At 59.4% G+C, this 57671-nt stretch carries 47 protein-coding genes and 1 tRNA gene (1 of these 48 only partly in view); 15 read left to right on the plus strand and 33 right to left on the minus strand.

Annotation, left to right across the window (positions count from 1 at the left end):
* Both ACFP6B_RS02585 and ACFP6B_RS02590 read right to left on the minus strand, forming a co-directional pair.
* Positions 1–3771, minus strand: a 3771-nt coding sequence (locus ACFP6B_RS02585; RefSeq protein ID WP_377126428.1) for a DNA methyltransferase, incomplete at its 3' end; no start/stop codon positions are given.
* 29 nt (positions 3772–3800) lie between these two features.
* A complete protein-coding gene (locus ACFP6B_RS02590) occupies positions 3801–6725 on the minus strand; it encodes a helicase-related protein (RefSeq protein ID WP_377126431.1) in 2925 nt (974 codons plus the stop codon).
* 203 nt (positions 6726–6928) lie between these two features.
* Here ACFP6B_RS02590 and ACFP6B_RS02595 point away from each other — a divergent pair, with 203 nt between their 5' ends.
* Both ACFP6B_RS02595 and ACFP6B_RS02600 read left to right on the plus strand, forming a co-directional pair.
* Positions 6929–7570 carry a hypothetical protein gene (locus ACFP6B_RS02595; protein ID WP_377126434.1) on the plus strand — a complete coding sequence of 214 codons (642 nt, stop codon included), beginning with the start codon at positions 6929–6931 and terminating at the stop codon, positions 7568–7570.
* A gap of 66 nt (positions 7571–7636) precedes the next feature.
* Positions 7637–8746, plus strand: a complete 1110-nt coding sequence (locus tag ACFP6B_RS02600; RefSeq protein ID WP_377126437.1) for a helix-turn-helix domain-containing protein — start codon at positions 7637–7639, stop codon at positions 8744–8746.
* Positions 8747–8794: 48 nt separating this feature from the next.
* Here the strand turns inward: ACFP6B_RS02600 and ACFP6B_RS02605 are convergent, their stop codons facing one another.
* Positions 8795–9739, minus strand: a complete 945-nt coding sequence (locus tag ACFP6B_RS02605) for a sugar-binding transcriptional regulator (protein ID WP_377126440.1) — start codon at positions 9737–9739, stop codon at positions 8795–8797.
* 109 nt (positions 9740–9848) lie between these two features.
* On the opposite strand from ACFP6B_RS02605, the gene ACFP6B_RS02610 reads away from it, so the two are divergent.
* The 5 genes from ACFP6B_RS02610 (at position 9849) to ACFP6B_RS02630 (ending at position 15440) form a co-directional block, all read left to right on the plus strand.
* A complete protein-coding gene (locus ACFP6B_RS02610; RefSeq protein WP_377126443.1) occupies positions 9849–11612 on the plus strand; it encodes a glycerol-3-phosphate dehydrogenase/oxidase in 1764 nt (587 codons plus the stop codon).
* Between the two features lie 75 nt (positions 11613–11687).
* Complete coding sequence (locus ACFP6B_RS02615; RefSeq protein ID WP_377126446.1) at positions 11688–12485, plus strand: MIP/aquaporin family protein; 798 nt, start codon at positions 11688–11690, stop codon at positions 12483–12485.
* Positions 12486–12568: 83 nt separating this feature from the next.
* Positions 12569–14122 carry a glycerol kinase GlpK gene (gene glpK / locus ACFP6B_RS02620; RefSeq protein WP_377126449.1) on the plus strand — a complete coding sequence of 518 codons (1554 nt, stop codon included), beginning with the start codon at positions 12569–12571 and terminating at the stop codon, positions 14120–14122.
* Between the two features lie 122 nt (positions 14123–14244).
* Positions 14245–14754 (plus strand): methylated-DNA--[protein]-cysteine S-methyltransferase, encoded by a 510-nt coding sequence (locus ACFP6B_RS02625; protein ID WP_377126452.1) that lies wholly within the window; start codon positions 14245–14247, stop codon positions 14752–14754.
* Entirely contained in the window at positions 14754–15440 is a 687-nt protein-coding gene (locus ACFP6B_RS02630; protein WP_377126455.1) for a DNA-3-methyladenine glycosylase I, read from the plus strand. The genes ACFP6B_RS02625 and ACFP6B_RS02630 overlap by 1 nt, the downstream gene beginning before the upstream one ends.
* Before the next feature lie 51 nt (positions 15441–15491).
* Here ACFP6B_RS02630 and ACFP6B_RS02635 read toward each other — a convergent pair whose 3' ends face one another.
* From ACFP6B_RS02635 to ACFP6B_RS02645, 3 genes are all read right to left on the minus strand, one after another.
* The gene (locus ACFP6B_RS02635; RefSeq protein ID WP_237185467.1) at positions 15492–16427 is read right to left on the minus strand and encodes a BsuBI/PstI family type II restriction endonuclease; all 936 of its coding nucleotides are present in this window, start codon (positions 16425–16427) and stop codon (positions 15492–15494) included.
* Complete coding sequence (locus ACFP6B_RS02640) at positions 16414–17889, minus strand: Eco57I restriction-modification methylase domain-containing protein (RefSeq protein WP_237185468.1); 1476 nt, start codon at positions 17887–17889, stop codon at positions 16414–16416. Before ACFP6B_RS02640 ends, ACFP6B_RS02635 begins: the two co-directional genes overlap by 14 nt.
* A 96-nt stretch (positions 17890–17985) precedes the next feature.
* The gene (locus tag ACFP6B_RS02645; protein ID WP_377126460.1) at positions 17986–20055 is read right to left on the minus strand and encodes a leucine-rich repeat domain-containing protein; all 2070 of its coding nucleotides are present in this window, start codon (positions 20053–20055) and stop codon (positions 17986–17988) included.
* 233 nt (positions 20056–20288) lie between these two features.
* Here ACFP6B_RS02645 and ACFP6B_RS02650 point away from each other — a divergent pair, with 233 nt between their 5' ends.
* From ACFP6B_RS02650 to ACFP6B_RS02660, 3 genes are read left to right on the plus strand one after another with little or no spacing between them, the layout of a single operon-like run.
* Positions 20289–20732, plus strand: coding sequence for a VOC family protein (locus ACFP6B_RS02650; protein ID WP_377126463.1), 444 nt, complete (start codon positions 20289–20291; stop codon positions 20730–20732).
* Positions 20693–21142 carry a VOC family protein gene (locus ACFP6B_RS02655; RefSeq protein WP_377126465.1) on the plus strand — a complete coding sequence of 150 codons (450 nt, stop codon included), beginning with the start codon at positions 20693–20695 and terminating at the stop codon, positions 21140–21142. Before ACFP6B_RS02650 ends, ACFP6B_RS02655 begins: the two co-directional genes overlap by 40 nt.
* 7 nt (positions 21143–21149) lie before the next feature.
* Positions 21150–22364 (plus strand): Mbeg1-like protein, encoded by a 1215-nt coding sequence (locus ACFP6B_RS02660; RefSeq protein WP_377126468.1) that lies wholly within the window; start codon positions 21150–21152, stop codon positions 22362–22364.
* On the opposite strand, the gene ACFP6B_RS02665 is transcribed toward ACFP6B_RS02660, so the two are convergent.
* The gene (locus ACFP6B_RS02665) at positions 22361–23650 is read right to left on the minus strand and encodes a cytochrome P450 (RefSeq protein ID WP_237185472.1); all 1290 of its coding nucleotides are present in this window, start codon (positions 23648–23650) and stop codon (positions 22361–22363) included. The two genes, ACFP6B_RS02660 and ACFP6B_RS02665, sit on opposite strands and share 4 nt — an antisense overlap.
* 166 nt (positions 23651–23816) lie before the next feature.
* The gene (locus ACFP6B_RS02670) at positions 23817–25472 is read right to left on the minus strand and encodes an L-lactate permease (RefSeq protein WP_377126471.1); all 1656 of its coding nucleotides are present in this window, start codon (positions 25470–25472) and stop codon (positions 23817–23819) included.
* A 509-nt stretch (positions 25473–25981) separates the two neighbouring features.
* On the opposite strand from ACFP6B_RS02670, the gene ACFP6B_RS02675 reads away from it, so the two are divergent.
* Complete coding sequence (locus tag ACFP6B_RS02675; protein WP_377126474.1) at positions 25982–28438, plus strand: ExeM/NucH family extracellular endonuclease; 2457 nt, start codon at positions 25982–25984, stop codon at positions 28436–28438.
* Between the two features lie 81 nt (positions 28439–28519).
* Here the strand turns inward: ACFP6B_RS02675 and ACFP6B_RS02680 are convergent, their stop codons facing one another.
* The 15 genes from ACFP6B_RS02680 to ACFP6B_RS02750 all read right to left on the minus strand — a co-directional run bounded on the left by ACFP6B_RS02680 (position 28520) and on the right by ACFP6B_RS02750 (position 42976).
* Complete coding sequence (locus ACFP6B_RS02680) at positions 28520–28981, minus strand: hypothetical protein (RefSeq protein ID WP_377126477.1); 462 nt, start codon at positions 28979–28981, stop codon at positions 28520–28522.
* 261 nt (positions 28982–29242) lie between these two features.
* Positions 29243–29316: transfer RNA gene (locus ACFP6B_RS02685), tRNA-Pro, on the minus strand.
* A 137-nt stretch (positions 29317–29453) separates the two neighbouring features.
* The gene (der, locus tag ACFP6B_RS02690) at positions 29454–31031 is read right to left on the minus strand and encodes a ribosome biogenesis GTPase Der (RefSeq protein ID WP_377126480.1); all 1578 of its coding nucleotides are present in this window, start codon (positions 31029–31031) and stop codon (positions 29454–29456) included.
* 96 nt (positions 31032–31127) lie between these two features.
* The gene (gene cmk / locus ACFP6B_RS02695) at positions 31128–31799 is read right to left on the minus strand and encodes a (d)CMP kinase (RefSeq protein WP_377126483.1); all 672 of its coding nucleotides are present in this window, start codon (positions 31797–31799) and stop codon (positions 31128–31130) included.
* A gap of 11 nt (positions 31800–31810) precedes the next feature.
* Positions 31811–32965: a prephenate dehydrogenase gene (locus ACFP6B_RS02700; RefSeq protein ID WP_377126486.1), complete on the minus strand. Its 1155-nt coding sequence runs from the start codon at positions 32963–32965 to the stop codon at positions 31811–31813.
* Entirely contained in the window at positions 32965–34047 is a 1083-nt protein-coding gene (locus tag ACFP6B_RS02705) for a pseudouridine synthase (RefSeq protein WP_377126488.1), read from the minus strand. Before ACFP6B_RS02705 ends, ACFP6B_RS02700 begins: the two co-directional genes overlap by 1 nt.
* 58 nt (positions 34048–34105) lie before the next feature.
* A complete protein-coding gene (scpB, locus tag ACFP6B_RS02710) occupies positions 34106–34909 on the minus strand; it encodes an SMC-Scp complex subunit ScpB (protein WP_377126491.1) in 804 nt (267 codons plus the stop codon).
* Positions 34906–35736 carry a segregation and condensation protein A gene (locus ACFP6B_RS02715; RefSeq protein ID WP_377126494.1) on the minus strand — a complete coding sequence of 277 codons (831 nt, stop codon included), beginning with the start codon at positions 35734–35736 and terminating at the stop codon, positions 34906–34908. Before ACFP6B_RS02715 ends, scpB begins: the two co-directional genes overlap by 4 nt.
* A gap of 151 nt (positions 35737–35887) precedes the next feature.
* The gene (locus ACFP6B_RS02720; protein WP_237185541.1) at positions 35888–36748 is read right to left on the minus strand and encodes a ParA family protein; all 861 of its coding nucleotides are present in this window, start codon (positions 36746–36748) and stop codon (positions 35888–35890) included.
* A 205-nt stretch (positions 36749–36953) separates the two neighbouring features.
* The gene (locus ACFP6B_RS02725) at positions 36954–37727 is read right to left on the minus strand and encodes a strictosidine synthase (RefSeq protein ID WP_377126497.1); all 774 of its coding nucleotides are present in this window, start codon (positions 37725–37727) and stop codon (positions 36954–36956) included.
* Positions 37728–37755: 28 nt separating this feature from the next.
* A complete protein-coding gene (locus tag ACFP6B_RS02730) occupies positions 37756–38610 on the minus strand; it encodes an alpha/beta fold hydrolase (RefSeq protein ID WP_377126500.1) in 855 nt (284 codons plus the stop codon).
* A gap of 12 nt (positions 38611–38622) precedes the next feature.
* Positions 38623–39624: an NADP-dependent oxidoreductase gene (locus ACFP6B_RS02735; protein ID WP_377126503.1), complete on the minus strand. Its 1002-nt coding sequence runs from the start codon at positions 39622–39624 to the stop codon at positions 38623–38625.
* A 31-nt stretch (positions 39625–39655) separates the two neighbouring features.
* Complete coding sequence (locus ACFP6B_RS02740; RefSeq protein ID WP_237236622.1) at positions 39656–40090, minus strand: Rrf2 family transcriptional regulator; 435 nt, start codon at positions 40088–40090, stop codon at positions 39656–39658.
* 78 nt (positions 40091–40168) lie between these two features.
* On the minus strand, positions 40169–40840 hold the full coding sequence (locus ACFP6B_RS02745; RefSeq protein WP_377126507.1) for a hypothetical protein: 672 nt from the start codon (positions 40838–40840) through the stop codon (positions 40169–40171).
* A gap of 225 nt (positions 40841–41065) precedes the next feature.
* Positions 41066–42976, minus strand: a complete 1911-nt coding sequence (locus ACFP6B_RS02750) for a propionyl-CoA synthetase (protein ID WP_377126510.1) — start codon at positions 42974–42976, stop codon at positions 41066–41068.
* A gap of 250 nt (positions 42977–43226) precedes the next feature.
* On the opposite strand from ACFP6B_RS02750, the gene ACFP6B_RS02755 reads away from it, so the two are divergent.
* From ACFP6B_RS02755 to ACFP6B_RS02770, 4 genes are read left to right on the plus strand one after another with little or no spacing between them, the layout of a single operon-like run.
* The gene (locus ACFP6B_RS02755; RefSeq protein WP_346874262.1) at positions 43227–43907 is read left to right on the plus strand and encodes a GntR family transcriptional regulator; all 681 of its coding nucleotides are present in this window, start codon (positions 43227–43229) and stop codon (positions 43905–43907) included.
* A 53-nt stretch (positions 43908–43960) separates the two neighbouring features.
* Positions 43961–45478, plus strand: a complete 1518-nt coding sequence (locus ACFP6B_RS02760; protein ID WP_377126514.1) for an MmgE/PrpD family protein — start codon at positions 43961–43963, stop codon at positions 45476–45478.
* Positions 45478–46389, plus strand: a complete 912-nt coding sequence (prpB, locus tag ACFP6B_RS02765; protein WP_237195213.1) for a methylisocitrate lyase — start codon at positions 45478–45480, stop codon at positions 46387–46389. The genes ACFP6B_RS02760 and prpB overlap by 1 nt, the downstream gene beginning before the upstream one ends.
* A gap of 20 nt (positions 46390–46409) precedes the next feature.
* Positions 46410–47546 carry a bifunctional 2-methylcitrate synthase/citrate synthase gene (locus tag ACFP6B_RS02770; protein WP_377126517.1) on the plus strand — a complete coding sequence of 379 codons (1137 nt, stop codon included), beginning with the start codon at positions 46410–46412 and terminating at the stop codon, positions 47544–47546.
* Positions 47547–47638: 92 nt separating this feature from the next.
* Here the strand turns inward: ACFP6B_RS02770 and ACFP6B_RS02775 are convergent, their stop codons facing one another.
* The 10 genes from ACFP6B_RS02775 to ACFP6B_RS02820 form a co-directional block, all read right to left on the minus strand.
* The gene (locus ACFP6B_RS02775) at positions 47639–49072 is read right to left on the minus strand and encodes a dihydrolipoyl dehydrogenase family protein (RefSeq protein ID WP_377126520.1); all 1434 of its coding nucleotides are present in this window, start codon (positions 49070–49072) and stop codon (positions 47639–47641) included.
* Positions 49073–49089: 17 nt separating this feature from the next.
* Entirely contained in the window at positions 49090–50064 is a 975-nt protein-coding gene (locus tag ACFP6B_RS02780) for a site-specific tyrosine recombinase XerD (protein ID WP_377126523.1), read from the minus strand.
* Complete coding sequence (locus ACFP6B_RS02785; RefSeq protein ID WP_377126526.1) at positions 50065–50808, minus strand: NUDIX domain-containing protein; 744 nt, start codon at positions 50806–50808, stop codon at positions 50065–50067.
* Positions 50809–50822: 14 nt separating this feature from the next.
* Positions 50823–52487, minus strand: a complete 1665-nt coding sequence (locus ACFP6B_RS02790; protein WP_377126529.1) for a CTP synthase — start codon at positions 52485–52487, stop codon at positions 50823–50825.
* A gap of 114 nt (positions 52488–52601) precedes the next feature.
* A complete protein-coding gene (gene recN / locus ACFP6B_RS02795; RefSeq protein WP_377126532.1) occupies positions 52602–54308 on the minus strand; it encodes a DNA repair protein RecN in 1707 nt (568 codons plus the stop codon).
* Positions 54309–54331: 23 nt separating this feature from the next.
* Complete coding sequence (locus ACFP6B_RS02800) at positions 54332–55327, minus strand: NAD kinase (RefSeq protein ID WP_237185555.1); 996 nt, start codon at positions 55325–55327, stop codon at positions 54332–54334.
* 92 nt (positions 55328–55419) lie between these two features.
* Positions 55420–56172, minus strand: coding sequence for a TlyA family RNA methyltransferase (locus tag ACFP6B_RS02805; protein WP_377126536.1), 753 nt, complete (start codon positions 56170–56172; stop codon positions 55420–55422).
* A gap of 28 nt (positions 56173–56200) precedes the next feature.
* On the minus strand, positions 56201–56401 hold the full coding sequence (locus ACFP6B_RS02810) for a hypothetical protein (RefSeq protein ID WP_377126538.1): 201 nt from the start codon (positions 56399–56401) through the stop codon (positions 56201–56203).
* Complete coding sequence (locus tag ACFP6B_RS02815; RefSeq protein ID WP_377126540.1) at positions 56394–57383, minus strand: HAD-IIA family hydrolase; 990 nt, start codon at positions 57381–57383, stop codon at positions 56394–56396. Before ACFP6B_RS02815 ends, ACFP6B_RS02810 begins: the two co-directional genes overlap by 8 nt.
* A protein-coding gene (locus ACFP6B_RS02820) for a tetratricopeptide repeat protein (RefSeq protein ID WP_377126542.1) crosses the window boundary here: on the minus strand, positions 57383–57671 show its 3' portion. The gene runs 1046 nt beyond the window's last position; the window shows 289 of its 1335 coding nt (coding positions 1047–1335); its start codon lies beyond the right edge, outside the window; the stop codon is at positions 57383–57385. The genes ACFP6B_RS02815 and ACFP6B_RS02820 overlap by 1 nt, the downstream gene beginning before the upstream one ends.

Here is a 57671-nt window from a genome sequence, read left to right on the forward strand (position 1 = left end):
GGCCACCGAAAGTTTCTTCAACACCTCAGAAGAGCCCTTGTTAACCGCATAGACCATCCGGGCCTGATCAGCCGGGGTACCCGGCTCATCCAGGATAGAAGCCCAGGTAGCCAGTAGGTTCAGGTCTACGGTGACAATGCGTTCTGGGTGGGGGCGGGTATCCCAGTTGTTCTTGTCGTCTTTGAGGGCTGGGACGAAGTCGTAGGTTCCGTGGGCGGTAAGTTTGGTGACGGTGTCGGGGTGGTAGAGGGAAGCCGCCATATCAAACCGGATATCAGTTTGAACTCCGGAGTAGATATGGATTCCAAATGGATTATGGTGATCAATTTCGAAGAGCTGGAGCTCATTAACGAAGTGCCAGTGTCTTCTTAGCCGGTGATAGGCAGCTGATCGGAGCTGGGCAGCCTTCTTCTCGGTGAAGTGGGATTCGGGGTGGATCAGGGATACCACTCCTCTACCGGAGTTGTTTTGCCAGGTTTTGACCATGAAGGCCCGGTAGAGGTCTGGTTGCAGTCCGTTTAGTAGGGGATAGGTTGCCTTGTGGGAGAGGAACTCTGAGGTGGCTGCTATGCCTGTGGCTGAGTCTGTGAAGAAGCGGGTGTGGGTGGGGTCTTGGCGGGCTTGGTTGACATAAGAGCTCTTATCGGCATTTGTCGCCTTATTGGCCAGCTGCCACCAGGGGTGGTGCTCCGCCATAATAGCGTTCTCATCCCACCGGGGGCGTACCCAGGGCGGGTTACCCACCTGCAAATCAAAACCGCCACGGGCAAATACCGCCGCAAAATCAAGCTCCCAGTGGAAGAAGCCCTGATCCTGAGCGATCTGCTCGCACACCCGCAACCAGGGGTACCTCTCCAGCACAGCCTCAACCGGCTGGGCCCCGCTCAGCAACAACACCTCGCCCTCGTAGGCATCAAGCTCAGCCCAGTCAGACGGAATCGTCGCAGTAAACCGCTCAGTCTGCCTAGCCTTCTTGCTCAGGGTCGACCCCATGAGCTCACGCAGGGCAACCATCCATTCATCAAAACTCGGGGGCAAAACCTTCACAGTCTTCAGATAACTACCGTCGGCCTGCTGCACCACATTCAGCAAACCGGTGGCGTCATAACCACCCATATCAGGCTTAAGACCGGCCTCAACCTCCACCTTCCGACGGTAGGCATCAAACTCCTGCTGGCTGGCCCTTAGAGTGGTCTCACCGGCGTCCACAGGCCAGAACCACAGGGCACACCAGGCATCCATGACCCGGCGCAAACGACGGTAGGCCGAACCTGCTTCACCCAGCTTAGCCTCAATAGCTTGACGATGAACCCGGCTCTCATACGCAACCTCCGGCGCACCAAAATAATCAATCCGGCGGGAGCTCTCACGCTCAGCAACCCGCATCCGCTGCAGGGTAATACCCCACAGCTCTTCAGCCCGCTCCGACAAATCAACCAGCTGATTAAATTCATCCTGCTTGAACAGCTTAGGAAGCTTAGCCACCCAGGACTTCAGAGCCTTCTGCTCATCCAGGGCAAGCTTCGAATCCTTCAGGGCCTTAGACTCCCCCACTGCCGCCCAGCCATTAGAGGGCAACACAAACTGGAAAACCTTACCGGCCGTTGCAGGGTCAGTCACGCTCAAGCCCTGATGCTCATCAATAGCAGCAGCTAAACCAGTGGCCGGAACAGCAGTCGGCTCATGCTCATTCCAGTAGGCCACCTTCGGCAGCTTCTGCTTATTCCTGCGCACCAGCTCAGCCTCAGAATACACAGCCCGACGGGCCCCAATCAGGGAATTACCCCGTCGCAGATGCAGGCCGAACCAGGGGGCATGAAGCCCCGGATTCATGGTATCCAGCCAAAGAGAAATCTCAGCTAACTCAACGGCTGTTGCGTTAAGATCAACCCCATACACCTGGTGCAAGGCAATCTGAGCCTTAACCTTCTGGTATTCCTCAGCATACCGGTCAGGTTCAATCGTCTGCCCGGTCTCCTTCTGCTTCCGCTTCAGGTACTCGGTAGCCAGCTGTCGGGTAGCCTCCACGACGAAGGCGCCCGACCCCAGGGCAGGCTCGCACACACTCAACTTCAGCAAGTCGTCCGCTGGAGTCTCATCATCAATCAACTCCTCAAGAGCCTGCGACACCACAAATTTGGTCAGAACTTCAGGGGTGTAGTAGGAGGCACTCTGTTGCCGCTCACGGCCCGCAAGCCGGAAGACAAAAGTACCCGGCTCGTACACCACCCTTTCGGGGAGGCCGGTGTCCTCGTTATCCCTCGTCACAAACGACTTCTCAAAACCTGCTTGAATCAGGTCGTCGGCTTTCTCCTGGTTAACCACCCAGGACCCGCCTTCAGCCTTGCCGTCCTTCGCCACCTCATACAGGCGCTCAGTGGCAATAAAACCGGTGTAAGACATCAGGCCCTCATACACCGCACCCAGCTGGTTGATACCCAGGTCAGCATAGGAAATAAAACCACGTTCCTTATTCTTCCCCGCCTTGGTCATCAGCAGGTTAGCAAGAACCTTTTGCAACTCCTCGTTGGACAGCTTGGTCCCATCAATCAGGGCCGTAGCTGCAGGGCTAAACAGGTCAGCCTCAAGCGGCTCAAACCGCAGAAGCGGCTCCTCATTTTCATTCGCAAAGGTATGGTTATAGCCGCGATTGACCTTCGAAAACAGCAAATCCAGCGACTGGTAAAAGTGGGTCCCCTGCTTAGCCTCCGGAGAATGCAGATCAACCAAAATCAGCTCCCGCAAACGGTCCAGGCCATAGCCCTCCTCATAAATCGGATCATGGGCAGGGACCACCTGCATCTCGGGAGAAGCCTCAGCATAAAGCAAGAAGAGAATCCGGTACAGGTAACGCAAGCTCTGACGAGCTAGATCCTGAGCATCCAGGTGCTCGATCTCTGCCCCCCGCCCCTGAGACCGAAGCCGGGCCACCACGTCGTTAGCCAAAATTTCAATCGACAGACGAATACCCTCACGCAGCTCAGACGAAACACCAACAGTGTGCTTTACAGAGGCCTCCAGGACCCCGTCCCACCAAATATTATGCTGGGCATCGAACGTCAACTGAGGACGCCCCAGACAGGCAAGCACATGCGCCAACTCACCCTTAGACTTCTGATCATTTCGCTGCAGGGCAAGGTACAGGTTCACCGCCAGATAACGCCCCTCAGCCCAGCGCTCCTGCTCAGCCAGAAGAACCCAATGGCCCGCCAGCACCAGCACGTACCGTGGCGCATCCTCTGCCCGGAATATAAAAGACAGTGCCGACTGGACGCTCCAGCTCTGGGTCACATCCCCCGAAGCCTTATGAATAATAACCTCATGGGCCAGCCTAGAAACCTCAGAATCAAGCAGCTGATCCACACCAGTGACAGGGTGGGCCTCCAGCACCAGGGTTTCCCCTTCAGGAGCCACCCAAGCATGCTCAAAACTCACCTTCTGGGCAACAGATTCCACAGTTGCTCTATCCAGCAAAGCCCCACCAAACCCAAGGGCCGAACGAATGTCGGCATACACAGCCGCCATCTCGCTCGGAAGTTGACCGGCACTCACCTGAGTCTCATCAAACTCAACCGCAGACAGCAACCTCTCCAACCCGCCACGGGCAGCTTTAAACCGCGACCAGGAAGACTCACCCCCCTCGTCGTCCTGCTTCCACTGCTTTTCAAGATCGATCACTTGCTTCACAAAGGACTCCTGTTTGGCGTCCGTCCTGAAAAAGTGCTCAGAAATCCAGTCTTCTCCAACCACCAGAGAATCAAAAATAGCCATAACCCTTAACCTTCACCTAACTAGAAAAACTACTCGCCCTGCGGGAAAACCAACAGCAAGGGCCGAATCAAATGCTGCGACGGCTCCAGCTTCTCAGCCAGCTGCCGCTCCTCATCAACCCGGACGCCCTGCAACTTCAAGGCAGCTGACCGGGCACCCCCAGGCAACAGCCCCTGGCGATCAGCCCACTGATCAATCCGGCTCTTCCATAAATCCTTCAACCTAGTAGCAGCCTGATCAGCTGAAAGCTTTTGCATCGACTCAAACGTCTCCTGGGCCACGTCAACCGCAACGCCCATCATGCGGGCTAGCTCGTCCTCACCCGGTAGCTCCACCGGGCCGGGATTCATTGACTCAGCAGTCAGACCGATGCCGTCCAGGTAAGCCCGGATATCAAGCACCGGCGAACACATGGCTGAGGAGCCCATAAAGGTAGCCTCATAAAAAGACCGTTGCATAATCTGGCCGTTCTTATTCATATAGGTACCCAGCAACAACATGGTCGGGGCATCTACATCCGCCCGGACGGCAAGAATCTGCTGGCGGGCCACAGTACTCAGGACGCGGTCGCTCGCCCAATCAAGAACCGGGTGCAGGGGCGACAGGTAATGGGCCTCAGGCCAGGTGCCCGCCACTCCGCTGAACTTAGACTGGGACTTCTCCCCCTCCCGAGCCGCAATCAAAGACTGCTGGCCCCGCTCAGGGGTTGTAGCCAAAACCAGTTTCTCCATCACCTGACGAGCCTGCAGGTAGGTCTGGGGCAGGGCTCGTAACCTCTTCCGCAAATCAGCAGGTGGAACCATTTCCAGCTGGGCAGCTGAGGGGAACTCTTCCCATTCAAAACCACCGCGTTCCACAGCAGCAGACGGCACAGGAACCATCTCTTCAACCGCATCCCGCAAGAAATCCAGAGACGACTCGTACAGGGAAGCATCAACATAATCCTCAGCCTGTCCCGGTTCGCTCCCACCCGGTTGGGGGGCTTCTTCAGCGTCATCGAGATCGAAACTGGCGAAGAAATCATCGAAGTCGCTACCGCCAGTCAGCCAGGCAGTATTAGCGTCTAGCTCTTGCACCTCAGCAAAAGTTTCAGCCTCAGTCTGCTGATCCTCCAGCACCTTGATAATTTCCTGCTCCTCTCGGTGGGCGCTCCACTGCCCCATCAAGGACGCTGCCGATCCCAAGGCCTCGTGCGCCTCATGTTCACGCTCCATCAGACGCCCCAACACCCGGATATCACCGCGGAACTTCTCATGGGTCGGGTTCAGCAGAAGGGTCACAATTTCAGGGTGTTCCTTCTGGCCATAACGGTCAATACGGCCGTTCCGCTGCTCAATACGAATCAACGACCACGGAATATCGAAATGAACAAGGTAATGACACTGGGCATGGAGGTTCACGCCCTCAGAAGCGACATCACCGGTCACTAAGACCCGAACAGGAGAGTTCTTCATCTTAAAACTCTCAATCACATTCTGCTGGGTCTGGTCATCCAAACCGCCATGCAGAACGTCCACCTGCTCAGGCTTCAATTTCAGGGCCTTTTGGAGCTCCGACTTAAGCCAGCCTAGGGTGGCAACACGCTCAGAGAAGATAACAACCCGAGTAGCGGACTTAGAACTAATTCCAATCTCTTTCAGGTACTCAACCAGAGCCTCAAGCTTTGACGACCCCTCATCCTCAGCTCGTTCGGCCAGTCCCTGCAAACGACGAATAGCTGCCAGCTCCCGGCCCTTCTGGCTATCCTCAGGTACGACCTCAACCCCAACAGCGAGGGTGTTTGCCCGGTTCCTCAAACTCTCCTTAAAAGCCGCATTCGACGACAAAAACGCCTTTGCCAAAGTCCAGGCAGATAAGCGGTCTTTTGCCACAGGTTCCCGGCCGTCGCCCGGATGCAACCACACCTCAGCCAGCTCCTCAGCAATCGCATTCTCAGCCGCAGATGCCTGCACCAGCCGATTCACTGGCTCCTTTCGGGTCTTCCAATCATTACCTACATACTGGGCAACCTCCGGTGAATTACGGTGCCGCCTAATCACCAAACGATCCAAGGCCTCCGGCTGCACCTTCCCCTGAGCGTCAACTGCTGTCGGATCCAGCAGACGAATCAGCTCAGCAAACGACTCCGCCCTACCGTTATGCGGCGTAGCCGAGGCCAAAATCAAAGCATCAGTGTTAGGGGCCAGGACACGAGCCAATTGATTGTTTTGCGTACCAGCGTTCGTCAGATTGTGGGATTCGTCAATCACTACCGCATCCCACTGGACCTTTCGCAGATGGTTCAGGTACTTTTGGCTCTTTAAAGTATCCAGAGAAACAATAGCCCGCTTAATCACCGAGAAGGGGTTCTTTGTTGAAGGAACTTCCTGCCGAATGCGCTGAATACCGACTGAATCAAGCCGTACTAGGGGCAGGGCAAATCTGGTCCAAAGCTCATGCTGGAACTGTTCCAATACGTGAGCAGGGGCAACGACCAAAATCCGTTCACCCCGCCCACGCCTGATGAGCTCACTCAGAATCATGCCGATTTCCAGCGTCTTACCCAGCCCGACCGCGTCCGCCAGCAGAATTCGGGGACGGATATTGTGGGAGTCAAGTGCCTTACGTACCGCAGCCTTCTGATAAGGCAAAGCATCCAGCATCATCTGGTCGGCTATAACCGGTTCCCCACAGGGCAAGGGCACCTGGGTTTTTCTCAGGGTCGCTTCCAGCCAGAGACGCGACCTCTTATAGCGGGAGGAATCATCAGCCACCACCTTGGTCAGGCGGGGATCCTCAACCTCAATTGTGTCAATCTCAGGATCATCAATGAAGGTTGCTTCTGTATCCCGCACCAGCTCAGACAAACCGATAACATGCACAAGCCGCTGGTCTCCTCGTGATGAAACCTGGGTAACAAGCCAGCTTTCGTCACGGACACGAACCAGGGAACCAGGAGCAATCTGCTGAACCATGAACAACTCTCTTACATAGTGACTTACCAAACTTAATTCTAGAGGTAGCCCCCAACAGAACCGACCAGGCCAGGGCAGGCGCGTCCTCCCTACATCGGAGTTACCTGCCCTAAACCACACGTGCTCAGTAGTTGCTAGGTTCTCATAGCAATAAGTACATTCTGCCAGGTTGTATGATAAATCTAGATGAAAGGAGTATTCACGTGACTACACCAAAACCTGGCCCATTTATTGGAGCTTCTGGGGCTGTGTATCACTATTCCAAAACTGCAGATTATAAAAAGGCAGCACAATCACGTTGCTGCAGACCACTTTCTGATGCTTTTTTAGAATGGCACACCTATTGGCACCTTGCACATGAAGGGGTTACTGAATTAGTTTTGTGGCTTAAGACCCTTCCCACCATCGCGCAAGAACGGGTACTTGGGCAGCTTGAGGCTTTATACGACGACGCAGCCGCTGGCCTCCTTGATCCAAAAGACCCAGGAGAGCCTATCAAAGCAATAGACCAGGGTCATGATTTCTACGAGTTACGACAAATATTCAACGATTTTGGTACAGCCACAAAGCTATTCCGGCAATATCATGCTGAACCATCAATAGGTGATGTGGATAACTTACTTATTACCAGCCACGTACATTTCAAACAGATAGATAACCTAACAGCCAAAGAGATTGCCCACCTGCAGACTCAGCATATGCAGCAGGCAGTAACACGGTTTTCATTGGGAAAGCCTTCCCACTGGGGCCTCAAAATAGTTGAAAAGAAACCTCTTAATTCTCTTCATCTTCTTGATCTCATAGAACAACTCGTCTTTGACTCAGATTCACCAGGCGTCAAATAAATATGAAACCAACCACTTAATACAACCAATTGGTTGTATGACTGTTAGGATACCTATATGGCACGTATGACTACTCAGCGTAGAAAGCGCCAGCTTACCCCCTCTCGTCAACGGGCAAACTATCTTGCTCGGCAAGAACGAGATTTCGTTGCCAGCCTCATCAGCCTCCGCAAAGAAGCTGGGCTGACGCAACAGGATGTTGCAGATAAGCTAGGCGTATCCCAACAAGCGATTTCCAAATTTGAGTCTATGGACTCAAGCCCGACACTCTCCACCGCCCTGTCATACGCCCACGCGGTACAGGCTCTCGTCCACTTCGAAGTCGCTCTCGATGAAGGACGTTTCCAAGAATATGGTGAAGACTGGATTGCGGTTGAAGTAAAAAGCGCCCCTTCTTCAGAACCAGAAGCTGAAGCAGGCAAAGAATTCGTGGATGTAACACCGGAGCACTTCATCACTCCCCAAGAAGCTGAAGCTTTTGCGGGCATTCTGAAAAGTGACGTAGCTCTTGCGGCACGCAAGCAATCCCCTACTGACGGATTTACCGAACAACAACAGCGGTGGATTCATAGCGTTATGGATAAGGCACTGAACCAGGTCGACACCTTACCCACTTTCAATGCAGACTCTTTGCGCACTATTGCAGCTGAGATTCCTGCATATACAGCTAACCCCCAGGGATTTGTGGATCTACCAGATTTATTACGCCAGGCCGGGGTCTGCCTTATCTACTCCGATTTCTTACCAGGCACAAAAATGAGCGGGGTAAGCTTCCAGATCAGCGAAACCCCCGTCATTGGGCTTTCAGGGCATGGACAGAGACTCGATAAAGTTCTCTTCACGCTCATGCACGAGATTAGCCATATCCTCAATGGCGATATCTCTGCTGAAGCGCCAGCTATCTTGCACGGTGAAGAATCATCGGCTGAACTTATTGAGCATCTAGAACAAGCAGCGGACAAGCTTGCTGTAGAACTACTCTTCGGCAATTGTACGATACCTACGCCGGCAAACCCTCGTAAGGCAAACTACGCTTGGGCTAAAAAAGAAGCTGAAGCACTCAATGTGAATTACATTGTCCTTGTAGGCTATTTGCAAAAGCAAGGGATACTTAACTGGAGTCAGCTCTCCAGCAATCCTCCGAAAGTAATTGATTATATGGAGCAGTGGGGCTAGAAATTCTCCTAGCCGCTAGCCATTATCTACCAGGTGCTGAGTCGATCCTTACAAAAGCCTCTCCGCCAGGTCCACATCCACCACCAGATCGGTGATGGCGCCGGTGACTAGGGCAGCGCGCAGGGCAACGGCGCGGTGACGGCCAGCAGCCGCGCACACCCGTCGTCCTATCTTCACCAACTCCGCAGGGGTGGGGCCCGTCGCCCGCTGGTTCAGCGCCAAATCAGCCCAGGTGCCATCCTCCCGCAGCAGCACCGTGCACATATCCCCCACAATGCCCTGCCCCTGCAACTCCCGCATCTGCTCCGCATTGAAATAGCCACCGCTATAGACATGCGATTTCAGCTCACCACCAAAAGCACCCACGCCAAACAGGGCGACATCGGCGCTACGCTGCACCGCCAGCACACCGCGAATCGACCGCTCCCGCCACATGGCCGCCTTGGTATCGGCAAAATCAAAGAAGGCAGGCACCGGGAAATGCACCATCTGCGCCCCGTAAGCAGAAGATACTTGACCCAGAATCGCACCCGAGTAGGGAATCCCCGTCTGCACAGCGTTGCCCGCCCCGTTGAGCTGAACCACCGTCACCCCGGTCAGCGGGCGTTTGGGCAGGAACTGGGCTACCTCGGTTACGGTGGAGCCCCAGGCAACACCAAGTGTCGTGCCGAGCACCATGAGGGAGTCCACAAGGTTTGCTGTGGCTATTGCCACCCTCCTCATACGAGCTTGTTCTGTAGCGTGTTCGGGGGCGCGCACCACCGTCACCCGCACCCGATAGAGGTCAGACAGGCGCTTTTCGAGCGGATCAGAATTATAGGCCTTTTCATTGAGGTGAATCGTCACAACCCCGGTTTCACGTGCAGTTTTGAGCAGGCGAGAGACAGTAGGGCGGGAGACCCCCAAGCGTGCAGCGATAGCTGACATCGTCAAATGCTCCCCGTAGTAAAGCTGGGCAGCCTCAACGACCTGATTCTGACTTCTGTTCATCATAGAACGATTCTAGTTGAACATTTGTTCACAGAGCTGGCAGTTATGTGTTCGCACGGTTGAAATAGTGACCAAGACATTAGCCAGGCAACCCGTCGCAAGGAAGATCCCCATGACTGCCACCTTCACTACCCAGTCCCACCTCACCGCAGAAACCCGCACCCAGGCCCTAGCCGCCATGACCGACGAAGCGGGCGTAGACGTCCTCATCATCGGCGGCGGCGTGACCGGGGCAGGCATCGCCCTGGACGCCGCCACCCGCGGCCTGCGCACCGCCATTGTTGAGGCAGGCGACTGGGCAGCTGGCACCAGCGCCTGGTCCTCCAAGCTCGTGCACGGCGGCCTGCGCTACCTCTACAACCTGGACTTCAAGCTGGTTGCCGAAGCCCTCAAGGAACGCGGCCTGCTCCTTGAGCGCACCGCCCCCCACCTGGTCAAGGCTCAACCCTTCCTCTGGCCCCTCAAGATGCCCGTTATCGAACGCGCCTACTCCGCTGTGGGTATCGGCATGTACGACACCATGGCCTTTGCCGGCGCCGGCGGCCACCGCACCGTGCCCGCCCAGCGCCACTTCACCAAGGAAGGCACCAAGAAGGTCTTCCCCGGTATCAAGGATTCAGCCTTCACCGGCGCTATTCAGTTCTACGATGCCCGCGTGGACGATGCCCGCCTGGTCATTGACCTCGTCCGCACCGCCGCAGGCTACGGCGCTCTGGCAGCCTCCCGCACCCAGGTCACCGCTATTAACAAGGACGCCGCCGGGCGAGTCACCGGCGCCCAGATTGTTGACCTTGAAACCGGCGACGAGAAGACCGTCAAGGCCGCCCACATCATCAACGCAACCGGCGTGTGGACCGAAGAATCAGAGTCCATGGCAACCAAGGAGCAGGGCCTGAAGGTACTGGCTTCTAAGGGCGTGCACATCACCGTGCCCCGCGACCGTATCAAGGCAACCAGCGGTATCTTCACCAAGACCGAAAAGTCCGTGCTCTTCATCATCCCCTGGCAGCGCTACTGGATCATCGGTACCACCGATACCCCCTACACCGAGGACCGCGAGCGCCCCGTCGCCACCAAGGCTGACATTCGCTACGTGCTCGACCAGGCCAATAAGCTGATTGCCGATGAGCTGACCGAGGCCGATATCATTAGCTCTTACGCTGGTCTGCGGCCCCTGCTGCAGCCGGTGGCTAAGAAGGGTGAGAACGCCGCTTCGACCAAGGTGTCGCGTGAGCACACCGTCATGGAAATCGCCCCGGGTATGAGCGCTATTGCCGGTGGTAAGCTGACCACCTACCGCGTGATGGCCGAGGACGCCGTGGACTTCGCCCTGGGCGACCGTGCCAAGACCCTGCCCTCTGTCACCGAGAACATCAAGCTGGTCGGTGCTGAAGGTTATGAAGCTTTGGCTGCCCGCGCCGATGCGCTGGCCGCTGAGAACGGCTGGGATGCTGCCCGCGTGGAGCACCTGCTGGAGCGCTACGGCGCTGAGCTGGCCGATATTATCGCCCTCATCAAGGAAGACCCTTCCCTGGGTACTCCCCTGGCGCAGGCCCCCCAGTTCCTGCGGGCCGATGTGGCCATGGCCGTGCGTGCCGAAGGTGCCCTGCACCTTGAGGACGTGCTGGTGCGCCGCGTCCGCCTGGATCTTGAGGCTACCGACCGCGGCCTGTCCGCTGCCGACGAGATCCTTGAGATTATGGCCGCTGAACTTGGCTGGGACGAGGCCACCGTGGCCCGCGAAAAGGCGATTTACGCCGAGCGGGTTGAGGCTATCGCCGCAGCTGAAACCCATACCAAGGACGCGGACGCCGCGGCTGAGGTTCTCGGGGCAACCCACGTGGCTCTCCGACGTCCTGTCACTACTCTCCACTAAAACATCATTAATCACTAACAACTGCCGGGTGCCCGTTTCGGGCACCCGGCCTGCACAGAAAATACGAGGTCAACGATGAGCTCACTACTGGCAGCTGGTGCTGAAGCTAGCGTCCAGGCAAGCGCCCTTATCTCAGCAGACGGCAATGCGACCCTGCTTGGCGCTTTTGTTTCTGAAGTTATCGGTACCGGCATTCTGATTCTGCTGGGTGCTGGCGTGTGTGCCGCAGTTACCCTGCCCAAGTCAGCCGCTAAGAATACCGACTGGCTGACCATCGCCTTTGGTTGGGGTTTTGCGGTTTTCGCGGCCGTTTATATGTCTGCCCCTTCAGGTGCTCACCTCAACCCCGCTGTTACCCTGGGTCTTTTGATTTCCGGTGGTGACTTTGCCCCCGGTATCGCCCCCACCGTGGGTCACTTCTTCGTTTATGTAGCAGCCCAGATGATTGGTGCCTTCCTGGGTGCCTGGGGTGCCTACCTTGTGTACAAGAAGCACTTTGACGAGGCTGAGCCCGGAACCACCAAGGGTATCTTCTCCACCGGCCCCGCCATTCGCTCCTACGGCTGGAACACCCTGACCGAAGCCTTCGGTACCTTCGTCCTGGTGGGCTTCGTACTGGCCTCCGGTAGCACCCCCTCGGGCCTCGGCCCCCTGGCTGTAGCCTTCATCGTTGTCGCTATCGGTCTCTCCCTGGGCACCCCCACCGGTTACGCCATCAACCCCGCCCGCGACCTCGGCCCCCGCATCGCCCATGCTCTCATGCCCATCAAGGGCAAGGGCTCCTCCGACTGGGCTTACGCCTGGGTTCCCGTTGTTGGCCCCCTCATCGGTGCCTCCGCAGCCGCAATCCTCGTCCCCGCCCTGCTGGTCTAAGCCGGCCACCGGCGTCCGCGCCTTAAACTAAAGACAACCCCTTACCGCGCCAAGGACGGCGCGCACACGAAAAGAGAAAAACCATGTCACAGCTCCCCGAGCGTAAGAAGTACGTCCTCTCAATCGACCAGGGCACCACCAGCTCCCGCGCCATTCTCTTCACCAAGTCCGGTGAAATCAAGAGCGTCGGCCAGCACGAACACGAGCAGATCTTCCCCAAGGCCGGCTGGGTTGAGCACGACCCCATGGAAATCTGGGAAAACGTGCGTCAGTCCGTAGGTGAAGCCCTGACCAAGGCAGAGGTCAACCACCACGAAATCGCAGCCGTCGGCATCACCAACCAGCGCGAAACCGCCGTGGTCTGGGACAAGAACACCGGTAAGCCCGTCTACAACGCCATCGTCTGGCAAGACACCCGCACCCAGAAGGTCTGCGACGAGCTGGCTGGCGAGGACGGCCCCGGCAAGTACCACGACATCGTTGGCCTCAACCTGGCCACCTACTTCTCCGGCCCCAAGGTCAAATGGATCCTCGACAACGTCGAAGGTGCCCGTGAAAAGGCAGAAGCAGGCGATTTGCTCTTCGGCAACACCGACACCTGGGTGCTCTGGAACCTGACCGGTGGTGTTGAGGGCGGCGTGCACGTCACCGACGTGACCAACGCTTCTCGCACCCTGCTGATGAACATCAAGACCCTGGAATGGGACGAATCGATTGCCGCTGACATGGGCATTCCCATGAGCATGCTGCCCGAGATCAAGTCCTCCTCCGAAATCTACGGCTACGGCCGCTCCAAGGGCCTGCTCAACGGCACCCCCATCTCAGGTATTCTGGGCGACCAGCAGGCAGCCACCTTTGGCCAGGCTTGCTTCGAAAAGGGCATGGCCAAGAACACCTACGGCACCGGTAACTTTATGCTCATGAACACCGGTAACAAGCCCGTTATCTCAGAAAACGGCCTGCTCACCACCGTGGCCTACAAGCTGGGTGACGCCGACCCCGTCTACGCCCTCGAAGGCTCCGTTGCGGTCTCCGGCTCCCTGATCCAGTGGCTGCGCGACAACCTCAAGATGATCGACAACGCCGCCGAGTCAGAAGAACTGGCCACCAGCGTTGAGAACTCCGGTGGCGCCTACGTCGTCCCCGCATTCTCCGGCCTCTTCGCTCCCCACTGGAAGTCAGATGCCCGCGGCGTCATCGTTGGCCTGACCCGCTACGTCAACCGCGCCCACATCGTCCGCGCTGCTCTTGAAGCAACCGCCTTCCAGACCCGCGAAGTGCTGGACGCCATGAACGCCGACGCCGAGGCAGCCGGCACCAAGGTTTCCCTAGAGGAACTGCGCGTGGACGGCGGTATGACCGCCAACGAGTTCCTCATGCAGTTCCAGGCTGACCTGCTGGGCGTACCCGTCATCCGTCCCAAGGTCATTGAAACCACCGCCCTGGGTGCCGCCTACGCCGCAGGTATCGCCGTCGGCTTCTGGGACGGCGAGCAGGACGTCATCGACAACTGGTCCGAAGACAAGCGCTGGGAACCCCAGATGGACAAGGACGAGGTCGAACGCCAGTACCGCCTGTGGAAGAAGGCTGTCTCCAAGACCCTGGACTGGGTCGATGAGGACGTCGAACAGGACTAAGCACCCGGCTAAGTCGCAATCTAGCGCTAGGCTGGTTGTCTTGCGCTGAAACAATAGCCCTGCATCGTCACCTACCGGTGAGGTGCAGGGCTATTTGTATACCGCCGAACTAGACTACTTACATGACCTACCACGCCCATACCCTTACCCCGCTGGGTGAAATGATCTTGGCCTCCGACGGGCAGGCCCTCACCGGTGCCTGGTTTACCGGCCAAGCCCACTTCCCCAAGCAGGAGGACCTGGGGCATCGCGTTGAGGTGAGCGACTGTGAGGTGCTGACCGATGCCCAGGCCCAGCTGCTGGAATACTTTGCCGGGAAACGGACCGTTTTTGAGCTGCCGATCGCTCCTGACGGCACCGATTTCCAGCTGGCGGTGTGGGCGGCCCTGCGCGAGATTCCCTACGGCTACACCACCACTTACGGGGCTATCTCAAAAATTGTGGGGCCCGGCGCCCCGGCTCAGGCCGTGGGCCAGGCTGTGGGCCGCAATAAGGTTTCCATCTTTATCCCCTGCCACCGGGTGGTTGCAGTGGACGGCAAACTCACCGGCTACGCGGGCGGGCTGGAACGTAAAGAGTTTCTGCTGACCCTCGAAGAGCCCAGCGCCGAGATTGAAGGGCGGCTCTTCTAATGACCGATACCCGGGTAGGTACCGACGGGCTAGTGCGCCCGGTCTGGGCCGCAGACGATGGTGATATGCAGGCCTATTACGATACCGAGTGGGGTGTGCCCGTCACCGACGAGCAGGGAGTCTTTGAGCGCCTCTGCCTCGAAGGTTTTCAGGCCGGGCTCTCCTGGCGCACTATCTTGACCAAGCGCGAGGCCTTCCGCGAGCTCTTTGAGGGCTTTGAGGTTGAGAAGGTTGCGGCTTTCACCGAGGACGACGTGGAGCGGCTAGCTGCGGACGCCCGCATTATTCGCCACCGCGGCAAGATTCGCGCAGCTATCGGCAACGCCCAGGCAACAGTCGCCCTGCGGTCGGTCGGCTGCGTGACGGCTCCCGGCGGAGCCGCCATCGACCTAGCGGCGCGGACGCTTGCGGCAGGCCAGCAGGTTGAGGCAGGTTTACCCGCCCTCATCTGGTCTTTCATGCCCGAGCGCACCCCGACCCCGGCCGTCCTCTCCGATATTCCCACCCAGGATGAGAACTCCCTGCTACTCTCTAAAACCTTGAAGAAGCTGGGCTTTAAGTTCATCGGGCCCACCAGTGCCTACGCCATGATGGAAGCCATCGGCGTGCTCGATACCCACCTGGTGGTCTCCCACCGCCGCGGCATCTCAGGCCTGTGGAACGAGGACGGCACGCGGCGAAACTGAAACTCCGTATGCGGGGAGCCAGATTCAATGGCCAAGCAAGCTTCTAGAACATCAGTTATAAGGACCCATGAATCGTGAACCGTTCAAATGCATCATGTGAGTTGGCTCTTCAGCAATCCAGGCTTCGGTCTCCCACGCCAAATCAGCAATAAACCTCCGAAGCGTTGCGCGGTCTGGGAAACAAGAAACATATACCAGCCCCGCAGAAGTCTGTGAAAATAGAGATTCGAGCTCTGAATAACGCCAATGGTCGACAGGGCCGTGCGTTGAGCATGCCTCTATAAGAAACAGCCAATGTTTATCGGGCTGATACACGATAAGATCCGGCATTTTTCCATGTTCCGGGAGTTCGATACCTAGCTCACGAAGCCGTTCCCTATCGTATGTGCCTTCCTTACTATCAGCATCGCCGATATAGAGAACCTGAGCGTCAGGAATGAACTGAGGGCAAAAGTCTGTGATGATCTTTTCAATCAGCTGGTTTTGCCCGCCTCGCTTTAACGAGACCTTTTCCCCTTGCGGCAGAGTTATGCTAAATCTCGACCGCTCTCTAGCTTTAGCGTACTTATCGGTAAGAACGACCTTGGACTTTAGATATTTTTCTATTATTTTTCCACTGCTATCGCCCTGGTAGGAGCGGACGACTGCGAGCGCTTCATCAGAAAGACGGTAAACATTTTTTGATGAATTTGTGGGTCTTTCAGGGTCATCATCATTATGTAGACAAAACCCCGCTTCAACGAACTGCTTCAGCACAAATCGTCTAATAGTTTCTCGCGTATTTTCAGCAACCTGAAAATCTAGCTCCTGCCGCATCCAGTCCATAATCGAGCGGACACCCATGCGAGGGTTGCTTGCTTCGGCCCAGTCTTGCTCAAAATTAAGCTGGGCTAAAGCTAGAAGGGTTCTTGCGGCCATTACGTTAGTGCGCTGCCTATCAAACCCTAGCGTAGTGAGAAGTTTTTGTGCGTCGTTAAGCTGCGGCATGCACTTTGTCCTTGTTGCCTAGCACTTCGTATACAGCTGCATCGGGGTCAAGCCCGGTGCGCGCTATATCTCTTAGTTGCTGTGTCGAAGGGTAGGGCATCATCCGTAAATCGGTAGCGTTCACCTGAGTATGGCCAGAGAAAATACGAAAGTATCTATCGACGTAGCTTGAGTTCAGCCACAGTGTTAGCCCTAGAGCTAAATCTTGCGAAAGCCCCTCCCCCTGACTGTGAAAGTAATTGGTCTTATTATCAAAAGCAGCCTTCTCTTTCGACGACCAGATCGCTGCTGTAACTCTACGTTTTTCTTCTTTAGCGCTAAAACGTTTAACCAGCACAAAAATACCAGGGGCAACAGTGTTTTTATCTTCTGTTGTTGTTTGGTAATACTGAGGTTTCTTCAGATCTGCTTTCGGGTGCTGCAGATTTCCTGCTGTAAAATGCGCTGGATATACCAAGGGAACAGTTAGTTTATTCGGCTTGAGTTGAAGTTTATCTTTATTCCTAAAGTCAACAACTTTTCCAGTTGACACTTGCAGTCCAATATCGCTGAGGTGATGAGTAGCCCGTGCCATCCAAGCGATAATCTCTTCATCTTCTTGATGGGCAGGAACAAAGATTACTCCCTGCGACTCAACTGCTTCTCTAGCAACGGTTCGGGTCTTGGTTTCTTGCCCTTGCGCTACTGAGCTGCTAATCAGCACGTGTTCGGTTGGCAGCTTATTCTCGAACTTAGTGATGACCGATTCTTGAAGTACTCCGGTGTCTTTAAATACTTCTTTCCGAGACTTAAAGGTATGGATATGGGTAAGTGAGCAGGTACGATGCAGAAGCTCTCGGTACTGTTGAAAATAGGGACCGTTCATCCATGAGCGGGGAGTAATAGCGATAAGCTGCCCATCAGGTGAAAGCATCTGTGCGCCAAGGGCAACAAATGCAGCATACAAGTTAGGAACATTTACATCGTGCACTCTCAGATGCTTTGCTTCAGCGCTTGACGCAGCTATCTTCGCATAAGGGGGATTCATGATGACCACGTCAAAGTCCTGCTCCTGTGGGTCTCCCGAGCTCATAAGATCCTGGTACGCCCAATACACAAAATCTTGCTGCTGGACGGTGTAGGTGAAATCTCCCAGGTGAGCCTCAGCATCAGCAAGAGCGGCTTCAAGAGTTGCTAACAGCGAAGGGTCTTTTTCGATAGCTACAACGTGGATAGGCATCTGGGGTAAAGCTTCTCGGATACGTTGACCTGCTGCAATGGCCAATACGCCAATACCTGCACCGGGATCAAGAATTCTGATTTCTTTTTTCTCTGCTAATGGTGAGACGTCTACCAGGTCTGCCATAATTTCCGCTACCGCAATGGGCGTGAAGAACTGCTCAAATTCACTCAGATTTTCTAGACCTATGCGCTGAAGCGTTGAGGTGCGTACATTTTCTGTACGTTGAAGCAGTGTATTCATGTATCAGGCCCTCTAGTTGGTGCAGTAGGTCAAGCTGAGATAGTTCTGGTGACCGTTCTTAAAGTCTACTGAACTGCTTCTTTATCTGTATAGGATTTATGAGGAGCGACGAGAACGTACGACGGTGGTTCCGCCTCCAATCACCAGTAGCAGGGCACACAGGCCTACAGCTACCAGGCCCGGGGCGACGCCGGTTGAGGCAAGCTGACCTGTTGAAGGCTTTGATTGTTCTTGGAGCGCCTGTGTCTTTGCACTGCTTGTAGCTTGTTCTGCAGAACCTACAATCTGAGGTGCGGCAGTGGTATTCGCCGTAGCCCCTGTGCCCCCGGAGGAGGGTCGAGGCAGGGCAGCCTGCTGTTCAGACCTAGAGCTAGCCGAAGTGCTAGGGGCAGGTGCCGGAGCAGCAAGAGTAGCTGAGGCTGATGGCTCAGGGTCGCGCGCCACCTCAGGGCTGGGCTCCTGGGTTGCTTCGGGTGCAGGGGTTTCGGTCGTTTCGGGAGCTGGCTCTGGTGTTGTTACGGGGTCAGGAACCGGTTGAGCAATGGGTGTTTCGTCAATCTCGTCGCTGGGATTTGGAGACTCTTCGGGTAGAGGCTCTTCAGCGTCTAGGGCGTCCTCGGCTGCGTCCTGGGCAAGAAGGTCTTCTAGCTTTTCGGGGTTAGTCTCATTGATTTCGCCCCAGGCGGGGTCTGCCACATCGGTTCGACTAATTCCGCTCAGGCAGCTCCAGTCATCAAAGAGGTTGTACTGGAGCCGCAGGCTGGTCAGGCTGGTATTTTCTTCCCAGACTTTCATAGGGCAAGGGTCGCCAATGAAGTTGTTGCGAAGATCAACGCTTTCAATGGTTTCTAGGGTAGTGAGGGGGTCGACCGACGTAATTCGGTTATGGCGCAGGGACAGCGTGCGCAGATAGGGAGTAGTTGAGAAAGAGGTTCCGCTCATATCGCTCACGCGGTTGTTATCTGCCCGCACAGTGTAGATATGGTAGGGCAGGCCTTTCAGACTGGTGAGACGGTTATTATTCACCGAGAGAGTCTGCAAATCAGTTAGCTCTGTGAGAGAGTCAATAGTCCTGATTTTGTTGTTGTCAGCGGTGATGCTTTGTAAAGAAGTCACCTTGGCTAAAGGGGCCAAAGACCTTACCTGATTATGCGAAATATCGATGCTGTGCAGCTTGGTAAGACCGGATAGAGGGGAAAGGTCTTCTACCGCGTGATAGGGAATGCGCAACCAGCTGAGGTTACGGGCATGCTCAAGGCCGGTCAAATCTTTGATTTTCTGGTCTTCAGGTACGTTGTAGCCAATGCAGGGTACCGTCTGGAGCTGCTGCAGTACCTTGTTGACGATAGCCGTTTCTTCGGGGATACCCAGGGTTGAGAAGATGCAGCTTCGCAGGGTGGGGTCAGGAACATTAACTTCGAAGGTTTCTTCATCAGGATCAATCAGGGGCGGACGGTAGAAGGGGTCCTCGTAGCGGTCGGGAAACAGCTTCCAGAAGATAGGGAGAGGGCGCTCAGGCGCCTGGGGGTCGCCGGTATAGATTTCAAAGGTGGCGACAAAAGGCGCACCTTTATCGCCGGAGTAGAAGCCGACGATGCGTTCTGAGAGCTGGGTAATCACCGGGGTATGTGAGTAGACCAGCAGAGTATTGCCGCGAATTTCCCAGGCTAAATCGGGGAGGTCTGCGATGGCTTCTTGGGTTGCGTTTGCGGGGCCTGTGCCTGCCATGGTGTTAGCGGTTGAGGCATCGACAAGAAGTTGTTTTGTGGCGAAATCAATAGTCAGGTTTTTGAAATGTACATCGAGGTAGCCGTCGTATTTGCTCCAGTGCACGTGGCCGGTGAAATGGAGTTTGCCGGGGTTCTCGGGGTCAAAGGTTTGGCCGGGTTTTGCTTGCCATTCGATGTCTTTAGTACCGGCTACTAGACCTGCACCGTCGAGGAATTTTTCTGAGCTAGTCCCCAGATAGCTCCGCCAGCTATTGACGTAGTTCCAGTTGGCGCTACCTGCTACCAGGCGGGTTTCTTCCGAGGCTGGCAGGCTATCAGCGCTAGCAAGGGTGGCGGGTAGGTCAGTAGCAGTGGGTGTGGCACTGGCGGTGGGAGCTGCGGCTCCGCCCATGATGAGCGCCGTAGTGAGAGCGGTTGTAGCGAGTAGTGGCTTCACGTCAGTCGTCCTTGATGAGGTGGTGTGTAGGGAGAGCACCGGCAGCCCCTCACACATTGCTTAGGGCTACCTTATAAACAAGTTTGTGTGCCTAAACATAATAATGAGGTAGACCAAAATAAGACAAGACCAACAGGGCAATTAAGTTATATTTTTATAACCTATTTATAGCGAGCAGCTGGCGCTTCATCTCCGCAGGCATCTATTCACTCCCCTGTGCGAAGATAGGAGCTATGACTTCCACTTTCCCTCCCGCTTCAGCTCCCACCGCCTGCGTCTGGATTAACGGTGATGCCGCCGAGGCCGCCACCTACTATGCACAAGCCCTGACGCTGACTGCGTCCGCCCCGGCTCCCGGTATGGGCACCCTCAGCATCGACGGAACCGACCTACTCCTGTTGGGAGCGGACGCCACCTACTCCCCCAACCCATCCATCTCGGGTTTCCTGCGTTTTAGCCCCGACCGGTTCGGCAGCCTAGAGCAGGCCGAGCAGGCCCTGCGCAACACCCATACCACTATCGGTGAGGGCGGGGAGCTCATGCCCCTGCAGGCCTACCCCTTCGCACCGCTTTTGCCTGGGTGCGCGACCGATACGGCTTCACCTGGCAGCTCTTCCTTGAAGAAAACCCCAGCGACTTGCCTTTCTTCACGCCCTGCTTCATGTTTGGCAACGTAGCTCACGGCAAGTGCGAAGAAGCCACCAACACCTGGTTGGAGCTACTCGGCGGCGAGCGCCTGAGCCTGACCCGCCACGGTGAGGGCTCCTACCTCGAACCCGAGGCGGTACAGATGACCACTTTTACGATGGGCGGCGGAACCTTCACCGCTATTGATGCGGGCACCTTCCACGACTTCACCTTTGATCCGGGTGTTTCTATAACCCTGCTCTATCAGAATCAGGTAGGGATCGATGGGGCTTGGTCGGTACTTTCGCAGGTTGCGGACGCCGAGCGCTGCGGCTGGTGCGTTGATGCCTACGGGGTCTCGTGGCAGGTTCTCCCTCAGAACATCGGCCAGCTCATGACAGATACGGACGCCTGCGCCAAGCTGCTGAGCATGGGCAAGATAGATTTGAACCAACTGTAGAGAGCCTATGAACCTGCTCGCTTACGCTCAGAAGCACCTGCACGACACTCCGGCTGAGCGTCCGCTCACCCACGTTGACCTCTGCCTGCTCAATGAGCTGGCCTACCTTCCCCTTGATGTGATTGCAGAGCACCATGCTGGGCTTACCTATGGGCTAGGTGCGGCGCAGATTTACCAGGAGTTCTACAGCGACAGCGAGCTGCGCGCCAACTGGTTCTTGGCTACCGCCCAGCGGCTGCAGCTGCTTAAGCTGGTGGCGGCGTCCGCCCGCTTTGCCGGGCTCAAGTTCTACCGCTATGAGGTACGGCAGGACGACGCCGAGCAGGTTCAGTTTGCGGCTCTCACCTTAGTGCTCCCCGGGGTGCTCAAACAGGTTATTTTTCGCGGCACCGACGATACGCTGACCGGCTGGAAAGAGGATTTTCATCTGGCTGCCCGGCAGCAGATCCCGGCTCAGGCGCTTGCGGTTGATTACCTCTCGCGCGCTCTGGCCCGGGCGCCGAAGACGCCCCTGTATGTCACCGGCCATTCTAAGGGTGGGCATCTGGCGGTACATGCAGCCAGCATGCAGAGCGAGCAGGCCCAGAATCGCATTGACGAGCTGATTACCTTTGACTCCCCGGGCTTTGTTCCCGACTTTCTCGACCACCCCGGCTACCGGCGCACCCTGGATAAAACGGTGGAGTACATCCCGGTCGACAGCATCGTGGGCCGTCTGATGTTCAAACAGGGCAGCCCGCAGGTGGTAGCCAGCAGCTTCTTCGGTCTGGTCCAGCATTCCATTTTTAACTGGCATGCTGATGTTCGGGGGCACTTCATGCTGGCTGAGCACCCCACGCCCGCCAGCGACCGGGTTGAGACGGTCACCCGGGCCTGGCTAGAGCGCCACTCCCCCGAAGAGGTGCAGCAGGTGGTGGATATTTGTTTTGGCCTAGCCATGGATGAGGGCTACACCAGCCTGCTAGCTATTAGCCAGAACATTGTGCCCTTCATCCAGCTCATGCGCACCAAAGCGCAGGGGCTTGACCCCGAAACCTACCAGCTAGTGCAGGGAGCCCTCGACGATTTCTTGGTCTTGTGGCGCCAGACCCGCAGTGAGCAGCGGAAGGCGAGCGGGGGCGTCCTTAAAATAGCTAGGCCCCGGCTTCTTCCCACCGTGCGGGTGGGGAACCGGGACCTAGCCAGTCTCTTTTCTACCGAGCGGGGCGGACGCCTGCCCTAGCTGACGGTGACGCGTACGCCGGTCTTGGGGCGGGTCAGCAGCTGGGTCATGCTGAAGGTGGTGTCTTCAGCGTCTTCAGAGATAGTGACATTATCTGCTGAGAGCGCTGCGATGGTGGAGGACAGCGCAGCCACCGCGATTTTCTCGCCGGGGCAACGGTGACCGGTGAGCACATCGCCGCCACCTTGGGGGATGAAGCCCTTGATCGCTTCGTAGTCGGGCTGGTCGAGGAAGCGCTGTGGATCGAAGCTGGTGGCGTTCTTCCAGAGCTGGGGTGAGGTGTTGGTACCCAGAACGTCCAGCAGCACGCGCTGGCCCTTCTGAATTGGGCAGCCCGAAAGCTCGGTATCTTCCTTGACCATGGCGGGGAGCATGGGAACGAAGGGGTACTTGCGGCGGGTTTCCTGGGCGAAAGCAACGGCTTCAGGGATGTTGACCAGGCGTCCGTCGGCGTCCTCCACTGCCTTCTTGACCTTAGCGGCCCACTCGGGGTTCTCGACCATAGCGACGGCTGCGAAAGCGGCAAAACGGGAGACAGCCACGGTGGGGCGGGTGAGGTTCTGCAACTCAATACCGGCCAGCTTGGCAGTGACCAGCTCGCCCTTTTCGTCGCGCAGGTCAGCCATGTGACGTACTACCGAGTCGGGTTCGACGGTCAGTTCGCCGGAGCGGACCTTTTCGATGAGCTCTTCGGCCCAGGCATCCAGCTTCTTGCGGTCAATCCATGAGAGTACGTTCTGCTTGAGCTCACCGAAGGTGTCGAGCAGATGGCTCATCTGGGTAGCGCGCTTGTTGAGTTCGCGGTCGGACGCGGGCACCCCGGCCCAGCGGAAGGCGGCGCGACCGTAGGCTACAGCAACATCGTCGTAGATGTTACCGGGGTTGGTCTTCCACCGTTCAATAAGGGCCTTCATCTCTTCTTCAACGAAGCCCTTGAAAGCCTCAACGCGCTCGTCGGCGTAAGCCATTTCAGCCATCTTGGCCTTACGAACCTTGTGGGCTTCACCGTCGAGGGTGTGAACGGCACCTTCGCCAAAGAGGGGCCCCTGGATCGCTGCGGGCATGGCCCCACCGCGGCTAATCTTGGACTCGTCGTAGAAGAAATCCACGGCTTCTTCGCCACGAATCAGGGTTGCGGTGCCACCCAGAGCGGAGAAGGTGACGGGGCAGTGCGACTCTGCGGAGACCCCGGCCTTGCGGCGCTGGTGCGACATAAAGAGGTAGCCCTGCTTGATGAAGCTGGGCAGCTGGTCATTCAATAGGTTTTTTACGGGTGTGATGCTCATACCAACAGTTTACTTTCTTTCAGCGGGTATTTAGACCAGCTAGTCAGGCGAGTTGGCCTTCACTTTGCTGGAGCAAGAAAAGGACGCCCGCCCCAGCTCCCCTGCCCGGTGGCAGGGTGGTGGGGCGGGCGTCCTGATATATCAGCGCCGGGTGCTGTCGTCAGCCTTAGGCGGGCATGATCAGCGAGAATACGAAGACCCAGACACAGAGGATAACCAGCAGGGCCAGCGAGTACTTGATGGCTGCGTTGGTGATCTTTGATTCCTGGCCAGACATGTTCACCGATGCCGCCGCAATCGCGATGGACTGGGGTGAAACAACCTTAGCCATCACACCACCGGCGGTGTTAGCTGCAACCAGCAGGCCGGAGTTGGCGCCAATCTGGCTTGCGGTGGTAGCCTGCAGGCCGGCGAAGAGAGTGTTGTTGTTGACCACGGAGCCGGTGACGAAGACGCCGATCCAGCCGATGATGGGCGAGAAGAGCGGGAAGATGGAACCGACAGCTGCCAGGGCCAGAGCCAGGGCGGAGGACATACCACCGAAGTTCATCACGTTAGCTACAGCCATGACCAGGCAGATGAGCAGAATGGGCTGCCAGAGCTGCTTCCAGGCGCCGCCGAGTTCTTCGAAGGCTGCCTTCCAGCTGATGTTAGAGATGGCGATGGTAATCAGGGCAGCGAAGAGGATAGCGGTGCCGGATGCGCCGAAGAGGGTCCAGTTCCAGATAGCCTTCATGGCGGTTTCTTCTGCCACGATGGGGGCCATCTGGGAAATCTGGCCGTGCAGGGCGGGCATCTGGACGGGGATGGTGGTCCAGTTCAGGGCACCCGCTGAACTGGTTTCGGTCTCAGCCTTAACCAGGGCCTTGATGAGCGGGGTCGACCAGAGCAGAATCATGATGGACAGGATGATGAAGGGGCTCCATGCCTTGACGACGCCGGAGAAGGTGAAGGCGCTGGGGCTCTTCTTAAGTTCTTCGAGGGAGGGAGCGCCGGGTTCGCGGTAGATGTGGGCGGGCTGCCACTTCATCATGGTGACGGCCAGCAGAATCAGGCCAAGCAGGAAGGGGATGATGTCTACAAGTTCGGGGCCAATAGCCAGCAGGACGCCTGCCTGGGCAGCGGAAACGATAACGCCCAGGCCCAGGGCAACCAGGCCGGTTTCTTTGAGGCCGCGGATGCCGTCCAGCATCATGACCAGCAGAACGGGGATGAAGATGGTGATAATCTGCAGGACCCAGACCATCATGGAGTTCAATTCAGCCTGGGGCACACCGGAGACGGTGGAGCCGGTGAGGACGGGGATGCCGATAGCGCCGTAGGCACCGGAGGCAACGTTGGAGACCAGGGCCAGAAGACATGCCTTGACGGGTTCAAAACCGAGGGTTACCAGCAGGGCAGCACAGATAGCAATCGGAATACCGAAGCCCGCGGCACCTTCAAGGAAGCCGCCGAAACAGAAGGCAATCAGAAGAACCTGGATGCGCTGGTCAGCAGAAATCGCTGAGACCGAACCGCGGATCACTTCGAAGTTACCGGCGCGGACGGTGATGCGGTAGAGCCAGACGGCCATGAGCACAATCCAGCCGATGGGCCACATGCCAGAGAGGAAGCCGTAGCCGATGGCTGAGAGGGAGGAGGCAAAGGGCATGCCGAAGACGAGGACGGCCAGTGCCACGGCCGAAGCCAGGGAGACGAGGGCTGCGTGCAGGCCCTTCATTTTCAGGACGGTGAGCCCTAGGAGGAAGACGAGGATCGGCACTGCCGCCACGAGGGCTGAGAGCGCCTGGTTGTTCAGTGGGTCATAGACCTGCTGCCACATGAGTATGGGTTCCTTCGCTGCGGAGGTACGTTCCGCGATTGGTTTTGTGTGCTGTTTGCACTTTTCTACCTCCTAAATTACCACCAATTCACACACAAAACTTACAAAAACCAACCCCGCGCGAGGGTATCTGTAAAGGTCAAAAAAGACCTAAGTGAGCCTGTCTAAGATGCATACCTGCATCGGAGGGTTCATTTTCACATCAGGCCTAGTCAAAAGCAACTCACCCTTCCACTCAACATGTGTTACCCCACTTAAAAACACCCCCACCCTAACACCGTGGACTTGCTTACACCGGCAACAGTTTCCACCCCAATAACCACACCGCTTAAGCAAAACCCACAGACCCACACATGCCCACCGACAAAGTGGCAAAAATTAACCGTCCCGCTACTTAATTTTTGAATCGCGGCTTTAAATTTTGTACAGGCAAGACCCTAGAATGGTGTGAGGTGGCTCCATGAGTCACATCACCACACATCTACTGTTAACATTCCCCAAGGATTCTCATGCCTGATTTCCGACGCCTATCACACCACCGTACGGCGCTTGCTCTTCTTGCCTCCACCGCCACACTGACTCCCCTACTCACGGCCCTTCCGGCCCAAGCTGCCGAGCTCACCTCGATTGCTACCATCCAGGGCACCGGAGCTACCAGCCCGCTCGCCGGTCAAAGCGTCACTACCCGCGGTGTCGTCACAGCCGTCTATGCCGAGGGCGGCCTACGCGGCTACTTTATTCAGACCGAGGGAACAGGTGCAGAGAACCGCACTCCGGGTGCTTCTGACGGCATCTTCGTTTACTCCCCCTCCACCGTAGCGCAGGTTTCTCAGGGCGACCTCGTTGAAGTAACCGGCGCAGTTTCTGAATATAATGGGCAAACCCAGATTACGGTGTCCCGCGCGGCTGACCTCACCGTCCTTGCTGTCCCCTTTGCCCCTGTCGCCCCGGTGACCGGCCAGCTACCTGAGGGTGAAGAGGCCCGTGAAGCCCTCGAAGGCATGCTCCTACAGCCCACCGGCGATATCACCGTCACCGATAACTACAACACCAACCGCTACGGTGAAGTTGGCCTTGTCAACGGCACCCAGGCCCTGCGCACCGCAACCGACGTTGTAGCCCCCGGCACAGCAGCCCTCGCCTACGAAACAGATAATGCGGCTAAGGTTCTTCTGCTCGATGACGGTGCAACCGTGGATTACAGCCGAGCAGGCAACGGCACCCCGCTGCCCTATGTCTCCACCAGCAACCCGCTGCGCGTCGGAGCTGCCGTCAGCTTCAACAACCCGGTTGTTCTGGGCTACTCTTTCAACGCCTGGCGTCTGCAGCCCACCGCTCCGGTCAACGGCGCAACTGACCCCGCTGCGTTGCCGGCGTCCTGGTCCAACACCCGCACAGCGGCCCCTGAGGTAGCAAGCGAGCACAGCATCTCTAGCTTCAACGTCCTCAACTACTTCACCACCGTGGGCGACACCGTCGCAGGCTGCAAGTTCTACACCGACCGCGAGAAAAACCCCATCACCGTCAGCGGCAGCTGCGCGGTACGAGGGGCAGCTACCCTAGCTAGCTTCGAACGCCAGCAGTCAAAGATTGTTCAGGCTATCAACAAGATTGATACTTCTGTGCTCTCCCTAGAAGAAATCGAGAACACACTAGCCACCGGTCACGATAACCGCGATATCGCCCTCAACAAGCTGGTTGAAGAGCTCAATAAGGACGCCGGTTACGAAAAGTGGGCGGCTGTTGCTTCCCCCAGTGCTCTGCCTGCCAGCGAGGACGTCATTCGCACCGCCTTCATCTACCAGCCCGCTGAGGTCAAACCGGTCGGTGAGTCCGCAATTCTCGATGATGCAGCTTTCTCTAATGCCCGCCAGCCCCTAGCCCAAGCTTTTGTACCCGCAGGTTCAGCAGCAACCAGCGGTGACGATGTCTTTGTAGCTGTTGTTAACCACTTCAAGTCCAAGGGCTCCGGTAGCGGCGCCGATGCTGACCAGAATGACGGCCAGGGTAGCTCCAACGCTTCTCGCGTCGCCCAGGCCCAGGCTCTGGTGAACTTCGCTGCGGCCCAGGGTGAACGGCACGGCACCCAGAACATCATGCTGCTGGGTGACTTCAACTCCTACACCCAGGAGGACCCCATGCAGGTACTCTACTCTGCCGGTTACACCAACCTGGGTGAGAAGTACGACGCTGGCCATACCTACCTGTACGGCGGTCGCGTTGGCTCGCTCGATCATATTCTGGCTTCCCCTGCCCTGGCTGAGAAGGTAGAGAGCGCCCAGGTCTGGAACATCAACTCTGTTGAGTCCGTGGCGCTCGAATACAGCCGCTACAACAGCAACATCACCGATTTCTACGAGGCTAACGAGTTCCGTTCATCAGACCACGACCCCCTGCTGGTCGGTATGAACCTGACTCCCGAGCCGATTTCTTTTGTTGATGTTACCGAAGCCGATATTTTCTACCGTGAAATTATGTGGCTGGCTCAGCAGCGCATCACAACCGGCTGGGCAGACGGCACCTTCCGCCCCTACGACCATATTGACCGCGGAGCTACAGCCGCTTTCTTCTACCGTCTAGCGGGCTCCCCCACCTTCGAGGCCCCCGAGACCCCCTCTTTCAAGGACGTAGACCAGACCCACCCCTTCTACAAGGAAATTGAGTGGCTCAAGGCTGAGGGTATTACCACTGGCTGGGGCGACGGCACCTTCCGCCCCTTCGAACCCATTAAGCGCGATGCCATGGCGGCCTTCTTCTACCGCTACGCGGGTAAGCCCTACTATGTAGCACCTAAGGGGTCACAGTTTGTGGATGTTCCCGAGAGCACCATTTTCTACCGTGAAATTATGTGGCTGCGTTCTCGCGGTATCACCACGGGGTGGGGCGACGGCACCTTCCGCCCCTACGAGCCTATTAAGCGCGATGCCATGGCCGCGTTTATCTACCGCTACGCTCACAACAAGTAGCAGTTGCCTTACACCTGCCTGTGAGTGCTACTAGATAGCAGTACGACCGCCTGCTCCGGCTACTTCGGGGCAGGCGGTTCTTTATAGTTTGATGCGGTAGCGCTGTGTGCTCGGCTTCTCTGCCAAATCGGTGAGGGTTCTCTCCAGGCTGGTGATGCGGATGCCCGGGGCGAGCACGGTGGTATCGGTAGGCAGGTGCAGCTCCCCGTGGTGCACGGTGTAGTCTTTGGCGCGGGTACGGTGGTAGCAGTAGACATGTACAGTCTCGGGCAGGCTTTCTAGGGGCAACCCGTGGAGCAGGGCGGCTGTCTGGTGGGAGAAGATAATTCCGGGGTAGGACGCCGCCAGGGCCAGTACCCGGGCAAGATAGACTTCTTCCGGCGTGAGACTATCCCAGTCGGTGCGGTGCAGGTAAAAACCGCGTGCTACCCGCCGGTAGAGCCCCCGCGCTATTGCGGCCTCAAGCTGGTAACGGTTAGGGTAACGGGCGGTGAGCTGCTGGCAGGTGAGCAGTTTCTGGTTGAGTTCTTCTAGCTGAGTCATGCCACTAGGCTAGAAAAACCAGGGCTGACCAGTACAGGCAGGGGCAGCCTGTGGATAACCCTGTAACCGCACCTACCCCGTATTTTCCAGGAAAACCCGGGGTGCGGGCGTCCGCACCTCCCCGAAAACGGTGGAGCCGTGACGCGACTATGACGCCCGGTAAGCGATATCCACAGGGCAGCTTCACCAGCTAGCCCCACTCTTTAGGTAACAAAAAACTCCGGCCACTAGGTTTTACCCTAGTGGCCGGAGCTTTATCTGTCGGGTTGACAGGATTTGAACCTGCGACCCCTTGACCCCCAGTCAAGTGCGCTACCAAGCTGCGCCACAACCCGATTGTCTCTCGTGAACTTTACTGTTCCCTTGAGCACTCGTATAACTATACACACCTCTTTGAGAGAGTGCAAAATCGAAAACCGGGTTTTTGAGGCTTTTTTGGAGCGTTTTAGGTCACACTTCAAATAGGTCGGTGTTAGCGGCGTCCGCCCTTACCTGATTTACCGCTCTGGCGCTCCCCCAGGCTGCGGCGCTCACGCACGCGCATAGTGATGTCGATGGGGGTGCCGGTGAAGTCGAAGGTTTCACGCAGGCGGCGGGCGATGAAGCGGCGGTAGCCGGGATCGAGGAAGCCGGTGGTGAAGAGAACGAACTTGGGCGGGCGGGAGGAAACCTGGGTACCGAAGAGGATACGGGGCTGCTTACCACCGCGCAGGGGGTGGGGGTGGGCTGCCACGATTTCACCCAGGAAGGCGTTCAGGCGACCGGTGGGGATGCGGGAGTCCCAGGATTCCAGGGAGTGTTCCAGGGCGGGAACCAGCTTGTCCTTGTGCCAGCCGGTCTTGGCTGAGATGTTGACGCGAGGTGCCCACTTCACGTGGGCCAGGTCGCGCTCAATCTCGCGTTCGAGCATTTCGCGGCGGTCTTCGTCAAGGGTGTCCCACTTGTTGAAGGCCAGGACCATGGCTCGGCCGGAGTCAACAGCCATCTGCACGATGCGGACGTCCTGCTCGCTCAGGGGTTCTGAAACGTCCAGGAGCACCACGGCAACCTCAGCACGCTCAATAGCGGTCTGGGTACGCAGGGAGGCGTAGAAGTCTGCGCCCTTGGCCATGTGCTGGCGGCGGCGGATACCTGCGGTATCAACAAAGCGCCAGGGGCGGCCGCCCAGTTCAACGATTTCGTCCACGGGGTCGCGGGTGGTGCCAGCCAGGTCGTTGACCACGGCGCGTTCTTCACCGGCCAGCTTGTTGAGCAGGGAGGACTTGCCCACGTTAGGGCGACCGATCAGGGCGATACGGCGGGGGCCACCCAGGGCCTCGGGCTCGGCGTACTGGGAGTGCTCGGGCAGCACCTCCATCATGGCGTCGAGCATGTCGGCCAGACCGCGGCCGTGAACGCCGGAGACGGGGTGGGGCTGGCCCATGCCGAGGGACCACAGGGCGTGGATTTCTGCTTCCTGGTGCTCGGTATCGACCTTGTTGGCAACCAGCAGAATCGGCTTGTCGACACGGCGGAGCATACGCACAATCGCTTCGTCGGTGGCTGAAATACCGACCATGGCATCTACCACGAGCAGGACGACGTCGGCGTGGGCTACAGCGATTTCGGCTTGAGCCGCGACCTGCGCGTCGATACCCTTGGCGTCGGCTTCCCAACCGCCGGTATCGACCAGGGTGAAGTCCTTGCCGTTGTGTTCGGCCTTGTAGGAGACACGGTCGCGGGTCACACCGGGCTTGTCTTCAACCACGGCTTCGCGGCGGCCAAGGATTCGGTTAATGATGGTGGACTTACCGACGTTGGGGCGGCCGACGATGGCGACGACGGGGTCAGCTTCCTGGTTGTCGTCCTCGTCGATGTCGAAGCCCCAGGAACCGAGCAGGGCGCGGTCTTCTTCGTCCAGGTCGTAGTCTTCGAGGCCAGCGAGCAGGGCTTCGGCGCGCTGGTCTGCGGTTTCGTCGTCAATTTCGGCTAGGCGGTCCGATACGTCATCGTCGCCGCCGCCAAGGAACTTGACCTCGTAGTCGTCGTGGGGGGTGAGTTCGTCGCTCATGGGCGATACCTCCTGTGGTGGTTTCCGGCGGGTGCCGGTGCGTTGGTAGATAAGTTTAGTTCACGGTGGGGCGGACGCCTGCACGCCGCCCGGTCGTTAGCGCTTGAGTTGACCTTCGACGGCTTCAATGACCGCTGCGATGGTTTCTTCGAAGTTGAGTTCTGACGAATCAACGAGGGCTACGCCTTCGGCGGCTTCGGTGAAGCTGGTGACCTTGGAGTCTTTAGCATCGCGGGCTGATACCTGGGCTGCGAGCTGCTCAGAGTTCTGGGTGCCACCCAGTTGCAGGCCGCGGCGGGCAAGGCGCACTTCTTCGCTGGCGGTGAGCAGGACGCGGGCGTCGGCGTCGGGGGCAACGACGGTGGTGATGTCGCGGCCTTCTGCCACCATGCCGGTCTTAGAGCGGGCGATGAAGTCCCGCTGCAGGTCAATCAAGATCTGACGGACGTCCATATTCGAGGCAACAGCAGAAACAGCCTCAGAGATGCGGGGTTCGCGGATAGCCTCGCGCACGTCTACTCCCCCGACTTCGATGATTTCTTCGTCGGGGCTGGTGCCCTGCACGTAGGGGAAGCTGCGGGCGGCAGCAACCAGGGCTGCGGCGTCCTCGGTGTTGACCTGAGTGTCTAGGCAGTACCAGGTCAGGGCGCGGTACATAGCGCCGGTGTCGAGGTATTCGAGCCCGTAGTGGCGGGCCACGGCCTTAGAGACCGAGGACTTGCCGGAGCCAGAAGGGCCGTCAATGGCGATCACGAGCTTGTCAGACATAGTTTTCTTCCTTACTTGACGACCTTCCAGCCGCGGCTGGTGAGGTCTTCGATGAGTTTTTCGTGTTCATTGGGGTTGACCGAAATTTCGGCCATACCGACCTGGGCACCGGTTGAGTGTTCCAGGCGCAGGTCCTCCAGGTTGACGCCCAATTCGCCGATTTCAGCTAGCAGACGGGCCAGGGTACCGGGGGTGTCGTCCACCAGCACGGTCAGCTGGGCAAAGGCGGACGGTGAGCCGCCGTGCTTGCCGGGTATGCGGGCCACACCCGAGTTACCCTCGCTCATGAGCTGGGCGATATCGAGGCGAGCTCCGGCTGCTGTGGGGGCTTCCAGGGTGCTAATCAGACGCTCTAGGTCCTCGCGCACCCCGTAAAGGGTCTGTACCACAGGCTCCGCGTTAGCCGAAAGAATCTGCACCCACAGTCCGGGGTCCGATGCCGCGATACGGGTAGTGTCGCGCAGGCCCTGCCCGGCCAGGCCGAGGGCATAGAGGGGGGTGTCCTGCAGGCGGGAGGCCAGCAGGGAACTCATCACCTGGGGAACGTGGGAAATCAGGGCGACGGTACGGTCGTGCTCTTCCACATCCATATGGGTGATGGTTGAGCCCAGTTCGGTTGCCAGCTGCTGGGCTACCTTGATCAGTTCGGGGCGCACGGTCTCATGGTCGCAGAGCACCCAGGGGCGGGCTGAGAAGAGCTCACCGCGAGCAGCCACGGGGCCCGATTTTTCGCGCCCGGCCATGGGGTGGGTGCCCAGGTAGCGGCTCACATCGGCCCCTGCTTCCCGCACCGCGCTCAAGATACCCGACTTCACCGAGGCTATGTCGATGACAAAGGACGCCGGGTAGTCGGCGAGCGCGCGCACCACCAGGTCGGCGGTGACGTCCGGGGGTGCCGCCACGACGACCAGCTGAGGGGTAAGTTCCAGCTGGTCGGGGGCGTCCTGCCCTGTTTTCCCTTGCCATTCGCTGGCTAGGGCCCGTAGGGAGGTTCCGGCGCCGATGTCTTCGGCGACGGCTTCGGTGGTGGGTGAGATATCGGAGATGTAGACCGTGTAGCCGCGGTTGCTTAGGCCCAGCCCGATGGAGGAACCCAGCAGGCCCGCGCCAATTACCAGGACGGGGCCGTACAGGTGGGAGTCAAAAGCGGGGGTTGCTCCGCTCATTACATACCTACCGAGGCCAGCAGCTTACCGATTTCGACCTTGGAGAGGTTGCGGACGGTGCCCTGCTTTTGGGAGCCGATGTGGATGGGGCCCATTTCGACGCGGACCAGCTTTTCGACGGGGTAGCCGACGTGCTCGAACATGCGGCGGATAATGCGGTTCTTGCCGGAGTGGATGGTGACTTCAACGAGTACGTGGCCGGGGGTGGAATCCACCAGCTTGAACTCGTCGACGCGGGTGACGCCGTCCTCCAGGCGTAGCCCCTTCTTCATGGCTGCGCCGATACCGGGTTCCATGGGGCCGGGTACCTGCACCAGGTAGGTCTTGGGTACCTCGTAGGAGGGGTGGGTCAGGCGGTTGGCTAGTTCGCCGTCGTTGGTCAGCAGGAGCAAACCTTCGGTTTCAACGTCCAGTCGGCCCACGTGGAAGACGCGTTCGGTCATGGAGGAGCGCAGGAAGTTGGAGATATTGGGGCGGCCGTCGGGGTCGTCCATGGCTGAAACAACGCCGGCGGGCTTGTTCAGGACCATGTAGACCAGTTTGTCGTTGGTCTGGATGGTCATGCCGTCGACCTGGATGGTGACCTTATCGGGGTTGACGCGCACACCCAGTTCGGTCACGAGGGTGTCGTTGACGGTGACGCGGCCTTCTTCGATCATTTCTTCGCAGACGCGGCGGGAGGCTACACCGGCTGAGGCCATGATTTTCTGTAGGCGCACGCCCTCGTGGTCGTAGAAGGGGTAGTGGTCTACGGGTGCGTTCTTGGGGCGGCGCGGACGGTGGGGGCCAAAGTTCTTGGAGCCGCGGTTGGCGGGGCGGAACTCGCCCATTTCCTTGGCAAAGGGCTGGCCTGAGCGGAACTTGGGCCCCCTGCCGGTGCCTGCCTTGCGGGGGCCGCCGGGAGTGCCGGGCTTAGCGCCCTTGTTACCGGCGAAACCTGAGCGGCCTGAGCCGCCCTTACCGGCTCCGCCCTTGCCAGCGCCGGCGAAACCCTTGCCGCCGCGTCCGGCTCCTGCTTTGCCTGCACCGGGGCGGCCGCCGCGGTTTGAGTTACCTCGTGATGAGTTGTTTCCGTATGCCATTTCTTTTTCTCTTTCCTCTGTGTCGTAGTTTCTGGTGATGCCGCAGCTAGCTCGTGCGCTAGCTGGGGTCATCCAAGTCTAGGGTGGTGCTGCTACCCACCTCGTGGGGGTCGGGCAGGTAGGGGGCCAGGGCGGGAAGCTCGTCAAGGGAGTTCAGCCCCAGCTTTTCAAGCAGGGTGTCGGTGGTGATGTACTGGGTGGCCCCGGTTTCATCGGGCACGGTCTCGGTGATGAGGCCGCGCTGTAGGAGGTTGCGCACCGCCGCATCTGCCGAAACCCCGCGTACCTGGGCGATATAGGCCCTGGTGGCCGGTTGCTGATAGGCGATGACGGCCAGGGTTTCAAGGGCTGCCTTGGTGAGTTTGACGGTCTGGGCGCCCACCACGAACCGGCTGACCCAGGGTGAAAAATCAGCCCGGGAGTAGAGCCGCCAGCCACCTGCCACTTGGCGGAGCTCAAAGCCGCGGGGCTCGTGGGTGCCGGTGGCATCGTCGTAGCCGTTGTAGTCGCGCATCAGCTCGTCGAGGGCGGTTTCAATGGCTCGTTCTGAGACGATCAGGGCCGCCGCGAACTCGCGGACGCTCACCGGCACATCGGCTACCGCCAAAATCGCCTCGATAGCGGCTTTCACGCCGCCGGGCTGGAGCTCAACTCGGTTGAGTTCGTGGGCGGACGCCGCCACCTGCGGAGCGGCTTTCGCTGGCTTGGTAACGGGTTGGGGTGCTACCGGGGAGGTTTCTTCTGGTACTGGCTCGGGCTGCGGTGCTGGCTCAGCTTCGGGCTCCGGCTCCGGTTCAGCGTCCCAGCTGCCGGAGAGCAGAATCTTGAGGTCATCGTCGGTGTAGTCGGGGTTCCCGCTCATTCTGTCTCTCCTTCCCGGTGGGCGGTTGCTGAGCTTTCAAGGCGCAGGGTGATGGGGCCCAGGGCCTGGCTCTGTTCTACGGCGAGTTTGCCCTCTTTATAGAGTTCTAGAACCGCAAGAAAACGGACGGCCACGACTTCGCGGCTGGCAGCGTCCGCACAGGCCTCGGCGAAGCTCAACTGCCCACCGCTCTCCCCCAGCTTGGCCAGCAGTATCGCTTCTTCGGCGGCGATGGTGGTGGCCGGGGTGTAGATGTGGCCGGTGTCGATGTGCTCGGGTTCCGGCTCGATATCGGGGTCTTCGTGCAGGCGCAGGGCGCGGGCGGCAATCTCAGCAAAAGCCTGCGGGGTCAGATCGAAGACCAGCTCGGGTAGTACCTTGGTGAAGGCCGGTTCAAGGGCTACGGTGCGGGAAAAGCGCTGATTTTCTGCGGTGAAGCGCTCTTCGAGCACACTTGCCACCTCGCGGTAGGCCCGGTACTGAAGCAGGCGGGCAAAGAGCAGGTCGCGGGCTTCAAGCAGGTCGGGGTTGGCGGCTAGAGCTTTGTCGCTACGCGGGAGCAGTCGCGCTGTTTTGAGTTCGAGCAGGGTGGAAGCGGTGACGAGGAAGTCGCTTGCGGTATTGAGGGCGGCGTCGCTGCCGTCTTCAAGCAGGGGGCGGATGTAGGTGAGAAATTCGTCGGTGACTTCGGCCAGCGCAATATCGGTGATATCGAGTTTACGGCGGGAAATCAGGGTGAGCAGCAGGTCGAAGGGGCCTTCGAAGTTGCTCAGAGTGAGCGTAAAGGGCGCAGGGGCGCTCTGGGTAAGTGTGTTCGGTACCGTCACGGCAGCGAGTCTCCTGTGGGTCTTTGAGCCAGGATTCGGCGGCTTCTCATGAGCCGTTCTTTTACTGTGTTTTAACCATTGTGCCCGCCTGCCCCGAGGTTCTTCAAGGGCAGACGGGCAAAAGTAGCCTAGAGCATAAGGGCAGGTGCGTTTAGGGGGCGCCGCCGCGGGAAATCAGCTCGCGGGCCAACTGGCGGTAGGCCTCGGCACCGGGGTGGTTCGAGGCGTACGACAGGATAGGTTCTGCCGATACGGAGGCATCGGGGAACTTAACGGTGCGCTTGATGACGGTGTCGAAGACCTTGTCGCCAAAAGCGTCAACGATGCGGGCCAGCACCTCTTTTGAGTGCAGGGTGCGGGAGTCGAACATGGTGGCCAGCACGCCGTCGATTTCGAGCTTAGGGTTCAGGCGGTCCTGCACCTTTTCAATGGAGTCCACCAGCAGGGCTACCGCACGCAGGGCGAAGAACTCGCAGATGAGCGGGATGATGACGCCGTGGCTAGCGGTCAGGGCGTTGACGGTGAGTAGGCCTAGGGAGGGCTGGCAGTCAATCAGGATAACGTCATAGTCGTTTTCGACCTTGCGCAGGGCGCTAGCGAGAACCTGCTCGCGGGCGACCTCGTTGACCAGCTGCACTTCGGCTGCGGAGAGGTCGATGTTGGCGGGGAGCAGGTCGATGTTCTCGAATTCGGTGCTCTGGATAACCTCGCGGATGTCGACCTTGCGGTCCATCATGACGTTGTAGACGGTGAGGTCGAGTTCGTGGGGGTTGGCGCCGAAACCGGCGGACAGCGCGCCCTGGGGGTCGAAGTCGACGAGTAGGACGCGGCGTCCGGCTTCTGCGAGCGCGGCACCGAGGTTGATGGTGGAGGTGGTTTTTCCGACGCCGCCCTTTTGGTTGACCATGGAGATGATGCGGGCGGGCCCGTGGGTGGAGAGGGGGGCGGGGTCGGGGTAGATGCGCAGGGGGCGGCCGGTGGGGCCGAGCTGCTCAGCGCCGGTTTCAGTCACTGTGTTTCACCTTTGGTTGGGTTCAAGACTTTTACCTACCAGTTTAGCCGGTGGGTGCAAGTCTTCTCCGGCAGCTCCGCCTAGCCTTCTTTCTCTTGCCTGTTGCCAGGTGCTGGTGAAGGGTGCGGAGGGTAGGACGCCGCGCCCCACTCCCCTGCCCCTAGGCAGGAAGGCGGAGGGCGGCGTCCTGATTGGCGGGCTGGGTCTACAGTCGGCGTCCGCCCTCCACGAAGACCTTGGTGTCTTCGATAGCGAAGCTATGAATCGCGCTGACTACCCCGTCTACGGTGGAGTTGATGCGGGGAGCCACCTGCTCGTAGAAATCAGCACGGGCAGCCTCGCTCTCAAAACCGATGACCATCAGGCCGTGGTAGCGGTCTGCTGTGGGGTTATCGTGGGCGACGTTAGGGGTGTCCCAGGTCTTCTTGTGCCAGGGCAGGAAGGTTTCGGTTCGCAGTTCACTCACACCAGCGTGGCCCAGCACGGTGGGAGCCAGGGTCTCGTGCATAAAGCTTTTAAAGGCCCTGCCGCGAGCGCCCTCAGCCCGGCGGAAGAAGATGACGTCCCGGTAGCGGGTAGCGGGGCCTGCCGCCGGGGTGGTGTACCAGCGGGTTGAGCCTGGTAGGCCGATATACATGAGGGTGCGGCGGAAGACGTTAATTTCGTCTTTGAAGGCCAGGGCTGTTTGCTCGCGTCCTGCGATAGCTGCCAGGGTGCTTTGGAAGGTCACGTCAGCTATTCCGTTGATTCGGCGGTCGGCGCGCACCGAGGTTTCTAGGCCGGGTCGGGCTGGCCAGAAGCTGTGCTCGGTTTCGCTGATATGAAGCTGGCGGTATTCCTTGAGACCCTTGGAGGCGGCAATGATTTGGGCGTGCCCGCCAGCCCAGTAGTCCTTGCCCTCTTGCACGGTCATACCCTTGCGGATCCAGAGCAGAATAGAAGACGAAAATTCCTTGGTAAAGGTGGGGTTCTGTGCCATAGTTGGTCCTTATCTCTTCCGGGGCAGGCTAGTTTTCATCGGCCAGGAAGTCAACGAGCTTGGCACCGAATTCCCGGTGGTACTGGAAGACTCCGCCGTGGCCGGAGTTCTCGTAAATCACCAGTTCGCTGCCGGGGATACGATGGTGCAGCTCGTAGGAGTTTTCGGTGGGCACCATGCGATCGACATCCCCGTTAGCGATGAGGGTGGGCATGGTGATAAAGGACGCCAGCTGGGCCTTGGGCTTTTTGCCCCAGCGGTAGATGGCGGCTAGCTGGGTGAGGAAGCCCAGGGTGCTCATGGGCTTATCTTTGTCGAGGGTGCGGGCGTTGATGGAGTCCAGGAACTCCTGGGCAGCTGCGCCGCCTTCGGCGTCGTGGTTGAAGAAGAGGTAGCGCTTGGGATCGGTGCGGGCAATGAGGGCGCGAGCGATGTCGGCGAAAGTCACCCCCACGACCTGGGAAATGCCTGCCCCGCCGCGTCCGCCGGTGCCGGTGAGCACCAGCTTTTCGACCAGTTCGGGGCGCTGTTCTACAACCTCCTGGGCGATGAAGCCGCCCAGGGAGAAGGAGAAGAGCTTGATACGGGTGAGCCCCATGGCGTCGATAAAGTTGAGGGCCTGGTCTGCCATGCCCTTGATGGAGGTGGGAACCTTGCCGGAGGATCCGCCTACGCCCTTGTTGTCAAAGGCAATGACGCGGTGGTGGGCGCCGATCTGGTCGACCAGGCGGGGGTCCCAGTTTTCGAGGGTGGCGGCCAGGTGGACGAAGAGGACGACCGGGGTTGCGGTGCTGTCGGTTTGGCCGAATTCTCGGTAGGCGAAGACGGTGCCATCTGCGGCGGTGACGGTTTGGTTGGGGGCTTGCTGGTAGAGCAGGGTCATGGTGGTTCTTCCTTAGTTCATTTCAACGACGATTTTGCCGGGGCCACCCTTGCCTGCTGCGAGTAGGTCGAGGGCTTCTTCCAGGCGGTCAAAGGGTAGGGTCTGGGCGGCCAGGGGCTTAATAGCGCCAGATTCGATGGCGGGGGTGTAGCTCTTGAGCTGGTCTGCCTCGGCCCGCATGAAGAGGAACTTGTAGGTCACGCCGAGCTTCTTGGCAGCAGCCCGCTCCTTTCGGCTGAGGAACCACATGACCGGGGTCAGGGCCTTCTTACCGAGCTGGGCGGCGAAGTCGGTGTCGGGGGCGCCAACCACGGTCACCAGGGTGCCGCCGGGTGCCAGTACCTTCATGGAGCGAGTGGTTTCCCTCTTACCCAGGGTGTCGAGCACGATGTCGTAGCCCGAGATGTGCTCCTCGTAGTTCTGGGTGCGGTAGTCGATGACCACATCGGCGCCCAGGGTCTTAGCCAGCTCTACGTTCTTGGTGCTGACGGTGGTGGCGACGGTTGCGCCCAGGTGCTTGGCAACCTGAATGGCGATAGATCCCAGCCCGCCGGTACCGCCCTGGATGAAGACCTTATCGCCGGGCTTGATGGGAGCCTTTTCGGTGAAGGCCTGGATAGCGGTCAGCAGGACGAGGGGCAGGCCAGCAGCTTCAGCGTAGGTCAGATTGGCAGGCATGGGCGCAACCTGGGCAGCGTCTACAGCGACCTGCTCGGCGAAGCCACCAATAGCGTCGATGGGCAGGCGGGTAAAGACCTTATCCCCCACCGCGTAGTCGGTAACGCCGCTGCCGACGGCGAGGACGTCCCCGGCGACTTCCTGCCCCAGGATGAGGGGGAGCTTGTAGGGCAGGAGCTGCTTGAAATCACCGCGGGCAATCATGGCATCAAGCGGGTTGAGGCCTGCGGCGCGGACGCCAACAACCACCTGGCCGGGCCCGGCGACGGGGGCGGGGACGTCCGCCCACTGGGTGGCACCGCCATTGGCGTAGGAGGTGAGGGTAAATGCTTTCATGGTTTTCTCTTTCGGGTGGGTGGTGATGTTTTTAGATATAAGTCTTGGGGTGGGCTGCTAGGTAGCTGGCCCTGATATCTTCGATGACCGCATCCAGGGTGATTCCTGCCAGCTGGTCGGCCATGGCCTGTTCGGCGCGGGCGGCGATGGGGTCGAGTACCGAGTTAATGTGGCCCCCTACCGGGCATTCCGGGTTGGCGTTTTGGTGGGTATCAATGTGGATGTTGGGGTTAACGGCCCGGTAGATATCGAGCAGGGTCATTTCGGTTTTCGGCTTACCGAGCTGGTAGTCAAAGCTACCGGGGATGCGGTCAAGCAGGTCTGCTTTTTTGAGCAGGGAGATGATTTTGCGAATGTAGCTGGCGTTGGTGCCCGCGCTGGTTGCTATGGCCTCGGAGGTGAGTTTGTCGTCGGCTTCCGAGAGCATGACCAGGGTGTGTACGGCGACCGAGAATTTTGTATCCACAGAACATCCTTTTTGTATTTGTTTCAGCAACAGATACAAATATAGGGCACGAATCGACACAAATCAAATCTTCCCCAGCTAACGAACAGCCAGCACCCCAAAGAAGACTGCGCCAACCAGCAGCATTAGGCTATAGAGAGCGGTTAGGTTGGCATTCTTAATCCTTGTAAGCGCACCTGTGACAGCGTGAGCAAAGCCCGGGAAGCGGTCCCAGCTTGCTTCGAGTAGCAGGTAGGGCCCAACCATACCGACTGTAAAGATGAGATAGGCCAGCACCCATTCAACCGCGTTGTGGCTCACCGTTGTGAGCAGGCGACCCACCATATACATCGTTGCCATCGAGCTCAATCCGATAGCCGAATTCAAAAAGCCTTCTAGCACAGCTTTCCGGGGTGAGAGGTGTAAGTTTTTAACCTTATGTGCCCTCTTGGGGCGGTTTCTGCGCGTCCAGAGCAGGACTGCCGATAGTGCAAGCAGCAGGGCAGCGCCGGCGTCGATGCTCTTTCGCACGAGGATTTTGCTCGCATCACTGTGAACCAGCTGTATCAGGTTCTCTGGGTCAACGAAGCGGAAGAGTAGGACGAGGACGGTAGCCCCCATGACAATCCCGCCACTAATCCAGCGGACAATATGCATTTTGCTGGGGTCGTTGATGAGCGCCAGAAAGGTGATGCTGTAGAGCGAGGGGCTAAAGCCCATCATGAGTCCCAATCCGAGCAGGGCAGGCGCAGCGGCGAGAAGGGTTGTCATGGCTACCAGTATGACATGGGCAACCAGCCCTACCCATTTCGCACTTTACCCCTGCCAGGGTAAGCCAAGGGGCTTATTCACAGAATGGGGTGAAGCAGGCTCACAGCGAAGCTGCTGGCTCGGGGCTGGCGTGAATCGCCCTCGTGAGCGAAGCGAACCAGGCGAGAGGGTCAGCAGCGAGCGTGAGCCTGCAAAGCCCCTTATATATAAGCCTTAGTGCACAAATTAGCTGCGCAGCACCTTGGCAATATCGTCCAGTACGCTCATGTCCTCAATGGTGGAGGGAACAGTGTACTGTTCCCCGTCAGCAATCTGACGCATGGTCTTGCGCAGGATTTTGCCGGAGCGGGTCTTGGGCAGGGCCTCCACAATCTTGACGTCCTTGAAGTCGGCTACCGCACCGATGTCATTGCGCACGCTGGCGATGAGTTCGGCAGCCAGCTGTTCTTCGGTGATGTCGGCGCCGGCCTTAAGCACCACGTAGCCGGCGGGCCGCTGGCCCTTGAGCTGGTCAGCCACACCGATCACAGCACATTCAGCAACAGCAGGGTGGCCTGCGAGCACCTGTTCCATAGCACCAGTTGAGAGGCGGTGGCCCGATACGTTGATGACGTCATCCGTGCGCCCCATGACGAAGACATAGCCGTCCTCGTCGATGTAGCCAGAGTCGCCGGTGGTGTAGTAGCCGGGGAAGGCGTCGAGGTAGGAGGAAATGTAGCGGTCGTCGTTGCCCCAGAGGGTGGGCAGGGTGCCCGGGGGCATGGGTAGCTTGATGGCAAGGTTGCCCTCTTCGCCGGGGCCGACAGGCTCGCCAAACGGGTCAAGCACCTGAAGGTTGTAGCCGGGGGAAGGAACGGACGGAGAACCGGGCTTCAGAGGCAGGGCTTCCAGGCCGCGGGGGTTAGCCGCGATGGCCCAGCCGGTTTCGGTCTGCCACCAGTTATCAATCACAGGCACACCCAGCTTCTCGGTGGCCCAGTGGTAGGTTTCGGGGTCCAGGCGCTCACCGGCAACGAAGAGCAGCTGCAGGGAGGAAATATCGTAGCCGCCGAGCAGCTCAGCTTCAGGGTCAGCCTTGCGGATGGCTCGCAGGGCGGTAGGAGCTGTAAAGAGGGACTTGGCACCGGATTCCTGGATAACCCGCCAGAAGGCACCGGCGTCCGGAGTTCCAACAGGCTTACCCTCGTACAGAACGGTGGTTGCCCCGGCCAGCAGAGGGCCGTAGACAATGTAGGAGTGGCCCACAACCCAGCCCACATCCGAGGCACACCACATCGCTTCGCCGGGGCCCACGTTGTAAATATTTTTCATGGTCCAGGTCAGAGCCACGGCGTGCCCACCGTTATCGCGCACTACACCCTTGGGAGAGCCGGTCGTGCCGGAGGTGTACAGAATGTAGAGAGGGTCGGTGGCCTTCACCTCGACAGGCGCGTATGGCTGGGCTACCTCAACGGCCTGCCCCCAATCGAGCCAGGTCACGCCGGTGGAGTTCTCTTCAGCTCGGCGCACCGCATCAGATACTGAATTCTCAAAGCCCTCACGTTCGAAGACCAGCACGGTCGCAGGCTTGGTCTGTGATAGCTCAATAGCCTTTTCGACGGCGGGAATGTACTCGATGCGGCGCTTGGGTTCCACACCGCCAGAAGCGGTCAGAACGACGGTGGGCGAGCAGTCGTTGATACGGCTAGCCAGTTCGTTGGGGGCAAAGCCACCAAAGACCACCGAATGCACGGCGCCCAGGCGGGCAACCGCCAGCATGGCCATAGCAGCCTGAGGAATCATGGGCATATAAATGAGCACGCGGTCGCCTTTTTCGACCCCGGCGGACGCGAGCGCCCCGGCAATTTTTTCTACCTCGCCTTTGAGTTCTGAGTAGGTGATGTTCTGGCGGGTGCCGAGCATGGCTGAGTCGTAGGTGATGGCGGTGCGATCGCCGTGGCCGGCTTCTACGTGGCGGTCAACTGCGTTGTAACAGGTGTTGAGGGTACCGTCGGGGAACCAGCGGTAGAGGGGCGCAGCTTCACTCTCAAGGGCGCGGGCTGGCTGAGTAGACCAGGTGATAGCCTGCGCCTGTTCCAGCCAGAATTCTTCTTGGTTTTCGATGCTACGGGTGTAGGTGTCAGCGTATGTTGCCATGTGGGATGCTCCTTTACGGACGCCGGTGGTGGGCTTGTTGGAGGGAGTGACTCCAAACTAGTGCTAGGGGTCACATTAAGCAAGAGTTTGTATACAGAAATTTGCAAAATCAGCGAAAATGACACATTATTTCAGGCTTAACCAGAAAAATTTTCCCTATTTGTATACAAAATCAGGAGTGGTGTTTTAGAGTGGTCACAACTGCACACCTCAGTGCGACGCATCACAGATACATGAAAGGAGAGAGCCAATGAGAGCTGGCGAACTGGCCTACCAGAGCCTCCGCAGCGACATCATGGAGGGAATGCTCGCTCCGGGTTCTGTGATTGCAGAAGTAGAACAGTCAGAACGACTGGGAGTCTCCCGCACGCCCGTCCGCGAAGCTATCTCCCGGCTACTTGCCGAAGGGCTAGCCGAACCGGCCCCCGGGCGCGGCGTCATCGTCGCCCCCATATCGCTAGCAAACGTCTACGCCCTTTTTGAACTCCGCACATCGCTCGACAGCACCGCAGCTGCGCTCGCTGCCCGACGGGGCGACGCCAAGGTCTTCAAGGCCCTGGCTCAGGCCTTCGAAGAGGCGTCCTTTGCCCTGCACAGGGGCGAGGCCTCTTTAGCGGAGTACTACTCCCTCGTAGACGAGCTCGATACCGCTATCGATCAGGCAGCCGATAACCGCTACCTGCACCAGGCACAGACGTCCTTGCGTACCCAGCTCACCCGCATCCGCAAGCTTTCTAAAGCCAACCCCATCCGGCTAGAGCAGGCGGCTGAAGAGCACGCCCAGATTGCCCGCTGCATCGCCTCCGGCGACCCGCAGCTTGCTGAAGCCGCTACCCGCCTGCACCTGGCCAACGCGCTCTACGCCATCGAAGAGGCCGCAGCCTCTCAGAGCCAACACAGTCTTTTCAACCATCCAGAACCAACAGCCTAAGAATCCCCTCACCGGCGCCGCTGCCGGTAGGAACAACCTGAAAGGAAACATCAGTGACCAAGCTGCACTCCGTTCGAGTTTATAAGTCAGAAGAGAACCTGCCCCGCGAAGACCAGCTCGCCTATAAGCTGGCCAAGGTAGCCACCGACCCCGTTGAGGTGCTGCCCGAGGTCGAAGAGATGGTCATCAACCGCATCATCGACAACGCCTCGGTTGCTATCGCTTCACTCAACCGCGGCCCCATCATCTCAGCCCGCGACCAGGCTCTCACCCACGCCCCCTCCCCCAACGGCAAGGGTGCAGCCATCTTTGGTGTTTCAGCCAACACTAAGGTCTCCCCCGAATGGGCAGCCTGGGCCAACGGCGTGGCCGTCCGCGAGCTGGACTACCACGACACCTTCCTGGCCGCTGAGTACTCCCACCCCGGCGATAATATCCCCCCGATTCTGGCCGTAGCCCAGCATGTGGGCTCCACCGGCCGTGACCTCATTCGCGGTATTGCCACCGGCTACGAGGTCCAGGTTGACCTGGTCAAGGCCATCTGCCTGCACAAGCACAAGATTGACCACGTTGCCCACATCGGCCCGTCCGCTTCCGCCGGTATCGGAACCCTACTGGGTCTGGACACCGAAACCATCTTCCAGGCTATCGGCCAGGGCCTGCACACCACCACCGCCACCCGCCAGTCCCGCAAGGGTGAAATCTCCACCTGGAAGGCCCACGCCCCTGCCTTCGCCGGCAAGATGGCTGTTGAAGCAGTAGACCGCGCCATGCGCGGACAGACCTCCCCCGTGCCGATTTACGAGGGTGAGGACGGCGTCATTGCCTGGATGCTGGACGGCCCCGACGCCCACTACGAGGTTCCCCTGCCCGAGCCCGGCGAACCCAAGCGCGCTATCCTCGATACCTACACCAAGGAACACTCCGCCGAATACCAGGCCCAGGCCTGGATCGACCTGGCCCGCAAGCTGAACCGCGAGCACCCCGAATTCGCCAACCCCGAGAACATCGAGTCGATTGTTCTGCACACTTCCCACCACACCCACTACGTCATCGGCTCAGGTGCCAACGACCCCCAGAAGTACGACCCCACAGCCACCCGCGAGACCCTGGATCACTCCATCCCCTACATCTTCACGGTCATGCTGCAGGACGGCGAGTGGGACCACGTCGGCTCCTACGCCCCCGAACGTGCCCAGCGCGAAGACACCGTAGCCCTCTGGCACAAGGTCACCACCGCCGAGGACGCCGAATGGACCCGCCGCTACCACTCCAACGACCCCGCCGAAAAGGCCTTCGGTGGCCGCGTTGAAATCAAGCTGGCCAACGGTGAAACCTTCAGCGAAGAAATTGCCGTGGCCGACGCCCACCCGCTCGGCGCCCGTCCTTTCGCCCGCGAGGACTACATCGGCAAGTTCCGCAAGCTGGCCGAGGGCAAGGTCTCTGAAGAAGAGCAGAACCGCTTCATCGAGGCAGCCGAGAACCTGGCTAACCTGGGTGCAGGTGAGCTGGACGCCCTCAATATCACCGCCTCCATCGACCTTGAAACCGGCAAGAAGGGTATCTTCTAATGCTGTACGCTTCAAAAACCGCAGCCGAAAAGCGCAAAAACCTACGCGAGATGCTGGCCAGCGACCAGATTCGCCAGTTCCCCGGCACCTACACCCCTATCTCAGCCCGCCTGGTTGAAGAAAAAGGCTTTGACGGTATCTACATCTCGGGTGCAGTGCTGGCCAACGAGCTGGGATTTCCGGACGTCGGCCTCACCACCCTCTCCGAGGTAGCCCAGCGCGCAGGGCAGATTGCCCGCATTACCAATCTGCCCGCTATCGTGGACGCCGACACCGGTTTCGGTGAGCCCATGAACGTGGCCCGCACCATCCAGGAGTTCGAAGAATACGGCCTGGCAGGCTGCCACATCGAGGACCAGTTCAACCCCAAGCGCTGCGGCCACCTCGACAACAAGAACATGGTTGACCTTGAAACCGCGACCAAGCGAATCAAGGCAGCAGCCGAGGCCCGCCGGGACGAGAACTTCCTGATTATGGCCCGCACCGACCTGCGCGGCACTTCTTCCCTTGAGGAAACCATCAACCGTATCAAGGCTCTGGTCGATGCCGGCGCCGATGCGATTTTCCCCGAGGCCATGAAGAATCTCGACGAGTTCAAGGCTGTCTGCGACGCTGTGGACGTGCCGGTTCTTGCCAACATGACCGAGTTCGGCAAGAGCGAGCTTTACACCAAGGAACAGCTGGCTGAAGCGGGTATCTCAATGATTATCTACCCCGTCACCCTGCTGCGCTCCTCGCTGGGAGCCATGGAACGCGTCCTGGAAACCATCGAGCGTGATGGCACCCAGGAGGCCTACGTGGACCAGATGTTCACCCGCTCCCGCCTCTACGACCTGGTCGACTACGAGGCCTACAACCAATTCGACACCGGCATCTTCAACTTCGAGGTTCCCGGTAAGTTCGAAGCCTAAACGCACAAGGAGAAACAGACATGAGCGACAACGAGGTCAAAAAAGGTCTGGCCGGTGTAGTTGCTGACTATACCGCCATCTCAAAGGTCAACGCAGAAACCAACTCCCTGCTCTACCGGGGCTACCCGGTACAGGAACTGGCAACCGTCCCCTTTGAGAAGGTAGCCCTGCTGCTCTGGAACGGGGAGCTACCCACCGACGAAGAGCTGGCAGAGTTCACCGCTTTCGAGCGAGCCCACCGGGCTCTGCCCGACGCCCTCAAGGCAGTCATCGACGCCCTGCCCGCCGACTGCCACCCCATGGATGTCTGCCGCACAGCAACTTCCTTCCTGGGTGCAGCCGACCCCAAGAGCGAGGATCTCTCCCCCGAAACCGAGCTGCTCAAGGCCAAGGAACTGTTCGCGGTCATGCCGGCTGTCGTCTGCTACGACCAGCGTCGCCGCCGGGGCCAGAGCATCATCGCCCCGCGCGAAGACCTGGACTACTGCGACAACTTCCTCTACATGGCCTTCGGCGAAGTCCCGGCCCCCGAGGTCAAGACCGCTTTCAACGTCTCCATGGTCATGTACGCCGAGCACTCCTTCAATGCCTCGACCTTCACGGCCCGCGTCATCACCTCTTCTCTTTCTGACCTGCACTCAGCCGTCACCGGTGCTATCGGGGCTCTCAAGGGTCCCCTACACGGTGGAGCTAACGAGGCTGTGCAGCACACCTTCGATGAGATCGGGGTGATTGAGGGCGAGTCCCAGGCAGACGCCAAGGCCCGCGCTAAGGCCTGGATGGAAGCTGCCCTGGCTGAGAAGAAGAAGATTATGGGCTTTGGCCACCGGGTCTACAAGAACGGTGACTCCCGCGTCCCCACCATGCAAAAGTCTTTCTTTGACATGGTCGAATACTACGGCCGCCAGGACATCATCGGCCTCTACCAGGGTCTGGCTGAAGCAATGGACGAGGCCAAGGGAATCAAGCCCAACCTGGATTACCCGGCTGGCCCCACCTACCACCTGATGGGCTTTGATACCCCCACCTTCACCCCCATCTTCGTGGCTTCTCGCATCACCGGCTGGACTGCCCACATCCTGGAGCAGCGCGCAGCCAACTCCCTGATTCGCCCGCTCTCTGCCTACAACGGTGTGGATGAGCGCCACCTGAGCTAAAGCACAAGCCCCATAAGCTCACCTATAGGGCCGGCTGGTTCTGAGGTCAATCACCTCAGAACCAGCCGGCCTTTTGTGGTAGGTAAGTATCTTTAGCGGAGCTCTCTAGGCAGCTTTTCTAGCAGTCTCAACCAGATCTCTGAGGCCGTTGGATAGGCGGGTACCGCGTGCCGCAACACCTTTACGGGCAGTTGAGCAGTAACTGCGATAGTAGCTGCGTGCAGGAGTTCGGCGGCTTCCTCGCCCACAAAGACAGCGCCGAGCAGGACGCCGGTATCAGCGTCAACGGTCAGTTCTGCAAAACCCCGGTTGAGGTTCGATAACAGGGAGGCACCAGCAGCTTCATTCATAGCGGCGCGGCTAGTGACCACAGCATGACCCTGCCGGAGAGCTTTGGCGTGGGTAAGCCCCACCTGAGCTACCTGGGGTTGGCTAAAAATCACCTGCGGCACCGGGACTTCTTGCTTCGGGGTGTATTCTTCCTCGCTGGCCAGGGCAGCCCCTAGAACTCTGGCCCGATATTTGCCCTGGTGGGTCAGCATCACCTGACCGGCTGTATCCCCGATGAGGTATAGCCAGTCAGGCCCCTGCCCGGCTAGAGCTTCTTCTGAACTCAAGCCAATACTCTCTAAACCTACCGAGTCTAAAGTCGGGGTACGCCCGGTAGCCAGTAGCAGCTCTTCGCTCTCTAGCACCTGGCCATCGTCAAGGGTGAGCATCACCTGCCCACCGTGTACCCTCCCCAGCCCGGTAGGGCGGGGGCTCTCGCGCCGCGCGTCCGTAACTCTAGCACCCAGGTGCAGGGTTACCCCATAGTCGGCGAGAGCCGAAGCAATCAGATCGCTAAGCCCCTCGACCTCGGCCCCTAGTTGCCCCAGCAGATGCTGTCCGCGCACCAGCAGGGTCACGTCGCTTCCCAGGGCAGTCATCCAGGTGGCAGCTTCCACTGCCACCACCCCACCTCCCACAATGATGAGTCGTCGGGGAATCTCAACCACGCCGGTAGCGTCCCTGTTATCCCAGGCTTCAAGCCCCGTGTAGAGATCAGGTACCGCTGCGCGAGACCCGGTTGCCAGAACTACGGCTTTTCGCGCCCTCAGAGTTCGGTGTGCCCCATCTGCAGAGGTCACCCTGACGGTTTTCCTACCGACTAGCTCACCGTGACCGCGCACCACGGTTATACCGGCGGACTTTGCCCATCGCATTTGCCCTGTATCCCTGTACCGAGAAACCCAGGCATCGCGCCGTTTCAGCAGGTCATCTGCGTTCACAGTGGTTCCGGTGAGGCCGGGCAGGTGCTGGGCAATCTGAGCTACCTGCAAGGGCCGCAGCAGGGCCTTGGAAGGCATACAGGCGTAGTAGGAGCACTCCCCGCCCAGAAGTTCGTGCTCAATCAGGGCAACGTTCAGCCCGCCCTGGGTGGCGTAGTCGGCAAGGTTCTCTCCCACCGGGCCAGCGCCGATGACCAGCACATCGAAGGTAGTGGTATCTAAGCGGGTTTGGTCTGTCTGCGGGGTAGTATTCATCGTTGTCTCTCGTATATCTAGCGGGCGCGGGGGTGGCTAGCTGCAAAGACCTCGCGCAGGGTATCGGCGGTGACTTTGGTATAGACCTGGGTTGTTGTCACCGAAGCATGCCCCAGAAGTTCCTGCACCACGCGAATATCGGCCCCGCCTTCCAGCAGGTGGGTTGCGAAGGAGTGGCGCAGGGTGTGCGGTGAAATCTCGGCCTGAATTTTCGCGCGTTCAGCATGATTTTTGAGGATCAGGTAGGCCCCCTGCCGGGTGATACGCCCGCCTCTGGCGTTGAGAAAGAGGGCAGCACCTCCCCTACCCCGGGAGGCGAGCGCCGGGCGTCCGCGCACCAGGTAGTCGTCAATAGCTCGGGCAGCGTAGGAGCCGACCGGCACGACCCGTTCCTTGTTGCCTTTGCCGAAGAGCCTGACAATGGCAGGCAGCTGGCCGGCCTCATCTGAGTCTGGTCGGTCAATGACGATATCGTCGATGTCCACGGTGATAGCTTCACTGATGCGGGCTCCGGTGGAGTAGAGAAATTCCAGCAGGGCTCTGTCTCTTAGCCCGGCGGGGGTGGCCGGGTCGGGGCTTTCGAGCAGGCGGGTGATATCGGCCAGGGGCAGGGCCTTGGGCAGGCGGGCAGCAGGTGTGGGCGGGCGGACGGTTGCCGCCGGGTTGGTGGGGGTGGTGCCTTCCCGGTACCAGAAGGTATGAGCACCGCGGACCCCGCTGATGACGCGGGCAACGGATTTGGCGGCTAGAGCTGCGCCCCCGTCTTGTGCAGGGGCCGAGCAGTGGGCGGCAAAGTCTCGCACGTGTTTTTTGGTGACGGCTCGCGGGTCGATGACGCCCTGGTCTGCCAGGTAGGTGCGGTAGCGGGTCAGGTCGCGCCGGTAGGCTGCCTGGGTGTTGGCCGCCAGACCGCGTTCGATGCCCAGGTGGTTGAGGTAGGCATCGATGGCGCTTTCGAGTGGGGTAGCTGCCGCCGCTGCTCCTTCGGTCATTTAGAGCCCTTCGGCGGGGCGGATTTCTCCCCGGTAGTTGGCTTCGCGCAGAGCGGGGTGGGCGGTGAAGGGGGCGGACGCCGGGTAGAGGGTTTCGAAGTTACGGCGGGCAGCTGCGTCGGCGGCGAGGATCGCGTTGGTGGAGGCTGCGTTGTGGATTCGCCCTGCCAACACGGCGCGCACTGCCTCGTCGAGGGGCACCCAGCGCTGTACGATTTCTGCTTCTTCGTGGACTCGCTCTTCGCGGTCTTCGGCAGGAATTTCGCTGAGATCGCGGGCCAGGTAGATTCGGCAGGTCTCTCCCATGCCACCGGGTGAGTTGTAGAACTCCATGAGGGTATCCCACCGAGCGGCTTGGAAGTCGGTTTCTTCTGCCAGTTCGCGGGCAGCTGCATGCACGGGGTCTTCCCCGTCTATGTCGAGCAGGCCCGCTGGGATTTCCCAGAGGTTGGCGCGCACGGGGTGGCGGTACTGGTTGATGAGCAGTACCTCGTTCTTCTCGTTGAGAGCCAGGACGGCAACCGCCCCGGGATGCAACAGAAAATCTCGTTCGAAAGGCTCGGCGCCTTCATCCAGTGCTATCCCCTCGCGGATGACGTCCCAGACGTAGCCCTCAAATTTGGTGGTGCGGCTGGTGACATAGCGGGGGTTGGCGATATCGGCGATGGTTTCCTGGGATGCGGCGAGTGCCGGGGCATCGAGGCGGGGGGCGTCCCCCACCTCATACGAGAGATTCTGTTGCATACCTTAGAACAGTACTAGCCGTTCTTGCGGGCCTCAAGCGCCGCCTTAATCAGTCCGGCGAAGAGGGGGTGGGGGCGGGTGGGACGGGAGCGGTATTCGGGGTGGGCCTGGGTGGCGATGTAGTAGGGGTGCTCGCTCACGGGCAGCTCTACGAACTCCACCAGGGAGGAATCAGGAGAGGTACCGGAGATTACCAGGCCCGCTTCTTCCAGTTGCTGACGGTAGTCGTTGTTGACCTCGTAGCGGTGGCGGTGGCGCTCAGCTACCTCGGTTGCCCCGTAGACGCTTTCAGCCAGGGAACCGGCAGCCAGGGTCGCCGGGTAGAGGCCCAGGCGCATGGTACCACCCAGGTCACCTGCGCCGTCCACGAATGCCTTCTGCTCTTCGATGGTAGCGATCAGCGGTGAGGCGGTCTCGGGGTCGAACTCGGTGGATGAGGCGTCCTTGATACCAAGTACGTTGCGGGCGTATTCAAGCACCATGGACTGCAACCCTAAGCAGATACCCAGGGTAGGAATCTTGTGTTCGCGGGCGTGGCGCAGGGCGCCAATCTTGCCGTCGAGGCCGCGGATGCCGAAGCCACCGGGCACGAGAATGGCGTCCATGCCGCGCAGCTGGTGGGCGGCGTCCTCCTGGCTTGCGCAGAGGTCGGCGGCAACCCACTTGATGTTGACCTTGGCATCGTTAGCAAAACCGCCGGCGCGCAGGGCCTCGGTGACCGAGAGATAAGCGTCGGGTAGGTCGATGTACTTACCAACCAGGGCAACGTTGACCTCGGTTTTGGGGGTGTGGACGGCGCTCAGCAGCTTATCCCACTGGGTGAAGTCAACGGGGTTAGCCTCAATGCCCAGGTAGTCCAGGATGTAGGCGTCCAGGTTCTGGCTGTGCAGGGTCTTGGGGATGTCGTAGATGCTGGGGGCATCTGCGCAGGAGATGACGGCCTCGGGCTCAACGTCGCAGGCGTGGCCGATTTTGATCTTGTGGGATTCGGGTACTTCGCGTTCACAGCGCAGAATCAGGCCGTCGGGAATGATACCCAGGCCGCGCAGGGCAGCAACGGAGTGCTGGGTGGGCTTTGTTTTCAGTTCACCGGACGGCCCGATGAAGGATACCAGAGACACGTGCAGGAAGAAGACATTCCGGCGGCCTACATCGCGGCGGACCTGGCGGGCTGCTTCGAGGAAGGGCAGGGATTCGATGTCGCCCACGGTGCCACCGATTTCGGTGATGATGATGTCGGGGGCGTTCTCGCCTTCGGCAGGCAGGCGCATACGGCGCTTGATTTCATCGGTGATATGGGGAATGACCTGTACGGTATCGCCCAGATATTCGCCGCGGCGTTCCTTGGCGATCACGTGGGAGTAGACCTGGCCGGTGGTCACGTTCGCTGCCTGGGAGAGGTTCTCGTCGAGGAAGCGTTCATAGTGGCCGATGTCGAGGTCGGTTTCTGCCCCATCGTCGGTGACAAAAACTTCACCGTGCTGGAAGGGGTTCATAGTTCCGGGATCGACGTTGAGATAGGGGTCGAGCTTCTGCATGGTCACAGAAAGACCGCGAGAGCGAAGAAGCCGGCCAAGAGATGAGGCCGAGAGGCCCTTGCCGAGAGAGGATGCAACACCGCCGGTGACGAAGATCTGGCGGGTGACTTTACCGTTGTTTGATGCGTTTGTATCTACCACGGAATTTCAGCCTATCACCGTTTCTGTTTCGCGCGTGTAAACACTGTGGGGCAGGGCCCGGTGGGCGGACGTCTGCCCCGGCTTCTGCTGAGCAGGTAGGGCACCTGCCCGGGGCTAGATCTGCCCGGCGTCGGCCAGGAGTTCTCGGGCGTGTTCCTGGGCTGCTGCCGACTGGTCGTGGCCAGAGAGCATGCGGGCAAGCTCTACGACTCGTTCCTCGGGTGTGAGAACCTGCACACGAGAGAGGGAGCCGTCATCGTTTTTGCGCACCAGGATGTGCTGGTCGGCAAAGGCAGCTACCTGGGGCAGGTGGGTGACCACCAGTACCTGCACGTTCTTAGCGAGCATGGCCAGGCGGCGGCCAATTTCGATGGCGGCCTTGCCACCAACGCCGGAGTCCACCTCGTCAAAGATGAAGGTGGGCACGGGGTCTACCTCTGAGAGCACCACTTCGAGGGCCAGCATCACGCGGGAGAGTTCACCGCCCGAGGCGCCCTTGCCCAGAGGGCGGGGGACGGCCTGGGTGTGGGGAGCCAGCATGAAAGTCACCGCGTCCTTACCGTAGCGGTGGAACTTTTCGGTTTCTTCTACCTCAACCACCAGTGAGGCGTTCGGCATGGCCAGGGCTGAGAGTTCTTCGCTGACGGCCGCTGCCAGTTTGCGGGCTGCCTTGGTGCGCAGGTCGGTGAGCTCCGCAGCCTGCTCCCCCAGGGTCTCGCGCAGCTGACGCAGTTCGGCTTCCAGGGCCTCCTTGCGGGCCGGGTCGTCGGAGAGGGTTTCCAGGCGGGCCCGAGATTCTTCTGCCCAGGCCAGTACCTCTGCAATATCAGCCCCGTACTTGCGGGTCAGGCTCTTGAGCTGGGCCCGGCGGTGCTCGACCTCAGCAAGGCGTTCTGGCCCCTCGGTATCTAGTCCCGAAGTGTAGGCCGAGATTTCTTCGGCAATGTCGGTCACATGGATCAGTGCCTCGTTCAGCCGTCCAGCGAGAGCTGCCAGGTCGGCGTCCGCATCTGCTTCTGCGGCCAGGGCGGTACGGGCGGCATCGAGCAGCCCCAGCACGTTGGGCTCGTCCGCGTCCCCGTATTCGGTGCCCGACAGGGCAGCGGACGCCGTCGCCGCCGCCAGGCGCAAAGACTCAACGTTAGCCAGTTTTTGGCTTTCTGCCCGAAGTGCCTCATCTTCGCCCTCGGCAGGCTGCACCGAGTCAATTTCGGCCAGTGCCCCCTGCAGGGTCTGGGCTTCCAGGGCACGGGCACGGGTATTTTCGCGCACGTCTCGCAGTTCTCCGGCAGCCTGGCGGTAGCGTTCGTAGTTGACGGTGTAAGAGGCTAGGAGTTTTTCAAGCTTTTTCCCTGCGTAAGAGTCCAGAGCGTGGCGCTGTTCGACGGCGTCCTTGAGGCGCAGCTGGTCGGACTGACCGTGCACCGCCACCAGGGTATGGCCGATGTCGGCCAGAGTGCCGATAGGGGCAGAGATACCTCCCACGTGAGCGCGGGAGCGGCCCGCGGCGCTGACAGTTCGAGCAAGAAGTAGCTCGGCAGAACCCCCGTCGAGCTCCTCCACCGCTCCCCCGGCGTCCTCAGCCAGAGCCAGTGCCCGGTGGCCCCGTGGCAGGCGGATAACAGCCTCAGCCAGGGCGTTCTTGGCCCCGTTGCGCACGCTTGAAGCGTCAGAGCGGGCACCCAGCAGCATGCCCAGAGCCGTGACGACCATGGTTTTACCGGCACCGGTCTCGCCGGTCAGCACCGAGAAACCAGGTTCAAGAGGCAGGCGGGCATCGGTGATGACGCCTAGGTCGCGCAGGTGGATTTCTTCAATCACGAGGGAAAACTTTCTTGGCGGGGTTAGTCGTTGCGAATGACGGTCAGGGCGCTGGTCGCAGGCCCGGGGGTGTGGGGCCCCCGCCAGCCAGCGATGGGAAGCTCGAACTTCTTCACCAGGCGCTCGGAGAAGGGAGCCGGGTGCATACGTGCTAGTCGCACCGGCTTGGACGAACGAGTCACCTCTACGCGGGCCCCCGGAGGCAGGTCGCGGGTACGCCGTCCATCGCACCAGAGCACACCTTCTGCCCCGTTGGTGGAGATCAGCTCTACCGCCATCATCGAGGTCGGTGCGGTCACCAGGGGGCGGGCAAAAAGAGCGTGGGCCGAGAGGGGCACCATCAGCATAGCCTCAACGCTGGGCCAGACAATCGGGCCACCGCCAGAAAAGGCGTAGGCGGTTGATCCGGTCGGGGTTGCCAACACCACGCCGTCACAGCCAAAGGACGAGAGCGGGCGCCGGTCTACCTCAATGACCACCTCGATCATTTTTTCGCGGTTGCCCTTTTCAACGCTGGCCTCGTTAAGGGCCCAGGTTTCAAGAATTTTCTGGCTGCCGTCCCAGACCTTCACGTCGATCGCCATGCGCTCTTCGACCGTGTAGTCGCCCGAGACCACTCGCTCAACGGTTTCGGTTAGGTCGAATTCTTCGGCCTCTGCAAGAAACCCTACGTGGCCAAGGTTGACGCCGATGAGGGGTATCTGGGTGTGGCGAATCATCTCGGCAGCGCGCAGAATCGACCCGTCACCGCCCAGCACCATACCCAGCTCGATGTCTTTGAGCGCCACAGACTCGTGGGCCACCGCCACGGGCACGGGGTTCTCCCACTTTTCGGTCAGGGCTTCCAGGTCAGCGCGGTTCATCACGGGCACCAGGCCAGCCCGGTGCAGCTGCGTGCAGGTAGCACGAGCAGCGTTGCGGGCTTCAAGACGTCCGGTATGGGCGAAGACAAGAATATTGCGCTCCCCCGGCGTCTTGGTCTGCTGGGGTGTGAGGGCGGTGTCAGGTGTTTCGTTCACACTTTTAGGCTAGCTGACCGTAAACGGTTTTGCTGTTTTTCTAAGGCCCAACACACCGGATTTTTTCGAATATTTATTCGACTTTGGGTGCCCTATGAAGCGGGGGTCGCTTCGTCAGGCTTGCGGCACCAGAGGAAGAATTCTACGTTGCCGTCCTGCCCCGGCAGGGGGCTTTCCTGCTCCCCCAGCACGAGCAGGCCGGCGTCCTGCGCTGCCGCGCGGACGGACGCCACGGCGTCCGCTCTCACCTCGGGGTCGGTCACTACCCCGCCCTTGCCGATGCGGGCCGGGCCCACCTCAAACTGGGGTTTGACCATGAGCAGCAGGTCCCCGCCTGCGGCCGTTGCCCGGGCCAGCGGCTCAACGACCTTGGTTAGGGAGATAAAGCTCAGGTCTGAGACCGTAAGGGCAACCTGCCCGCCGATATCGTCGGGGCTCATGTGCCGCACGTTCAGGCCCTCATAAACGTCAACGGCCGGGTGGTTCCGGATCTGTTCGACCAGCTGGTCGTGCCCCACATCAACCGCCGCAACCCGGCTGGCACCCCGGCGCAAGAGCACATCGGTAAAGCCGCCGGTAGAGGCGCCTGCGTCCAGGCAGAATTTACCGGCAACGGTGATCTCGGGGAAGGCATCCAGCGCCCCGGCCAGCTTGTGCCCGGCACGGCTCACATACTCGGTCAGCTCGCTGCGGCGGACGCGGACGCGGTCCCCCTCCTTCAACTTTTGGGCTGGCTTCGTCACGGTACGGCCGTTCACGCTGATGTGCCCGCCCTCAACCATCTTGGCCGCCAGCGTGCGGGAGCGGGCAATCTTTGCCTGCACCATGTACTGGTCCAGTCGCATGTTCTTCCTTCCCGCTCCGCACTCGGCTCTAGCGGCTTGAATCTAGGTCTTCTTTGAGGGCGGACGCCAGCTGGCCCAGCCTCTCGATGCGTTCGGTGGCGTCCAGGGCCAGGGCAGCTGTCATCGCCGCCTCGAACTCGGGGTCAAGGGCCTCGGCTTCTTCAGTCGGTAGCCCCGAAACTGCCTTTTCTTCGAGACTCTGGGCGGTTTCGTCCGCGCCCTTAGCCACGGTGCACCTGGCTAGGGGCAAGCGAGGCGGACGCATCGGGGTGGGCAGCCCACCAGGCTGCGCAGGCCACACGCCAACTATCGATCTCGCTGCCCTCACCGGTGATGGTGAGTTCGGTGTCGGTTGCCTCAGCGGACCAGCCTGCGCCCCGGGCGCTCATACCGGTTGCTGTAGCCTGTATCTGGATCTGGGGGTAGTCCTCGAAGAAACCGGCGAGGTCTTCCAGAATATAGGTGGGACGCTCCACCGGAATAGCCGCCAGAATACTCTGGTAGGTCTCCACCCCGGTCATGACCACGGCCGTCGCCATCGCAGCCCGGTTGCCGCCCTGGATATCGGTATCCAGACGATCGCCCACCACCACAGGACGCTGAGAGTTCAGCTTCTGGGCGGCGGTGACGAAAATAGGTGACTCCGGCTTACCAGCTACCTGCGGGGTGCGCCCGGTAGCCGTCGCTACAGCCCCCACCAGGGTGCCGTTACCGGGGGCGATGCCACGTTCCTTCGGGATAGTGAAATCGGTGTTCGAGGCAACCCACAGCACCTTCTCATCGGCCAGGGTGTAGGCGGCTTCAGCGAGATCTTCCCACACAATCTTAGGGTTGAACCCCTGGGCCACTGCGACCGGCTCGTCAGCCTGGCTGGTGACGGGGGTTAGCCCGGCAGCCGCTACGCAATCGGCGAGAGCCTGTGCCCCGGTAATCAGCACCTTAGCCCCCGCAGGGAGCTGGGCTTTCAGCAGTTCAGCTGCAGCCTGGGCTGAGCTAATCACGTGGTCAGCATCGGTATTGACGCCGAGTTCCACCAGGTGATCAGCAACGGCCTGGACGCTGCGTGAGGCATTGTTGGTCACGAAGGCTACCGGTACCCCGGCGTCCTGTGCCCTATTCAGAGCCTCCGGGGCACCTTCAATAGCGAAGGGGCCCGCATACACTACACCGTCAAGGTCAGAGAGAATAGCGTCGTGGGCTGCCAGCAGCATTAGTCGCGGTCCTCCTCAGCAGCTTCAGCAGACAGCTCGAAGAGGGCTTCTTCCTCTGCCTGGTCTTCGCTCACTACGGTTTCAGTGGTCGTCAGGGTTTCGTCGACCTCAAAAAGAGCGCCGTCTTCGCTGGCTTCAGACTCTTCGGCGACTACTGCATCGGCAGCCTCAGTTTCGGCGGCTTCAGCAGCGTCTGCTTCCGCGTCTGCCTCTACAGTCTCAGCAGCCGGTGCCTGGGCTTCAGCAGCTTCAAGGTCAACGGAGGGTTCTTCGGGTTCAAGCAGGTCC

The organism is Rothia nasimurium (genome assembly GCF_042660305.1).
GTDB lineage: Bacteria > Actinomycetota > Actinomycetes > Actinomycetales > Micrococcaceae > Rothia > Rothia nasimurium.

Excerpts from the sequence above, each read along its gene's own strand:
- ACFP6B_RS02590 (WP_377126431.1), bottom strand. The coding sequence starts at position 6,725 with ATGGTTCAGCAGATTGCTCCTGGTTCCCTGGTTCGTGTCCGTGACGAA.
- ACFP6B_RS02600 (WP_377126437.1), top strand. The coding sequence starts at position 7,637 with ATGACTACTCAGCGTAGAAAGCGCCAGCTTACCCCCTCTCGTCAACGG.
- ACFP6B_RS02605 (WP_377126440.1), bottom strand. The coding sequence starts at position 9,739 with ATGATGAACAGAAGTCAGAATCAGGTCGTTGAGGCTGCCCAGCTTTAC.
- ACFP6B_RS02610 (WP_377126443.1), top strand. The coding sequence starts at position 9,849 with ATGACTGCCACCTTCACTACCCAGTCCCACCTCACCGCAGAAACCCGC.
- ACFP6B_RS02615 (WP_377126446.1), top strand. The coding sequence starts at position 11,688 with ATGAGCTCACTACTGGCAGCTGGTGCTGAAGCTAGCGTCCAGGCAAGC.
- glpK (WP_377126449.1), top strand. The coding sequence starts at position 12,569 with ATGTCACAGCTCCCCGAGCGTAAGAAGTACGTCCTCTCAATCGACCAG.
- ACFP6B_RS02625 (WP_377126452.1), top strand. The coding sequence starts at position 14,245 with ATGACCTACCACGCCCATACCCTTACCCCGCTGGGTGAAATGATCTTG.
- ACFP6B_RS02630 (WP_377126455.1), top strand. The coding sequence starts at position 14,754 with ATGACCGATACCCGGGTAGGTACCGACGGGCTAGTGCGCCCGGTCTGG.
- ACFP6B_RS02635 (WP_237185467.1), bottom strand. The coding sequence starts at position 16,427 with ATGCCGCAGCTTAACGACGCACAAAAACTTCTCACTACGCTAGGGTTT.
- ACFP6B_RS02640 (WP_237185468.1), bottom strand. The coding sequence starts at position 17,889 with ATGAATACACTGCTTCAACGTACAGAAAATGTACGCACCTCAACGCTT.
- ACFP6B_RS02650 (WP_377126463.1), top strand. The coding sequence starts at position 20,289 with ATGACTTCCACTTTCCCTCCCGCTTCAGCTCCCACCGCCTGCGTCTGG.
- ACFP6B_RS02660 (WP_377126468.1), top strand. The coding sequence starts at position 21,150 with ATGAACCTGCTCGCTTACGCTCAGAAGCACCTGCACGACACTCCGGCT.
- ACFP6B_RS02665 (WP_237185472.1), bottom strand. The coding sequence starts at position 23,650 with ATGAGCATCACACCCGTAAAAAACCTATTGAATGACCAGCTGCCCAGC.
- ACFP6B_RS02670 (WP_377126471.1), bottom strand. The coding sequence starts at position 25,472 with ATGTGGCAGCAGGTCTATGACCCACTGAACAACCAGGCGCTCTCAGCC.
- ACFP6B_RS02675 (WP_377126474.1), top strand. The coding sequence starts at position 25,982 with ATGCCTGATTTCCGACGCCTATCACACCACCGTACGGCGCTTGCTCTT.
- ACFP6B_RS02680 (WP_377126477.1), bottom strand. The coding sequence starts at position 28,981 with ATGACTCAGCTAGAAGAACTCAACCAGAAACTGCTCACCTGCCAGCAG.
- der (WP_377126480.1), bottom strand. The coding sequence starts at position 31,031 with ATGAGCGACGAACTCACCCCCCACGACGACTACGAGGTCAAGTTCCTT.
- cmk (WP_377126483.1), bottom strand. The coding sequence starts at position 31,799 with ATGTCTGACAAGCTCGTGATCGCCATTGACGGCCCTTCTGGCTCCGGC.
- ACFP6B_RS02700 (WP_377126486.1), bottom strand. The coding sequence starts at position 32,965 with ATGAGCGGAGCAACCCCCGCTTTTGACTCCCACCTGTACGGCCCCGTC.
- ACFP6B_RS02705 (WP_377126488.1), bottom strand. The coding sequence starts at position 34,047 with ATGGCATACGGAAACAACTCATCACGAGGTAACTCAAACCGCGGCGGC.
- scpB (WP_377126491.1), bottom strand. The coding sequence starts at position 34,909 with ATGAGCGGGAACCCCGACTACACCGACGATGACCTCAAGATTCTGCTC.
- ACFP6B_RS02725 (WP_377126497.1), bottom strand. The coding sequence starts at position 37,727 with ATGGCACAGAACCCCACCTTTACCAAGGAATTTTCGTCTTCTATTCTG.
- ACFP6B_RS02730 (WP_377126500.1), bottom strand. The coding sequence starts at position 38,610 with ATGACCCTGCTCTACCAGCAAGCCCCCAACCAAACCGTCACCGCCGCA.
- ACFP6B_RS02735 (WP_377126503.1), bottom strand. The coding sequence starts at position 39,624 with ATGAAAGCATTTACCCTCACCTCCTACGCCAATGGCGGTGCCACCCAG.
- ACFP6B_RS02745 (WP_377126507.1), bottom strand. The coding sequence starts at position 40,840 with ATGACAACCCTTCTCGCCGCTGCGCCTGCCCTGCTCGGATTGGGACTC.
- ACFP6B_RS02750 (WP_377126510.1), bottom strand. The coding sequence starts at position 42,976 with ATGGCAACATACGCTGACACCTACACCCGTAGCATCGAAAACCAAGAA.
- ACFP6B_RS02755 (WP_346874262.1), top strand. The coding sequence starts at position 43,227 with ATGAGAGCTGGCGAACTGGCCTACCAGAGCCTCCGCAGCGACATCATG.
- prpB (WP_237195213.1), top strand. The coding sequence starts at position 45,478 with ATGCTGTACGCTTCAAAAACCGCAGCCGAAAAGCGCAAAAACCTACGC.
- ACFP6B_RS02770 (WP_377126517.1), top strand. The coding sequence starts at position 46,410 with ATGAGCGACAACGAGGTCAAAAAAGGTCTGGCCGGTGTAGTTGCTGAC.
- ACFP6B_RS02775 (WP_377126520.1), bottom strand. The coding sequence starts at position 49,072 with ATGAATACTACCCCGCAGACAGACCAAACCCGCTTAGATACCACTACC.
- ACFP6B_RS02780 (WP_377126523.1), bottom strand. The coding sequence starts at position 50,064 with ATGACCGAAGGAGCAGCGGCGGCAGCTACCCCACTCGAAAGCGCCATC.
- ACFP6B_RS02785 (WP_377126526.1), bottom strand. The coding sequence starts at position 50,808 with ATGCAACAGAATCTCTCGTATGAGGTGGGGGACGCCCCCCGCCTCGAT.
- ACFP6B_RS02805 (WP_377126536.1), bottom strand. The coding sequence starts at position 56,172 with ATGCGACTGGACCAGTACATGGTGCAGGCAAAGATTGCCCGCTCCCGC.
- ACFP6B_RS02815 (WP_377126540.1), bottom strand. The coding sequence starts at position 57,383 with ATGCTGCTGGCAGCCCACGACGCTATTCTCTCTGACCTTGACGGTGTA.